This window comes from Streptomyces sp. NPDC102283 (assembly GCF_044766265.1).
Lineage (GTDB): Bacteria > Actinomycetota > Actinomycetes > Streptomycetales > Streptomycetaceae > Streptomyces.
Map to the genome: position 1 here is coordinate 202,550 of NZ_JBIWLQ010000002.1, position 57,671 is coordinate 260,220.

Sequence of the window (57,671 nt, forward strand, 5' to 3'; positions counted from 1 at the left end):
ACGGTCGCGCGGTGCGCGCCGAGGACCGGGAGGAGCGAGCGCAGGGCGCCGGTAGAGGCGTCGTCGGTGGCGACGGGGCCGGGGCGACGGGCGGGGCCGTTCGGGGCGGAGATCGAGGTCATGCGGCGCGCTCCTCCTGTGCGGTGCGCCCGGCCGCGACGAGCGAGGCGTACACGCCGCCGCCCGCGAGCAGGGTGGTGTGGTCGCCCGTCGCGGCGACACGGCCCGCGTCGAGGACGACGATGTGGTCGGCGTGGCGTACGGCGTCCAGCCGGTGGGCGACCACGACGCAGGTGCGGCCTCGGCCGGCCGCCGACAGTTCCCGCACGATGCGCGCCTGGCCGCGTTCGTCGACCGCGCTGGTGGCCTCGTCCAGGATCAGGACGGGGGCGTCGGCCAGCAACGCCCTTGCCAGGGCGAGCCGTTGCCGCTGCCCACCGGAGAGCGTGGCGCCGCGTTCGCCGACGAGGGTGGCGTAACCGTCCGGCAGCCGGACGATCTCCTGGTCGATCCCGGCGGTGCGGGCGGCGGCGCGCAGTTGTTCGTCGGTGGCGGCCGGGCGGGCGATGCGCAGGTTCTCCGCGATCGTGGCGTGGAAGAGATAGGTGTCCTGAGAGACCACGGCGATGCCCCGGCGCAGCGAGGCGAGGGTGTACGCGGCGGTGGCCGTCCCGGCGACGGTGAGGCGGCCGCTGTCCGGGTCCCGTTGCCGCAGCAACAGGCTCAGCAGGGTCGACTTCCCCGCCCCGGACGGACCGACGACGGCTGTGGTGCGCCCGGGGGCAGCGGTGAAGGTGACGCCGTCGAGAGCGGGCCGCCCGCCGCCCGGGTGGGTGAAGTGCACGTCCTCGAAACGGATTTCGGGTGCGCTCTCCCAGGCGGCGGTCGCGGTTCCCCGGTCGGGCACGGCGGCCTCGGCGGTGCGCAGGCCGGCGATTCCGTCGGCAGCGGACACCCCGAGGTAGCCCGCGTGCCACTCGCGGGAGAGGTCGCGGACGGGGCGGAAGCACTCGGAGGCGAGGAGGAGAAGGAGGTAGGTGCCGGTGGCGGCGGTACGGCCGGTGGCCGCCGACGAGCACGCCACGAGGACGGCGGCGGCCGTGCCGCCCTGGACGGCCAGGTCGGTGAGGCCGGTGTCGACGAGGGAGACCCGGAGTTTGGCGACGGTGGTCCGGTGCAGGGCGGCCGACCGCCGCTCCAGCCGTTCCCGTACGCGACCCACCGCACCCGTCGCGCGTAGGGTCGGCATCCCCTGGAGGGCCTCCAGGTAGTCGGCGGCGAGGCCTTCGTAGGAGTCCCAGTGCTCCTTGCCGCGCCGCGCGAGCAGCCGGTCCCACCAGCGCGGCCCGAACAGGGCGAGCAACAGGGCGGGGCCCAGGGCGAGGGCCGCGAACGGCTCGACGAGGGCGACGGCGACCAGCAGCAGCGGCGGAACGGCGCAGGTGACGAGCGCTTGGGGCAAGTAGCGCGAGACGTAGGCGTCGACGCCCTCGACTCCGTCCACCAGTGTGGCGCGCACGGCTCCGGCGCGCGCACCGGTGATCGCGGTGGGGCCGACCGCGCCGAGCCGCTCCAACAGGGTGTCGCGCAGCCTGATCCGTACGGTGGCTCCCGCCGTGACCGCGGTCAGGCGCTGGGCGCGGCCGAGTCCGGCGCGGACCAGGACGACGGCGATGACGGCGATGAGCAGGGGGGCGAGGGCGGCCGTCTCCCCCCGGGCGATCCGGGCGAGCACGAGGGCGAGAAGGACGGCCTGGGCGAGGTGGGTGGCGGTGACCGCCGCGAGCAGTGCGGTGGCGAGGCCGAGCGGGCGGCGCGCGGTGTTCGCGGCGCGCAGGAGTTCGGGGTGGAGCATCATGGGCGTTCTTCCTCGCCGGGCGGTGCCGCCGGGGCGGCGGGTGTCGGGTCTGCGTCTGTTGGAGCTGCGGGTGCGGGAGCCGGGGCGGCGGGTGCCGGGGTCGGGACTGCGGGTATCGGGACTGTGGGTGCCGGAGCTGCGGGTGTCCGGGTCGCTGTGGCAGGGGCCGTCCGGGCCGGTGGCCCTTCGGGCGTCCGTGGGCGTCGGGCGGAGCCGGGGTCGGCGGGGCCCGGCGGTGGGGGCGCTCCCACCGCCAGGCCGTGCACGATCCAGTCGCGTCCGGGCGCCTCGCCGAGCGCCGCGCCCAGGTCCGCCCGCTGCCAGGACCCGATGGGCCGGGAGCGCAGGCCCAGTGCCGTGGCGTGGGCCTGGACCGCTCCGGCCGCGTACCCGGCGGCGAGGTGGACGGTGCGCACAGCGGCCGGCGGGGCGTCCGTGGGGCAGCCGTGGGCGATGAGCACAGCACCCGTGCCGCCGATCCACTGCTGGCCCGCGGCCCAGCGGGCGAGGGTGGGGCGCGCGTCCCCGGCGGCGCGGACGTCGAGGCACCGGCCGTCGGGTGATTGGACGTACAGGGCCGGGTCGCCACCGCCGACCGCCGCGGTCCAGGCGGGTCCGTCCGGCCGTGCTGTCCTGGCTGTGGTCAGGAGCACGGTGAGCAGGTCCTTGCCCAGCGGGTGGGTCAGGTCGTCGGGCGGGGCGCTCCGGCGCGTTTCCACGTCCTCGTCGGTCACCGGTCCCGGGCGGAACGCCGGGAGCCAGGTGCCGCCGGGCAGCTCGGGGGATGCCGCGATGTGGTGCAACACGTGCCGTGCGGCGGCGAGTTCGCGGGGCGCGGTGGTCTCCGCGCCGGGCTGCGGCGACGGGGCCGCGGCACGGGGCGGGTCGGCCCAGGCGCTCAGTGTCCCGTGGGGCCCGGCGGCTGTGCCGACGGGCGTCAACCTGACGGCCGTGAGCGGCAGTTCCGGTTCGGTGCCGGGCCAGGCGCCAGGCCGGTCCGGACCGGCGGGCAGCCCTGCGGCGGCGGAGAGAAGGGCGGCGTCCGCATCGAGGCAGACCAGCACGTCGGCGGTCGGCGATCCGGCCAGTGCCAGGGCCGCGGCGGCGTGGCCCGCGTCCAGCAGGAGCAACGGCCAGGCGCGGTGGCCGTAGTGCGCGACGGTGCGCGAGGCGGCCACAGTGAGGACGACGAGGACGCCCGGGGCCAGGCCGTCGGGGGCCGGGCCGCGCTGGTGGGCGCGGTGGGCGCGCGGGTCGTAGGCGTAGCGTCCGGGCGGCAGCGAGCACCCCGGCCCGACCAGGAGGTGTGCGCGCACCGGGTGCAGGGCCCCCGCCGAGGGGACGGGGCGCAGGCGGCCCGGGGTGCCGGCGGGCGCGGCCAGCGAGAGGCGCAGGACGCGGTCCAGGTCCATCGCGGCCCGGCCCCCCGGCCCCACTTCGGACCGGAGTTCGTCCCCGGTCAACGGCAGCCCGGCCCCGCTCCGGGGGAACGGGCGATCGGGGACGTACGGGGCGAGGCCCGGCGCACGCGGGGAGCGGACGTCCGCGAGGGCCCGGCGCAGGAGGCCGGACGCGGGTCGCGCCCCGGATTCGGGTGCGGCTGTCCGGGCCGGGGTGTCGGGCATGACGGCACACTCCTTCACATGTGCGGGGGCGGGGCGAGGGTGAAGTCCCCCGGAGCGGTGGGCGGTCGGGTCCGCCAGCCCCGGGCGAGCGCGGCGTCCGCGAAGCGCGGGCAGCCGAAGTAGCCGAAGGCCGCCGGGGCGTTGGGGATCAGTCCGGAGACCAGGACGCGGGCGACGCGCAGTGTCGTCTCGGCGACGTCCTCCGTGGTGAGGTCGGCGGTGATCACCCGGTGCCCGCCTGCGGTGAGCGCCGCGTCGAGCGCGGTGCGGCTGCCGGGGGCGATCGCGGTGACCGGGACCGTGCCGAGGGAGGGTTCGGTGAAGCGGCGGGCGAGCGGGGACATCCGGTCGTCCAGCCAGACCTGGACATGGGCCCCGAGGTCCCGCACGGCGGCGAACTCGGGCCCGCAGTCGTCGAGATAGCGCCGGTCGGCACGGTGGTCGAGGTAGAGGCCACGGGCGAGCATCCCGGCTTCGACCGCCCGGTACACCCAGCCGTCGGCGTCCACCGCGCCCTGGGTGAACACCCAGGTGTGCACCGCCTCCAGCACGGCCTTGCGGGCCGCCTCCGCCGGGTCGTAGCGGCAGGCGAACCCGGCCGCGTGGATGCCGCGCACGGGATCGTGCGCGAGGGCGGCCACACAGGGGGCGAATTCGGACGGCATCTGCACGATGTGCACGTCCAGCCCGCAACCGGCCAGGTCCTCGGTGAGCCCGGGGACGCTCGCCGGGTCGACGCCCCGGGTTGGCCCGTCCAGGTGCCACCACAGCTCCAGGGCGTCGCGCTCGACGACTTCGAGGAGGCCGCGCTCGACGGCGTCGTCGAGGCCCTGCCCGGTGGCGATGCCCGCGTAGTTGAGGTGGTGGGTCCGGGGCAGCGAACGCAGATCGCCCTGACGCCAGTTGAGGTGGGTCAGCGCGACAGGGGCCCAGCAGGGCCGACCGTTCTCGGTGGCCCTGGTCCACAGCGCCGGGGTGTCGGGGGTGAGTTCGGCGTACGGGAATCCCTGGCGGCCGTACTGCCAGGGGGCGTACGTCGGCAGAGCGCCGGGTCCGTAGAGGCGGTGGCCCTCGGCGGTCAGTTCGGCGGCGGTGGCCCGGCGGGGCTCCCGGGGGTGTCCGGGCGGGGGGAGGCGGTTGCCGCAGTAGCGCTCGACGGCCTCGGCCACCGCGGCGATCCAGGCGCCCCGGGGGTCGCCGAACGTGGTGCCGAGCGAGACGCGGTCGGCGGGCCAGGCGCCGAGGCGGCGGGCGTCGGCGACGTCGGCGGTCATCGCGGTGTAGCGGGGCGGCGCACCGACGGGGTGCTCGACGGGGGCGACGTCTCGGATGATCCCGGTGACGGGATCGACGAGGGCTTCGATGGGCAGGGCGCTGGTCAACGGCATATCTCCGGTGCGGGCTCGACATAACGGCGTCGGGCGACGACGGGCAGGTGGAGGGCGCTGCCCCGGGCGTTCACGGTGCGGCGGGACGGGGCGAGCCGGGTGGCGGTGACCGGGTCCTCCCCGGTGTGCGGGTTGCGGACGTGGGCGGGGAAGTGGTGTCCGGCGATCTCCGCGCGCAACCGGGTCCCGGCGGGCAGCCGCAGGCCCAGCGTGCCGAGCGGCACGGTGATGTCCGCGGCCTCGCCGGGTGGGCCGGTGCGCCGGACGATGCCGAAGGCGAGCGGATCCGCGTGGCCGGACGGGTCGAGCGCGGTCAGGCGTACGGCCCAGTCGGCACTGGGCGTGTCGGCCGTGACGTTGATCCGGGCGGCGGCGGCTCCCGCCAGGTCGAGCGGGCGGGGCAGCGGTGGTGAGAGGAGCAGGCAGCGGTCGGCGCGGGTGCCGTCGTCCGGGACGGCGAGGTCGTCCGAGCGCACGGGACGGTCGGGGTCGGCGCTGAACTCGGCTCCGTGGAGCAGCCGTAGACCGGTGGGCGAATCGAAGGGCCAGCGGCAGTCCGCCTCCGGCCGGTCCGGTGGGGTGGCGTCGGGAGTGATCGCCGCACCGGGGGTGCTGTGCCAACGACCGCTGTCCCCGAGGGCGATGACACCGTGCCGTGTCGGCTCCAGCCGCCCGGCGAGCGCCGCGCGGGCCCACCGTACGTACAGCGCACCCAGGTTGACGCGTGCGCGGGCCGGTGCGGCCGGGTCGGCGGTGAGGCGGTGGCTCCAGGGCCCGAGCAGCAGGCGGGACGGTCCGCCCCAGCCGCGCCACAGGGCCACGGTGTCGTCGGCGAACGGGTCACGGGTGCCGCCGACGGCGAGCAGCGGAATGCGGGCGGCGGAGCCCAGCGCGACGAGCCGGCCTCGTTCTCCGGCCGTCCAGAGCCGGGACCAGGAGGGAAGTTCGCGTCCCAGGCCCTCGGCCAGCCGTGCGGCGAGTCGGGTGACCGGGAGGTGTTCCAGCAGCCGGGGGTCACCCGCCAGGGCGCGGGCCAACGCGTCCGGGTCGGAGTCGCGACGGTCGCCGTGCGCCGCCCACCAGCCGGCCCTGGCCCACAGCCGCTCCGGGCCCCCGGACTCCCGCGCCGTCTCGGCCAGTCCGAGCGCGGGGACGGCGGCGATGACGGCGTCCGGGACGCCGTCGCGGCGGAGGTCGTCAAAGGCGGCCCCGGTTCCGGCATCGCAGGCTGCTCCTCCGCCGGTGTCACGGGCGGCGAGCGCGGTGACGAGGGCGCAGTACGCGGCGTAGGAGGCGCCGACGGCGACGACCTCCCCGTTGCTCCACGCCTGGGCGCGCACCCAGGCGACGGTGGCCGCGCCGTCCGCCGTCTCGTGACCGCGGAAAGGGTGCCACTCGCCCGGTGAGCCGTGGCGGCCGCGTACGTCCTGGGCGAGCGCGGCGAATCCGTGCGTCGCCCAGCCGCGCAGCTCGGCGCGGTGGGCGACGCGCCCGTAGGGGGTTCTGATCAGGACGGCGGGAAGGGGGCGGGTTCCGTCCGGGAGGCAGACGTCGGTGGCGAGCTCGGTGCCGTCCGGCGTGCGGACGTACACGGTGGGAGTGTTCACGGGCGCGCCTCGGCTGTCCCGGCCCCGGCACCGGCCCGCGTCGATGCCGGGGCAGGCAGGGGCGCGACGTCCGGGACGGGGAGCACGGGATGCTCGGTGAGGGTGAGATCGCGCAGGTCGATCCGGCGCAGCCGACGGCGCACCGGGAGAACGGCCGCCCGGTTCGTCCCGGCCTCGGACCCGGCTTCGGCTTCGGCTTCGGCTTCGGCTTCGGCTTCGGCTTCGGCTTCGGCTTCGGCTTCGGCTTCGGCTTCGGCCCAGGCGATCAGGTCGGCGGTGAGGAGTGCGGCGATCAGCGCGGCTGAGGCTTCGGTGGGGTGCGGTCCGGTGTCGGGGGTCCGGTGTCCGGCCCAGTAGGCGGCGAGTTCGCGATGGGCGGGGGTGGCCGCGAGTCTGCGGAGCCGGACGTGACGAGAGGTTACGTCTCCCGGGACCGCGGCAAGGGGTTCGGTCCAGCTGTGAACGCCCTCGCGGTGACAGCGCAGCCAGGCGACGCGCCGGCCGGGCAGTCGGTCCGCAGCATCCCAAAGCCCTTCGGGCACGGGTGAGTCGAGGCACCACACCACAGCGACACCTCCTTCCGCACCGCGGTCCGGGGTCGCCCGGACCAGCTCCGCCACACCGTCCGGGGTGATCCGGCGGACCTCGGCCCCCTCCGCCCCGGCGCAGCGCGCCAGCGGCTCGGTGAGCACGGCGTCGCCGAGGACGTGGACGGTCCGGCCGTCGAGCGGGGCCCGGGGCGGGGCGGACACCGCGTGCCCGCCCGCCTCGAACGCCTCGACGAGCCGGGCGAGTCCGGCGGCGTACGCACCCTCGCCCGACGCCTCCTCGCCCGCCAGCCGGCGTACCAGCTCCTCGTCGGCGACACCGCCGGTATCGATGCGCAGGAACTCCCCTCCGGAGGTCCGGAGCACGGGGGCGCCACCGGGGACGGTGACGATCCCGGTGCCGGGAGCAAGTCGACTGCGGGTCACGGAATCCTCCGGGGCTGGAAACGGGGACGGGGGGCGGGAGAAGAGTGTGGGGAGCTTCGGGGCCGAACGGGGCGGGCCCGCCCGGGTGTCACCGGGCGGGCCCGCCCCGCGCTACGCGGGGAATCTGCCGTCAGTGGCAGGTGTCGCCTACTTCTCGGCCGCGGTGTCGGCCTCGACGGCGTCGTCGAAGGGGTTCTCGACGAGGGCGTTCGAGTGGGTGGCGGAGAGGTGGGCGAGCTGACCCTGGTCGGCGATCGGGCTGAACACCTTGTTGTTCTCCATGAGTTGACGTCTCCATTCGGTCGGATCGGATGAGTGTTTCGGTCGCGGCGTTGGCGCGTGCCGCAGCACAGACACTAATGAATATGATTTTCATTCCGCAATAGCTGTGGCGGATCGAGAGGGTGATCTGGGTAACAGACGGGCCAGCCTCCCTCGCTGTCGATCCCCACCCGGCCCTCCACGCCGAGCACTTCGGCCAGCAGACGCCGGGTGACCACCTCGGCCGGCGGCCCGTCGGCGGCGACGCGGCCCTCACGCAGCGCGACGATCCGACCGGCGAACCGCGCGGCGTGGTTCAGGTCGTGCAGCACCATCACCACCGTCAGCCGACGCTCGGCGCGCAGCCGTACCACCGTCTGGAGCACCTCCAGTTGGTGCCGCAGATCGAGATAGGTGGTCGGCTCGTCCAGGAAGAGCACACGGGCGTCCTGAGCCAGCGCCATGGCCAGCCGGACCCGCTGGCGTTCACCTCCGGACAGCGCGTCCACGGGCCGGTCGGCCCAGTCGGTGACGCCGACGTCGGCGAGCGCCCGGCCCGTCACCTCGTCGTCGCCCTCCCGCAGCATCCCGAGCGGCCCCCGGGCTGCGTAGCGCCCCTGACGCACGAGTTGCCGCACAGTCAGTCCCGGTACGGCGGGTGCCGATTGATGGAGCAGCGCGACGCGCCGGGCGGCGGTGCGACGGGGAAGCCGCGCCACGTCGTCGCCTTCGAGCAGGACGCGCCCGCCGCTCGGGGTGAGCAGTCCGGCGGCGAGCTTGAGGAAGGTGCTCTTGCCGCAGCCGTTCAACCCGATCAGGGCGACCAGTTCGCCGGCGCGGACGCTCAGGTCCACCCCTCGCAGGACCATGCGTCCGGGGTAGCCGAAGGTCAGCCCCTCCGCCCGCACGACCTCCGGGCCGGGCACCGCGTCCGGCTCCGCTTCCGGCCCGGCCGCCGGCCCCACCGGGCCCGGCTCCACTTGTCCGGTCAGGCCTTCCGGCATGCCACCCTCCTCATCCGCTGTCCTCCACTTCCTTTGATGTCGATGCACCGATGCCGATGTGTCGATGCCGATGTCGCGCCGACGCCGACTTCGCCGCGTCGCTTCCGCGTACCGCTCCGTCATCGTTCGTCCGCCCGTCGCCGCGCCACGACCATCAGCAGCCCGGCCCCCACGAAAGTGGTCAGAGCGCCGACCGGGAGGGTCAGCCGGTCCGCGTCCAGCCCGGTGGCCAGCAGCCGGGACAGCAGTTGGGCGGCCGCGTCCGCCCCGCACACCACCGCCGCGCCGAGCAGCGCGGCGCCCGGCAGGGTGATGCGCAGGTCGGCCCCGAAGACGGCCAGCGCCAGATGGGGCACCAGCAGCCCCACGAAGCCGAGCGCCCCCACGGCCGACACGGCACCGGCCGTCAGCGCCACGGCGCAGACGAGCGCCGCTCCCCGGCCCCGGCCGGTGGCCAGGCCCGCGGCAGAAGCCTGTTCGTCGCCACAGCGCAACAGGGTCAGCGGCCCGGCGAGCAGCCAGGCCGCCGCGCCCCAGAAGGCGGCCCACGGCCAGAGCAGATTCCAGTGCTGCCAGACCCGGCCTTCGGTGGAGCCGATCAACCACTGCACGACGCTGCCGAGTTCGCCGGGGGCCACCAGGAGGACGACGGCGGTGAGCCCGGCGAGCACCGCCGACACGAGGACCCCGTACACGGCCGTCTGTTCCGGGTCGCCCCGGTCCCGTCCGGCCAGCAGCCACAGCAGACCCGCCCCGGCGAAGCCGCCGAGACAGGCCGCCACGACCACGGCCGTGGGGGATTCCCAGCCCGCGAGGCCGAGGCCTGTCGCGGCGACCGCACCGAGTACGGCACCGGGAGTGACGCCGGTGACTTCGGGCCCGGCCAGCGGGTTGCGCAGGGCCGACTGGAGTACGAGCCCGGCCACCCCGAGGCAGGCTCCGGCGACCAGCGCCACCAGCAGCCGGGGCAGCCGGAGTCGGAGCACGATGTGTTCGGCGGTGGGGTCGCCGCCGCCGAGCAGCACCGCCCGTACGCCTTCAGGGGCGACGCCCCGCCCGGCGAACAGATCGGCGCAGGCCACCGCGGCGACGAGCAGCGCCAGGCCGCCCATCCGGAAGCCCGGTGCACGCAGGGCCCGACGGGCCGGGCCGGGCACGGTGTCGATGAGCGTCATCGTTCGGCCTTCCGCAGGACGGGAGCGGGGAGGCCCGGCGGATTCCCCGGTGCGGGCGGGGCCACCGGGCCCCGGTCCCGGGTGGGCCGTCTCCCCCGCTTCAGCAGCACGACTCCGACCGGCACCCCGATCAGAGCGGTCCAGGCTCCGACCGGTGTCTCGACCGGGGCGAGCGCCAGCCGGGCCGGCTGATCGGCGCACAGCACGACGATCGCGCCGCACCCGGCGGACCGGACGAGCCACCCGGCCGCGCCGCCGTCCGGGCGGAGGCGGCGGGCGAGGTGGGGGGCGAGGAAGCCGACCCAGGCCACCGGCCCGCAGACGGCGACGACGGGGGCGATGAGGACGACGGCGATGCCCAGCGCGGCCACTCGCGCGCGTTCGACCCGTACCCCCAGCGCACGGGCGTCGTCGTCGCCGAGGCGCAGCACTCCGAGCACCGGCACGCACAGCACCAGCGCCGGGACGGCCACGGCGAGCCAGGGCAGCAGACCGGTGACGTCGTCCCAGGTGCGGGCGGACAGACTGCCCAGCAGATAGCGGTAGATGAGCTGGAGGTCGAGCTGATCGGCCATCACCATGAGCACCAGCAGTGCCGCCTGGAGTGCGGCGGCGACGGCTGCTCCGGTGAGCAGGACGGCCGAGGGGCTCCGCCCGAATCCGGCGGCGACCAGGGTGAGCAGACCGCCGAGCGCCGCCCCGGCCAGGGCGAGGAACGGTTGCAGTCCGAGGGGAACCGCCAGGGCCAGGACCAGCGGTGCGGCGACGCCCAGGGCGGCCCCGGAGGAGACGCCCAGCATCTCGGGCACGGCCAGCGGGTTGCGCAGGGCCTCCTGGAGGACGAGGCCCGCCGCGCCCAGGCAGGCCCCGGCGATCAGCGCCAGCACCAGGCGGGGCAGCCGCAGTTCGGTGACGACGAGCCCCGCGAGCCCGTCGGCCCCCAGCGTGGCCGGGAGCCTGACGGGCGGGACGAACGGCGTGCCGAGGCTGAGCGCGCAGACCGCGCTCGCCAGGGCCGCCGCGCCCAGGCAGAGCGGCGCCACGGGCGGACGCCTCACCGCAGTGCGGCCGTCGCCTCGTCGAGGACGACGCCCAGGGAGCGGGTGCCGCGCCCCTTGGCCCACACCTCGGAGTCGACCTCGATGACCTTGCCGTTCTTCACCGCCGGGATCCGCGACCAGAGCGGGTTCTTCGCCAGCCTGTCGGAGAGCTTGCCGTCCGGCGCGCCGAAGGACAGGGTCTCCACGAACAGGACGTCGACGTCCCGGGCCAGGATCTCCTCAAGGCTGTAACTGCCGTCGACGCCCCGGCTCTTCCACGGGTAGTGGGAGATCTTCGGGAACAGTCCGGCCGCCACATCGGTCTCCGGGGTGGCCACGCCGAAGTTCTCGTCGCTGCCGTAGACGATGAGCGCGGTCTTGTCGCTCCTGCTCTGCTCCGCCTGCGCGAGGCGGCCGCGGAAGGTCTTCTCCGCCTTCTCGCCCTGCTCGGTCCGGCCGGTGAGCGCGGCCAGGTCCCGCAGGTAGCCGACGCTGTCCTGCCAGGATCCGGGCTGGACCGGCCAGAACGTCGTGGCGCCCTTCAACGCGGGGGCCAGCTTGCCGTGGGTGTCCTCCAGGCCGATCACCAGGTCGGGCCGGTGGGACAGGATCGCCTCGACCTCGGGGCTGAGGAAGCCGCCGGGCACGACCGGTATCTCCGCGGCCTCCTCCCGGCCCAGGAACTTCGGGTGCGCCAGCACCTGGGAGTTGGTGGCGGTCGGCGTCATGCCCAGCTCGACGAGGATGTCGTCGCAGAGGGCGACCAGGCAGACGATCTTCTCCGGCGGCTTCGGCAGGGAGACCGTGACGCCCTTGGCGTCGGTGATCCGGGTGGCGGCCTCGATGGGCCGCACGTCCGTGCTCGTGCGGGCGCCGGCGCCCCCCGGAGCGGCGGCCGGTTCTCCGGTGTCCGCCTCCCCGGTTCCGCAGCCGGCCAGCAGGCCTCCCAGTACGGCGATCGCGGCCCAGCGGCGGACTCTCAGCGCGGTTCGTGGCATCGACGGTCCCTCAACGTTCCTGTGCGGTCCCGGGGATGTGGCGGATACGGAGGCGGAGCCCCGGGAGCGATCCCCGCCACAGACCGGAACCTTACACATGATTATCATTTCCAATAAAGTGGCCGGTGGCCCTCACCCCGTCCTCGACGGTCCTCGCCGGGCCCCACCGGCCTCCATCACCTCCATGACCCCGCCGACCGCAGGAGTTCGCCATGTCACAGCCCCCACCCACCTCGCCCCACACACCGCCGCGCCTGCTGGTCTCCGACCATGTCGCCGGCCGGATCAGCCTGCTGGACCTCCCGGACGGCACGGAGCGCGCCGAGCTGAACCACCGGCACCTCGCCGAGCACGCCGGCTTCCTCTCCCTGCCGGGCGACCTCACCGCCTGCGTGGACGACCGGGCGGGCGAACTGCTGGTCCTCGACCCCTACGGCCCCGGCGCCGGCCGGCCGCTGGCCCGGCGGCGGATACCGGTCGCGGTCCCCGCCGAACACCTGGCGGCCGATCCGGGAGGACGGCACCTCGCGGTGACCACCGGCCTCGGCCGCAACGAGGAGGCCTGGACCGGGCTCCTGACGGCCGTCGACCTCGACGCGCCGGACGGCGCCGTCGCCGTACGCGTACGGGGGCGGACGGGCGAGCCGGGTGTCACGGTCCTCGGTGGACCGTCCCCCCTCGTGGTGCTGCGCCACCGGGAGCCGGGCGAGCTGCTGGTCCACCGGCACCGCGACCTGATGCGCTCGGCCCCCGCCTGCCCTCCGGCGACCCCGGTCCGGCGGATCGGCCTGCCGGACGACGACGGTCACGGCGACGCCCACGACCCGCTCACCGGCCGGGTGTTCGCCGCCGCCGGGTCGGGGGTGCATCGCGCACGACGGGAAGGGGACGACCTCGTCCACGAGGACCTCCTGCCCTGGTCCGCCGACGGGCGTTCCGGCGGGCGCGGTCACTACCTGCGGCTCGACCCCGTGCGGCGGATGCTCTGGTCCTGCGTTCGCGGCGGACCGGGCGACCCCGGGCAGTGGCCCGACTGGTCCAACGACGCCTGGTGGCACCACCTCGACACGGGCGTCACGGGCCGGCTGGACCTGGGCCCCGGACTGGTCTTCCGGCTCGCGGTGACCGCCCGCCACATCGCGTACACCCGGGTCCACCCGGACGGCGACGAGCTCGTCCTGCTCACCGCACCTCCGGTCGCCGGATCCCGCCCGGAGGTCGTCGCGCGCCTGCCCCTGCCCGCCATGTCCGGCGCGCCCCGGCCCGGCGGGACCCCCTGGGACGGCGTACAGCGGCGGGCCGTCGCCGCCTCACCCGGCGGGAGCCTGGTCGCGGTCAGCCGGGGAGGCCACGGCGAGGTCCACGTCTTCGACGCGGACCGGGCGGAGCCGCTCACGACCTTGGGCGTCCCGACCCCCCTGGACGACGGCGGCCACCTCGCCCTCCTCACCCCCGGGGACGGGGCTCACCTCGACCCGGTCGGGCGCTGAGAGACGCGTCGCGGGCGGCGGCGCGGCGCGACCGCCGTACCACCACCCGCCCCGGCCCTCAGGCCGGCTTCACCAGGAGGACTTGGTCACTCCCGGAAGGAATCCCGCGTGGGCCTGCTCACGCATCCGGACCCGGGAGAGCCCGAACCTGCGCAGGTACCCGCGGGGCCTGCCGTCGACGCTGTCGCGGTTGCGCACCCGCGTGGCACTGGCGTCGCGCGGCTGACGCCGCAACTCCCGCACGGCCGCGCCCCGTTCGCGCTCCGGCGTACCGGGTCGGCGGATGATCTCCTTCAGCTCGGCCCTGCGCGCGGCGTAGCGGTCGACGGTCGCCCGCCGCCGGTCGTTCCGCGCGATCTTGCTCTTCTTCGCCATCAGACCTCCCCTCCCCGCGCACGGATGCGCGCGACCGCGGCCTCGACGCCGATGCTGTCGACGGTCTTGATCGCCCGAGCGCTCAGCGTGAGCCGCACATAGCGGCCCTCACCGGGCAGCCAGTACCGCTTGCGCTGGATGTTCGGGTCGAACCGGCGCGACGTCCGGCGGTGCGAGTGGGAGATGTTGTTGCCGAATCCCGGCTTCGAACCGGTCAGTTGGCAGTGGGCGGACATGGAAAGTTACCTGCCTCTCCTTCGACGCATCCATTATTGAAAATGGAAACCATTGCCATATAGTAGCGCCCATGGCTCGCAACGAAGTACGCCCGGTCATCAAGCTCCGCTCCACCGCGGGGACCGGCTACACCTACGTCACCCGCAAGAACCGGCGGAACGACCCCGACCGAATGGTGCTGCGCAAGTACGACCCGGTGGCCCGTCGCCATGTCGACTTCCGCGAGGAGCGCTGAGGCCGACAGGCCCCACCGCTCACCCGCACACGACCCGTGCCCGACCCCGAGGACACCTTCATGAAGCCCGGAATCCACCCCTCCTACCGTCCCGTCGTCTTCCGCGACAAGGCCGCCGACTTCGCGTTCCTGACCCGCTCGACCATGACCAGCGACCGCACCGTCATCTGGGAGGACGGCAACACCTACCCGGTGGTCGACGTGGAGATCTCCTCCGCGAGCCACCCCTTCTACACCGGCACCGCCCGCGTCCTGGACACCGCCGGACGCGTCGAGCGCTTCGAACGCCGCTACGGACGTGGTGAGGCCCGATGAGCGGGCACCGCGCGAAACTGCCCGTCGTGATCGTCTGCGGCCTGCACTCCGAGGCGCGCCGCGAAGTGGTGGAGGGGCTGCTGCGGGACGTCCCGTACAGCGTCGCGCTGCACCACGACCTGTCCACGGCCTCCGGCGGGACGGTTCGTCGCTCCCTGCGGGATTCCGGCGGCGAGCTGGAGTCCGGCGAGACGCCGCTGGTGAACGCGTGCGCCTGCTGCGCGCTGCGAGAGGATCTCGTCCCCGAACTCGAACGCCTCGCCGGGGACGGACGGACCCGCCTCGCCGTCCTGGAGCTCTGGGACTCCGTCGAGCCGAAGTCCATGGCCGAGGTGATCGCCGCGCACACGAACGCCGCCGAGGTCACAGGCGTTTTCGCGGCCGTCGACCCCACGCTCGTCCTGCCCTGCCTCTCCAACGGCGACGATCTGGCCGAGGCCGGTCTCGCGGCGGCGCCGGCCGACCGGCGGACCATCGGCGACACCTGGGCCCGGCAGGTGGAGTACGCGCCCGTCCTGGCCGTGACGCCGAGCCCGGCGGCCGACGACGAGGACCGCGCCCTGATCCGGCAGCTGAACCCGACGGCCCGCCAGGCCGCCTCCGGATCGGCAGAGTTGGCCCGGCTCGCCTTCGCGGGGTTCGATGTGGAGGCGGCGGACGCGGGCCAGCACCCGGCCTGTGCGCTGCTTCCGCAGGAGGCCGACGAGGCCGGGGTGGGCACGCTCGTCTGGCGACGGCACCGCCCCTTCCACCCCGAGCGCCTGCTCGACGCGCTGGAGGACCTGAGCTGTGCGGCGGCCCGCAGCCGGGGCCGGTTCTGGCTCGCGGACCGGCCCGACACCCTGCTCTCCTGGGATGCCGCGGGCGGCGCGCTCTGCGTGGAGAACACCGGCCCCTGGCTCGCCTCGCTCCCCGACGCCGCCTGGTCCATGGTGCCGCCCTACCGACGGGCGGCCGCCGCGCTGGACTGGCACCCGGAGCACGGCGACTGCTGCCAGCACCTGGTCTTCGTCTCCCCCGGTCTCGACCGCGACGGTCTGACCGGCCTGCTGGACTCCTGCCTGCTCACGGACGAGGAGTACGGCTCCGGCCGCGAGGCCTGGAAGAGCTTGCCCGCCGCGTTCGACGCACTCCTCGACCCGGTCCACTGACGCCCGCACACCGTCCCCGTACCCGTAACCCGCGACCCGCGACCCGCGACCCGCGACCCGCGACCACCGACCACGGCACACCGAGCACGAGGAAGCCCCATGGCCCGTCAGCAGGACCCCCGTAAGCCGCTCAAGAACCGCCCGAACCCCCTGGACGCCGCGGAGATCACGTACATCGACTACAAGGAAACCGATCTGCTACGGAGGTTCATCTCCGACCGCGGGAAGATCCGCAGCCGCCGGGTCACCCGGATCAGCGCCCAGCAGCAGCGGCAGGTGGCCGCGGCCATCAAGAACGCCCGCGAGATGGCCCTGCTGCCGTACACCGGATCCGCGACGGGCAAGTAGCGCGCGACGCCCCGCGACGACGTGCCCGCCGTCGCGGCGAGGCGCCCCCGCGGCTCGGGATGCACCACGGCGGCAGCCCGGCGACCATGGATCCATGGGCAGAGAAACCCCCGAAAGGGACAGTTCGCGTCCTGGATCGCCGGAGCCGGCGACAGGGGGCCGGCGGGGCGGCCCGCCGAACCAGGGCCTCGCTCTCACGGCCATGCTGTTCGCCGTGTCGATGACGTTCATCGACCAGACCATCGTGGCGATCGCGGCCCCGGACATCATCGACGAACTCGGACTCACCTCCTCGCAGATGCAGTGGGTCGTCAACGCCTACCTGCTGACGCTGGCCGCGCTCTTCGCCCTGGGCGGGCGGTTGTCCGACCTCTTCGGGCACCGCCGCGTGATGCTGATCGGCACGCTGGTCTTCGTGATCGCCTCCGCCCTGTGCGGCGCGGTGCCCTCCGGGGACTTCGCGCAGGCCTGGCTGATCGGCTTCCGCGCCGTCCAGGGCATCGGCGCGGCCCTGATGTTCCCGGCCGCGCTCGCCGTGGTCATCGCCGTGTTCCCGGTGGAGCGGCGGGGCCGGGCCCTGGCCCTGTTCTTCGGGGTGTCCGGGGCGCTCACCGCGGTCGGGCCGCTGCTCGGCGGCTGGCTCACCGGGTGGACCTGGCGGGCGATCTTCTGGGTCAACGTCCCCGTAGCCGTCGTCGCCGTCGTGCTGGCGGTACTGGCCCGCATCCCGGACCGGACCCGCCGCGAGCCCCTCGACCTGCCCGGCGGCGCTGGTCGCCGTCGGCATGGGGCTGACGGTGCTGGGGCTGCAACAGGCGTCGACCTGGGGCTGGGACTCCGTCGCCACCTGGGCGTGCATCGCGGGCGGTCTGCTGGTGCTGGCGGCCTTCTGCCGGTTCGAACTGCGCACGCGTTTCCCGTTGATCGACCTGCGGGTCTTCCGCGACCTGGCGTTCCGCGTGGACAACGCCGTGCTGTTCTTCGCCATGACGGCGTTCGTCCCGGTGTTCTTCTTCGCCTCCGTGTACGCGCAGGTCTCGCTGAGCGCGTCGCCGAACCAGGCGGCGCTGTATCTCCTGTACTTCTTCATCGGCTTCGGGCTCGCCTCCCAGTGGGGCGGCCGGATCCTCGACAAGCGCGGCGCGCGCCCCGCGATGAAGCTCGGCACGGCGCTCGGCGCGGTCGGATTCGCCCTGTGGGCCGGGAAGTTGACCACGCTGTCCATGCATGACCAGTGGCTGTACGCGGCGATGGCGGGCGCGGGTATCGGGCTGCTGCTGGCGCCGGCCTCGACCGACGCCGTGAACCGGGCGATCGACGCGAGTTACGGCGAGGTCACCGGCATCACCCAGACCGTACGCAACTTCGCGGCCAGCATCGGACTGGCCGTCTTCGGCACCGTACTGACCCACAGGACGATCACGGAGGTGGGCGGGACCCTGCGGGACAAGGGCGTGCCGGACGGTGCGTCGCAGGACGCCGCCGAGTCCGTCGCCCAGTCGGTGACCGGCCAGGCGGACTCCCGGGGACCGTCCGGCTCGGGACCGGTGGCCGAGACCGTACGGGACTCGATGTCGGCGATCCGGATGGACTTCGCCGAGGCGAACCAGTGGGTGTTCTACGGGATGGCCATCGCCCTGGGCGTGGCCTTCCTGATCTCGCTGCGCCATCCGGGGACCCGGGTGACGCGGGAGTCCTCCGGCTAGCGAGAGGTCCGCCCGGAATCGGGCGGGTCCGTGACGAACCGACCGGGGCGGGTCGCTACCGGCCGCGGCGGAAACGGCCGGTGCGGACGCATGGCTCCCGGCCGTCGCGAACGGGGCGTGTGCGGGGCACGCGGGGCGGGGCGGATCGCCGGACGCGGTCGGGCGGGACGGAGTCGTGCTCCGTCATCCCGGCGTCGGCGGGCCCCGGTGGGTCAGAAGGCGAATACGGCGTTGTCGTTCATGCTGCCCGCCATCTCGCAGGCGTTGCCGTAGGTGGTGCTGAACTGGACCCGCTCCCCCTGCCAGACGCCGTGGGCGGTCACGACGAGCGGGTCCCACTGGCGGGTACAGGTCCGGTTCGAGGGACCGGCGGTCAGTTCGGAGAACTCGCCCCGGGCCGCGGCCAGTTCCTGGCAGGCCGCAGCGGGAGTGGGGTGCGTCCCCCCGGCGGTGGGGGCGCAGGTGAGCGTCACGGCCCGCTCGACGGTGGCGGTCAGCGCGTCATCGCCGCGGGCCACGGTCAGGACGAGGGCCGAGGGCGCGTAGAGGCTCTCGGCCCTGGCCGGTGCGGCCTGGGCGGTGGCGGTCGCGAGTCCGGCGAGCAGAAGGGTGCTCGCCGTGACGGTTGCGAAGATTGCCTGCGGGTTGGGTCGCATGGGTGAAGACTCCTTGGCCGTGTGCCTGATTGCGGTCAGGAGTCTTACGCATGCGGAAAGTAAGCGCACGTCGACGGCCAGCTTCCAGCCGCAGACGGGCGCTCGAGCCGACCGAATGGTCATTCGGGCAGCTCAGACGCCGCGCGCAAGCCGTCCAGCATATGGACGAACTTCGGCGGTTCAACACAGAACTACCGCCTGACCTGCGAACATAAAGAGATCCACCGATGCGCCACATCGCCGCTTCGGCCGGAAAGTACCGCCACCCGGAGCATCACCCCCTCGCGAGACCCGCGACCGCCTCCTCGGCGGCGACCGCCGACGACCGCGCGGCGAACCGCCCGCGGGTCACGCGGAGGACACGATTCCGAATCCCGCTTGACCTGGGCAATTTAGGTTAGGCTAACCTCACGGTCGTGATCGCTCCTGCCCTCGACCGAGAAGACCCACCGCCACGTCGGCGCTCCGCGCCCGCTGCCGGTGCCACCGCCATGCCCACCGCTGCCGAGCCCGGCCCGGCCGCTTCCCCCGACGCCGGCCTCGACGCCCGCGACATGACGATCGCGTATGACGGTACCGACGTCGTGCACGGGGCCGACCTCAGGCTGCCGCGTGGTCGCGTCACCGCGCTCATCGGGCCGAACGGCAGTGGGAAGTCCACCCTGTTGCGGGCCGTGGCCCGGCTGCACAAGGCCCGTACCGGCAGCGTGACCGTGGCGGCCGGGGCCGAGGACGCCGCGCCCGTCGACGCCCTGGCGCTGTCGCGCGCCGACTTCGCCCGCCGTGTCACCCTGCTCGCGCAGAGCCGGAACGCGCCGGCCGGCCTCAGCGTGCGCGACGTGGTCGGATTCGGCCGTCACCCCTACCGGGGCCGGCTCCGGGGCACCGATCCGGACGGCGCCCGGATGGTCGAGCACGCGCTGGCCGTCACGAACCTCACCGAGTTCGCCGACCGCGGGGTGGAGAGCCTGTCCGGCGGGCAGTTGCAACGCGTCTGGTTCGCCTGCTGCCTGGCCCAGGACACCGACGTCCTCCTCCTCGACGAGCCGACCACCTATCTCGACCTGCGCTACCAGGTCGAGATCCTCGACCTCGTACGCGACCTCGCCGACACCCACGGCGTCACCGTCGGCGTCGTCCTGCACGACCTGGACCAGGCCGCCGCCGTGGCCGACCAGGTCGTCCTCCTCTCGTCCGGGCGGATCGTCGCCGCGGGCACGCCCGCGGAGGTGTACGCCCCCGAGCGGCTCAGCGACGCGTACGGCATCCGCATCGACGTCGAACCCGACTCCTCCACCGGCATCCCGCGCACCCGCGCGGTCGGCCGCCACCACCTTCGTTCCGAAAGGCCCTGAACACCCTCATGAAGAACCAGCACCTGACGTGGCCCGCCCTCGCCGCCGCGGCCGCGCTCGCCCTCACGGCCTGTGGCACCACCGAGGCGCCGAAGAAGGAGTCCGCCGGGGACAGCGCGGTGACGGTCACCGACTCCCGCGGCAAGAAGATCACGCTCGACGGGCCGGCGACGCGCGTCGTCGGCACCGAGTGGAACGTCGTCGAGTCGCTCGTGACCCTCGGCGTCCAGCCGGTCGGCGTGGCCGACGTCAAGGGCTACACCGCGTACAACACCGCCGCGCCGCTCACCAAGGGCGTCAAGGACATAGGCACCCGGGGCGAGCCCAGCGTCGCCACCGTCGCGAGCCTCAAGCCCGACCTCATCGTCGCCACCACCGACCTGTCCGACTCCGCCATCGCGCAGCTGTCCAAGGCCGCCCCGGTAGCCGTGGTCCGCTCGGCCGACGCGAACCGGCAGATCGACCAGATGGTCGACACCGTCGAGCTCATCGGCAAGGCCACCGGCAAGGAGGACAAGGCCGAGTCCGAGGTCGCATCCTTCCGCAAGGCGGTCGCGGACGGCAGGAAGAAGCTCGCGGACGCCGGTCTCGACGGCGAGAAGGTCGCCTTCGCCGACGGCTGGCAGGAGGGCAACCAGGTCTCGGTGCGCCCGTACGTCAAGGGCTCGCTGCTCGCCGACGTGAACACCGAACTCGGCCTCGTCGACCCGTGGACGCTGAAGGGCGACAAGGCCTACGGCCTGGCGGCGACCGATGTCGAGGGCCTCACGAAGATCGGCGACGCGCGGTTCGCGTACATCGCCAACGACTCCGACGGCGGCGACCCGTTCGCCGACGGCCTCAAGGACAACGCGGTGTGGAAGTCCCTGCCGTTCGTCAAGAACGACGAGGTGCACCGGCTGCCCGACGGCATCTGGATGTTCGGCGGCACCGCGTCGATGCGCGAGTACATCGACGCCCTCGTCGGCGCGTTGACCGCCTGACGATGAGCACACGCACCACAACCGCCCCGCCCGCCCCCGTGAAGACGGGGGCGGGCGCGGCCGGTCCGGCCGGGGTCGAGCCCCCGGTGGCGGCCGGCCCGCCGGCCCGCCGCGGCCGGATGTTCCTCCTCGCGGTCGCGGGGATCGTCGCGCTGGCCGCACTCGCGATCGTGCACGTGGGCCAGGGCACCGCCGCCGTCGATCTCCACACGCTCTGGCAGTTGGCCACCGGGGCCGCCTCCGACCGGAGTGCCGACGAGCAGACGGCCGCCGTGGTCCTGGACTCCCGGCTGCCCCGGCTCGCCGCGGGGCTCCTCGTGGGCTGCGCGCTCGGCGCGGCGGGCGCGGCCCTCCAGTCGGTGTCGCGTAACATGCTGGCCTCCCCCGACACGCTCGCCGTGAACGCGGGCGCGTACCTCGCGGTGGTCGCCGTCGCCGCGTTCGGCATCACGCTGCCCGCGCTGCCGGCCGGCGCCACGGCGTTCCTCGGCGGGCTGCTGGCGGCGGGCGTCGTCCTCGGCCTGTCCCGGGCGGGGGCCGGACCGATCCGGCTGGTACTGGCCGGATCGGCGCTCACCCTCGCCCTGTCCGGGCTGAGCGGGATGCTGCTGCTCCTGCGCTCCCAGCAGACGACCGGGCTGTTCGCCTGGGGGAACGGTTCGCTCGCCCAGATCGGCATGCAGTCCATCGACCGGCTCGCCCCGGTCGCGCTCGTGGCGTTCGCCGGGCTCATGCTGATGGGCCGGCGGCTGGACATCCTGGCCCTGGGCGACGACGGTGCGGCGGTCGTCGGGGTGAGCCCCCGGCTGACGCGCAGCGCGGCCGTGATCCTCGCGGTGCTGCTGGCGGCGGTGTCCGTGGCGGTCGCGGGGCCGGTCGGCTTCGTCGGGCTGTGCGCGCCCGCCGTGGTCCGCCTGCTCAGCACGTGGATCCCGGGCCTGGTCCGGCACCACGCGTTCATCCCCGCGTCGGCTCTCGCGGGTGTGCTGGTCGTGCTCGGCGCGGATGTGCTGCTGCGCGCGGTGTTCGGCGCCCAGGCGGGTGCCGAGGTGCCCACCGGCATCGTCACGACCTGCTTCGGCGCGCTCGTCCTGATCGTCCTGGCCTACCGGTCGCGCGACATGGGCACGGACAGCGGCTCGACGGCGTTCGCCCGGCTGCGCAGCCGGCGGGCGTTCGTCCTCACGCTGGCGGCGACGATCGTGGGGCTTCTCGGAGCGGTGGTGGCGGCGACGCTCTTCGGCGACGCGACGCTGCTCCTGGGCGATGTGGGCAACTGGCTCACCGGCCGGGCGGGGCAGTTCGTCGGTTACGTCCTCGACACGCGGGTCCCCCGGGTCGCCGCGGCCCTGCTGGCCGGTGCGGCGCTGGCCGTCGCGGGGGCCGTCGTCCAGGCGGTGTCGCGCAATCCGCTGGCGGAGCCGGGCGTCCTCGGCGTCGTCAGCGGTGCGGGGGTCGGGGCGGTCGCCGTCCTCACGGTCGTACCGCTGGCGAGCTTCTGGCTGATCGGCGGCTCCGCGCTGGCCGGTGCGACGGCCGCCGCGGCGCTGGTGTTCGGTCTCGCCGCACGCCGCGGGCTGGAGCAGAACCGCCTGGTCCTGATCGGCATCGGCGTGCAGGCCGGAGCGGGCGCGTTCGTGAGTCTGCTGATCGTGCTCACCGACCCGTACAACGAGACGAAGGCACTGGCCTGGCTCGGCGGTTCGACGTACGGGCGGACGTTCCCCGAGCTGATCCCGGTGCTGGTGGGCCTGGTCCTCGCACTGCCCGTCCTCGCGTTGATGCGCCGCGAGCTGGACCTGATCGGGCTGGACGACGAGACGCCCGCCCTGCTCGGCGTGCGGATCGGCGCGACCCGGCTGGCGCTGCTGAGCCTGGCCGTCCTCCTGACGGCGGGTGCCGTGGCGGCGGTCGGCGTCATCGGCTTCGTCGGCCTGGTCGCCCCGCACGCGGCACGTGCCCTGGTGGGCCGGAGTCATGTGCGGGTCATACCGGTGAGCGCGCTGCTCGGCGCGCTGCTGGTGGTCGTGTCGGACCTGGTCGGCCGGGCGATCATCGCCCCGGCGCAGATCCCGGTCGGCCTGCTGACGGCCGTGATCGGCGCCCCGTACTTCATCTGGCTGCTCTGGCGGTCGCGGCGCGAGGGGTGAGCGCGGAGCTGTCCCAGTTCTGGAGCCGCGCGGTCGTCGACCGCGCGGCTCCGGCGTTTCCCCGGGGAGCGTTGCCGGCAGCGCCCTCCGTCAGACGTGGGAGAGAAGGCCGTCCAGCGGTCCCGGCAGCCGCGCGAGGTCCAGCGCTTGGGTCAGCGCTCGCGCATAGTGCTCCTTGCGGCCGCCGATGGTCCCCATGAAACGCCGCAACTGCGCCTCGACCGTCCGCTCCCGCTGGGCGGGCTGCCGTTGGAAGATCCGGAAGGTGCGCAGGTCTCCCTGGTCGTCGATGACCTGCTGGACGCCGTCCGTGCCGAGCGCCCGGATCAGTTCGTCCTCCAGGTCGGCATGGCAGGTGAAGAAGCCCAGCGCCTCCAGGTCGTCGGCGGTCGGGGCGGTGCCGAAGCCGGTCCGCTCCAGGCCCTGGCGGAAGAAGCGCTGCTCCGCCGCGTCGCACAGGCCCGCGGGCCGGACGTCGAGCCCGTCGGGTCCCAGCAGGCGCAGGTAGCGGGTGATGCTGGTGGCGCCCCCGAGCGGCACGATGACGACGCCCTCGGCGCTCAGGCCGCGCCCCTGCCGTTCGGCGAGGGCCTCGACCGCCGCCCGGTCGCTGACGCCCTCGACGAGCACCACGGTGCGCAGGCTCAGGTCGGCCGCCAGCTCACGGGCGGCCCCGGCCTCGGCGGGCGCGGGCGTGTCCATGTCTCCCGCGGCCCAGGAGATGACCGTCTGCCGGAAGCGCGTCGCTGTGTCCACGGGGCCAGTCTCGCACCGTGATCCGCGGGTACGGAAAGGCTTTTCCGGGACGTCGCCGAGGCCCCCCTGCTACGTCAACGGGGTGCGGTAGGCCGCCGCGCCAGGTACAGCCCGACGCCCAGGGCGAGCGCCAGCACACAGCCGGCGAAGGTCAGCCCGGCGTTCCTGAGCCCGATCCCCAGGGTGAGGGCGCCGACGCCGACCACGGGCAGGGAGATGCCCAGGTAGGCGATGACGAAGAAGGCGGACACGGTCGCGGCCCGGTGCTCGGCCGGCGCGGCGACGCTGATCGCCGTCACCGCGCCCCGGAACGCCAGCCCCTGGCCGAGGCCGCCGCACAGCGCACCGGCGACGAGCAGGGGAAGCGAGGCGAACAGCAACGAGGCGCCCACCAGCAGGAGTCCGGCGACCAGCACGAAGCAGCCGCCCGGCAGGGCACGCCGTTCCCCGACCCGTCCCATGAGCGCCTGCCCGGCCGTCGAGGCGAGGAAGACGGAGAAGACGACGAGTCCCGCCAGGGCCAGGTTGTGCACGTCGAGCGTCTCGGACAGGAACGCGGGGGCGACCGCCGTGAAGAGGCCCAGCAGGGAGAATCCGGCGAAGGCGGCCAGCGCCGAGGTGGCGAACACGCCGCGCATCGCGGGCGGGACGGCCAGTCCCCGAGGGCGCGGCCGCAGTCCCCGTACCCGGGAGGAGGCGACCGTCTCGGGCAGGAGCCAGGCCAGCACGGCGGCCACGGCGATCAGCGCCAGGTGTACGACGAAGGGGAGCCGCAGGGGCCAGGGGGCGTACTCGGCGAGCAGCCCGGACAGCAGCGGGCCGCACCCCAGGCCGCCCATGTTGGCGGCGGTCGCGGCCAGTCCCGCCCGCGCCGCGCGCCCCGGCGGGGCCAGTTCCATCACGGTGACGGTCGCCGCGCCGCTCAGCAGTCCGGCGGCGAACCCGGAGAGGAGTCGTCCGGCGAACAGGGCGGGAAGCCCGCCCTCGAAGAGGAAGCAGAAGGCGCTGGCCGCCGAGAAGCCCAGGGCGGCCAGGAGGACCGGCCGGCGCCCGGCCTCGTCGGAGACGTTCCCGGCGAGCAGCAGGGTGGCGATCACGCCCAGGGCGTAGACGGCGAACACCACCGTCACCATCAGCTCGGAGAAGCCGAGCCGTTCCCGGTAGAGGCCGTAGAGCGGGGTGGGCAGCGTGGTGCCCGCCATGCCGATGGCGAAGACGGCCGCCGCGGCCGGGTAGCCGAGGCGTCTCCCACGGTGGGCGGAGCCGGGTGTCCGGCTCATGCTTCGGGCGGGGGGTCCGTCGGGGCGGCGGAGGTGATGTGGGTGAGCACGCACAGCCAGCGGCGCTCGCGCCGGACGAAGACGTCCGTGACCCATTCGTCGGCGTCGAAGCGGCGGCCACCGTAGTGGGCGGTGTTCGTCATCCGCGCGGTGACCGTGGCGGTGTCCTGGTGGACGCGGACCCTCGACGGGCTGACGGTTCGCATCGCCGAGTGGGTCAGGTCGCCGGACGCGACGTAGCCGAGGAACGCGTCACGGTCCGTGATGCCGGACTCGGAGACGATGACCCACTCGTCCGCCATGAAGGTCGTCATCCGCGCCACGTCGTTCGCGACGATGGCGGCGGACCATTCCTCCACCAGGGCGACGAGCCGGGCCCGTACCGAGGGGTCCTGGGCGTCGGCGCCGTTCGGCGGCGGCCCGGAGCCGGCTCCGCTGTCTTCCATTGTTCGAGCGTAGCCGTGGGGTGCGCGGGGCGCAGTTCATGGGCGGCCGGGCAGACGGAAGCCCATGGACCGAGCGGACACGGGTCGATACCCACGGGGCCGGTGGCTCCGTGCGCTACGCGGACGGGCCGCCCTCGTCCGTGGCGGTCGCGTCTGCGGGTCCTCGGCCCTCGGGCCGGTCGGGCAGCTCACGGCAGCGGACCATGAAGGACCGCTCGAAGACGATGACGGTCTCTCCCGTCGACTTCGTACCGGTCGTCTCCACCGTGATGATGCCCTGCCCCGGCCGGGACCGGGACAGCCGTTTGTCGAGGATGCGGCTCGTCGCGTAGAGGGTGTCGCCGACGAAGACGGGGCTCTTCAACCGGACCTTGTCCCAGCCCAGGTTGGCCACCGCCCGCGCCGACAGCGCCTGCACGGTCATCCCGCCGACCAGGCACAGCGTGATGCCGCTGTTCACCAGGACCCGTCCGTACTCGGCGCCGGCGCCGTAGTGCTGGTCGAAGTGGAGCGGGTGCTGGTTCATCGTCAGGAGGGTCAGCCAGGTGTTGTCGGCCTCGGAGAGGGTACGGCCCGGCCAGTGCCGGATCACCATGCCCGGCTCGAAGTCCTCGAAGTCCCCGCCGTGTTCCTCGACGTACTCGTTGTCCTTGACGTGGCGCAGGGTCATGCGGCATCTCTCCGGTGACGTCACTCGATCAGGGGCGGCGCGGACGGGCGCGCCGGTACGCGGGGCAGGGCGTGCGGGGGTGCTGCCGTCAGATCGCCACCATCACGTTGTCGGAGCTGCTCGTTCCGCCCCGGACGCTGACGATCCCGGCGGAACCGTCGCCGAAGAACCGGCAGAACAGCCCGGCCGGCCGGCCGCCGAATATCAGGGGCCCCAGCACCGGGGCGACATCGGCGTCGTACGGCTCGTCGGTCCCGTCGGCGATCAGCGCGACCCGGCAGGTCTGTGGCCGCACGAACTCCTGCACCACGCTGGTGCGGCCCTCGACGGCCTCGCCGACAGCCGACTCCCAGGCGGCCTGATCGGCCTCGCGACCGATGATCACCTGTTGCCCGCTCTCCCCGAGAGCGGCCTTGAGCACCAGCAGCTCGCGGTTCTTCAGCACGAACGGCAGCAGGTCGACCTGCCGGCCCTCGCGGTCGGTCCTGCGCTCCGAGAGGATCCGTGTCCACGGCAGGTACCGCTCGATGAGCCGGCGGTCTCCCTCGGTCATCCAGGGCCGCCCCTCCGACAGCAGTCCCATGGTGAGCTTGCTGTGCAGGAAGGTCGAGGTCTGGGTGCCCACCAGCAGGCAGCCGTGGTCCAGGGCGTCCTGGACCGGTGCGGTGTCGAGGCCCGCGTCGAGCCAGTCCGGAATGGTGAAGTTGCGCAGTCCGACCGGATAGCGCAGATGCGGGGCGCAGTCCCACGCCTCCGACAGCTCCTCCGGCTCGAAGAAGCGTGCGGTCAGCCCGTGGCTGTTGTAGTGGTCGGCCTCCATCTCGAAGTACCGCCGCTCCACGCCGGTCACCCGGGCGCTGCCGACGACGGCCACCCTCGGTGCCACCGCCGACTCCGCGCTGAGCGACCGGAACATCTCGGCGCGTACGGCGAAGGGGCTCGGCGACCGGAACGGGGCCCGGCCCTCCTCGTCGGCGTGCAGTCGGCGCCACACCGCCAGACGGCTCTGGGTCTCCACCACGCCACCGAGCGCACCGCTGACGTTGAACTCCAGGAACCGCGGTCCATCGGGCCCGATGACCAGATCGGGGCGGACCACGGAGTCGGCGTACCGCTCCTCGACGAACGGGTCGCGCATCCACAGCCGGTCCTCGGTCGCGGGCATCTCGTAGGCCGCCAGCCGGTCGGCGGTGGTGTGCCCGCTCTCCAGGGCGGCGCGGCGCAACAGGTCGACCAGCGCGACGCTCGCCCGGAAGATCTCGGCGTAGGCCGCGCGCGGGATCGCCAACGGCGCCGCGGGAAGGACCTTCTGGTACGGCCAGCCGGTGTCCCGCAGCTCGTGCCGCAGCATCCGGCGGATCGTGTCCGCCGGCGCGGCGGGCCTCAGCCGGTGGCGGCCGAACCACGGGTGCCCCTGTCCCGGACCGAGGTCCTCATGCGTGTCCATCGGGCGCTCCCTCCTCTGTCGGCGAAACGGCGGTCGGGTCGCCGGCTCCCTGCTCGGCCGGACGGTGCTCCTCGAACAGCGCCACCGCGGCGGCGGTGTCCTCGATGGCCATGCCGACCGTGCGCAGGACCGTGGTCCGGCCGGTCACGTCGACCTGGCCACTCACCAGGCTGCCCAGTTCGTACAGGTCCTCGGCCTTGATCAGGCCGTCGGCCAGGGCGGCCCGGACCTCACCCGCGCCGTCCAGCGCCGCGGCCCGGTCCTCGACGACGGTCACGGCGTCGGCCAGCAGGGCGGGGGCGAGCTCGACGGCGTCCGGGTGGGTTCCGCCGATCACGTTCACATGCGCCCCGGGGGTCACCCAGTGCGCCTCCACCACGGGGGTGCCGTCGTCGGTCGAGGTGGCCGTGCAGATGATCGCCGCGTCGGTGACGGCGTCCCTCGCGGTGTCGCAGACCATCACGCGGACGGGCCGTGGGGCGGTGTCGCGGATCCAGTCGGCGAACCTCTCGGCCCCGGCGCGGGTGCGCGAGTGGACGCGGACGGTACGGATCGGGCGGACCGCCGTCACCGCCCGGAAGAGGGCGCGCGCCTGGACCCCCGCGCCGATCACCCCCAGGTCGTCGGCGTCGTCGGGCGTGCACCAGCGGGTCGCCAGTGCGGCGACGGCGCCGGTGCGGACGGCGGTGAGTTCGGCGCCGTCCAGGAGCGCGGTGATCTGCCCGGTCTCCAGGTCGGTGAGCGCGACGATCCCGTGGATCAGCGGCAGTCCGCGTACCGGGTTGTCGGGGGTGAGCGTGGTGACCTTGACGCTGCCCACCGCGCGCTGCTCCCAGACGGCGGGGCTGACCAGGAGGACGCGCCGGTCGCCGTGCTCGAGCACCGTGCGCGCCGGGGAGCGGGTGCGGCCCGCGGCCAGGTCGACGAACATCTCGCCGAGCACGTCGACCACGCGGACCATCCGCCGGGTTCCGGCCATGTCGGCGGCCCGGACCATCACGGGCGCGCTCACGCGGTTCCTCCGGCGCGGCCGAACCGGCTCGTCCAGGCGTCCTCGCGCGCCACGGTGGTGCGGGCCAGCCGGGCGAACGGCGGGCCTACCATGTTGCCCTCCAGGACGGCGATCCCGCCGTCGGCCGCCGTCACGGCCTCCACCACGCGGCGGGCCTGTCCCAGCTCGTCGGGCCGGGGCCGCAGGAGGCGGTTGATCACGTCGATTTCGCCCGGGTGGACCGTCGCCTTGCCGTGGAAGCCGAGCGCCCGCGCCCGGGTGGTCTCCTCGGTGAGGACCGCCGGTTCGGCGAGCCGGTAGTTGGCGGTGTCGACGCACGCCGTGCCGTACCGGGCGCAGGCCATCGCCATCGCCTGCCGGGCGGCCAGCATGGCCTCCCAGCTGATGTCGACACCGAGGGTGGCGGCCAGGTCGGCCGAGCCGAGCACCAGGCCGTCGGCGGAGCGCGCGATGGGGTCGATGCGGGTGACCGCCTCGACCGTCTCCACCGTCACGTAGATCTCGGGGGACGCTCCCGCCGACGCCAGCATCCGGCGCAGCAGGTCGACCTCGTCCGCCGAGGTCACCATCGTCATCAGGACGATGCCGGGGCGCACCGGGCTGTCGGCCAGCATCAGGACGTCCTGGACCCCGGCGAGGCTGCCGAGCTCGTTCATCCGCACGGCGACCTGTCCCGGCCTCGGCGTCTTCTCCAGCGCGGCCCGGCAGACCGTGCGGGCGGCCTGCTTGCCGGCGGGCGGTACGGAGTCCTCCAGGTCGATCAGGTGGACGTCCGCGTCGTACGACCAGGCTTTCACCACCTTGTCCGGCGACAGGGCGGGCGTGTACAGGATGCTGCGCGGAATCGCCCTGGGCGCCCCGGTCACCGGTTCACCACCCCGGGGAGCGTTCCCGCCGGACGCGCCCCGGCCTCGACCAACGCGGTGCAGAGCCGCTTGATCTGGTCCGCGCTCTGGCCGGCCCGCAGCATCACCCGCAGTCCGGCGGTACCGCGTGCGACGATCGGGAAGAACACCGGCGAGGTGTAGAACCCGGCCGCGAAGACCTGTTTGGCCGCCTCGACGACCGTGTCGTCACTCATGGGCACCACCCGGATCGGGTAGGTGGCCTCGGCCTGCTCGGTCAGGACGAGCGAGTCGAACAGCGCGATGTTGGACCGCAGACGCTCCTGGAGCCGGGTGAGTTCCTCGGTGCGGTGGATCTCGGCCGAGGCGAGCGCGGCGCCGACCGCGGCGGCGTTCGTCTTCTGCGAGTAGCCCAGCGGACCCGCGAACCGTTCGATGAGCCGGCGCGTCTCCTCGGGGTAGCCGTCGAGCAGGATCGCCGTGCCTCCGGCTCCGAACCCCTTGGTCAGGGTCGCCACGGTGATGGTCCGCTCGTCGAGCACCGGGGAGTGGGTGCGTACGTAGCCGATGCCGCGCTCGCCGTACGCGGACAGCGAGTGCGAGTCGTCGTAGAAGACCAGGAGGTTGTACTTCTCCTGGAGTTCGGCCAGCTCCTCGACGGGCGCGTACCCGCCGAGGCTGTCCGAGCCGTCCACCACGTAGCAGACGCGTTCGTAGGTGCGGCACATGTCCTCGATGAAGTCGAGGTCGTGGTGGCCGCAGGTCACGACCTCGCTCTCGTCGGCGCAGCTCGGCTTGGCGTTGCCCAGCGAGACATGGGCGTTCCTGTCGAAGACCATCAGCGGTCTGGTGCCGTTGCCGAGGTGCCCCGACGCGATCATCGGAAGCAGACCGGTGCTGGCCGCCGCGGTGGAGATCGCGCTGATCACCATCGCGCCGAACAGCTCGCCCAGCGACTCCTCCAGCTCCAGCAGCACCCGTGTCTGGACGCGGGTGCGCGGTATGCAGTGGTCGAGCACCCCGAAGCGGCGCAGCGAGGCGACCGCACCGTCGATGACCTTGGGGTGGGTGTCCAGGTCAAGGTAGGAGCACACGGTGAAGTTGACGAATTCATGCCCGTCGGGCATGTGGAACACGCCGTCCTCCAGGTCGCCGACGATGCCCGCGACCCCGTTCTCGTAGGACTTGTTCCAGAAGGTGTTGCCGATCCCGATGAGTTTGTCGTTGTTGCGGTACCGGTGGGTGGGGGTGATGGTCCTGCGCTCGCTCATCGGGAGTTCCCCTCGGTGGGCTTGTAGCTGTAGACGCCCTTGAGCCTCCGGTAGGCGTACGTGTACAGGGCGACGCCGAGCACGTGCGGCCGGTGGAGGATCTTCTTGGACTTGAGCCAGAAGTTGACGTTGATGTTCATCTCGCCCAGCGACTCGGCCTGGTGCCACCAGCCGAGCGGCAGGTAGAGCATGTGGCCCGGTTCGAGGACGAAGTCGCGGCGCTCGGCGAGCTTGGCCGCGAGCCTCGGGTAGCGCGCCAGGTCGACGTCGTCGAGGTCGACCACGTTGGACTTGTCGCCGTACCCGCGCAGTACCGACCTCGGGTAGTAGGCCCGAACGCCGGGTGGGGCGATGATGAACCGCTTGCGGCCCTCCAGCGCGATGTTGAAGTTCTCGAACTCGTCGAAGTGGTTCTTGGTGAAAACGCCGCGGTGGCTGATCCACAGGTTGGCCGCGTACAGGCTGTCGCCGTATCCGAAGAACTCCTCGGCGTCGAAGCCGATGACGGCGTTCACGTCGGCCGGGCTGCTGCGGATGTTCGACACCACCCGGTGCCAGGTGTCCGTGCTGGTCAGGTGTTGCTCGTCCGCGAAGAACTCGCGGAGCTTGATGTCCCGTGTCTCCCAGCGCCCCGGGTGGTTCTTGTCGCCCGGCTCGGTGAACAGGGTGACGGTCATCTCGGCCAGGCGCGCGGCCACTTCGTCCCGTCCGAGTCCCTGTACGTCGGCCGGCAGCTTGATCACCACGGGACGGTCGGCCCTGTACAGCCCCCGTGGGCCCACGGCCAGGAATTCGTCGAACGACATACGGGTGACCTCGACACCCGCTGTTCCGTTCGACTCGGGCACAGCTTCCGGAACCGCCATGTCGCCGGTCCTCCTCTCTTCGCCGGGTCTCTTACCGCGTCAGCCGTCGGTCCCGCGGCCGCTCAACTCCGCGACCACGTCCACGATCAGGTCCTCCTGTCCGGCGATGGCCTGCCGCCGGCCGAGTTCGAAGAAGACTTCGCGGGGGTCCACACCCGCGGCTCCGGAGAGTTCGACGACCCGGTGCTTGAAGCCGGAGAACACGCCCGCCAGGCCGCTGACGATGCTCATCGAGGCGGTCACCGGTGGTGCGGGCATGAGTTCGCGCTCGGCGAGGTCTGCGGCGTCCAGCAGCGCGTACAGGTCGATGCCCGTGGTGAACCCGCTCCGCTCCAGCACCGGTACCAGCACTTCGAGCTGGGTGTTGCCCGCCCCGGCTCCGAAGCCGCGGGCGCAGCCGTCGATGATCAGGGCGCCCGCGTCGGCGGCTGCCACCGAGTTGGCGACGGCCATACCGAGATTGTTGTGTCCGTGGAAGATCACCGGGACGGTGTCGACCGCCTCGGCGATCGCCCCGATCCGCGCGGTGACGTCCGGGGGGAGGAAGTGCCCCGCGGAGTCCATGATCCCGACGGCCTGCGCCCCGTAGCCGACGGCCCGTGCGGCCTGCTCGGCCAGTTCGTCCGGGGAGGCCATATGGCTCATCATCAGGACGCAGTGGGCTTCGGCGCCCGCGTCCCGCAGGAAGCCCAGATGGTGTTCGGCCAGGGACGCCTCGGTGGCGTGCACTCCGACGCGGAAGACGTCGACCCCGTGGGCGATCGCTCGTCGGAGGTCGTCGGAGGTGCCCCAGCCGGGCAGCATGAAGGTGCCCAGCCGGCTGTGGCGCAGCGCCTCGCGGACCGTCGACAGCATCTGGTCGTCGGTCGCCGCCGCAAGCCCCACCTGCAACGAGGAGGCGCCCAGACCGTTGCCGTGGCCGACCTCCACCACCGGGATCCGTGCCGCGTCCGCCGCTTCCGCGTAACGGCGCAGGGCGGTCAGGCCGAGCTGGTGGCGGACAGCGTGCTGGCCGTCGCGCAACGTCGGGTCGTGGATCACCACCTGCTTCACGACCTCACCCCCGTCCGGGACACCCGGTCCGGCCGGGCCGCGTACTGCTCGGCGACCATGACGGCGGCGGCGTTGATGATGTCGAGGTTCCCCGCGTACGGGGGCAGGACGTCACTGTGGGCCGTGACCTTGAGGACGATCGTCACCTGGTCGTCGACCGCGGTGCAGGCGACGACCTCGTACCCGGGAGCGAAGGAACGCACCTGCTCGGCCACCCGGTCGACCACCGCGCGCACCGCCGCCGGATCGGCGTCGGGCACCCGGGCGTGGATGACGGTCCGGAAGGTGGCCGGCGGCACCGCGGGACTGATGTTGAGGATCACCTTGACGTCGCTCACTCCGGAGAACGTCGTCACCGCGTGGCCGGTGGCCGTCACGTACTCGTCGAGGTTCAGCCTGGTCGCGCGGCCGGCCACGTCGCTCGCCACGGTCGACACGACCTCCAGGTACGTCACCGGGAACCGGGCCGCGAGCGCGTGCACGACCGGAACGGCCGCCTGGCCGCCGCAGCTGATCAGATTGACGTTGCGCGCTGCCTCGGCCGAGACCCCGGTCACGGTGGGCGCCACCATCTGCCCCACCTTGCTGGGGGTCAGGTCGATCACCAGCGTTCCGAGCGGCTCCAACAGCGGCCAGTGGTCCCGGTGGGACGCGGCGCTGGTGGCGTCGAAGACGACGTCGAACGGGCTCGCCGCCGCCAGCACCGCCTCGATACCGGCGGCGGTGGTGGCGCAGCCGAGGCTCTCGGCGTACCGCAGGCCCGCCGACTCCGGATTGCGCCCGGCCACCAGTCGGCAGTCCAGCATGGGCGAGCGGTCGATCTTGCTGACCAGATCCCGCCCGATCGCCCCGGTACCGATGACGGCGACCGTCACCGTTTCGACGACGCCCGGACGGGCGTTCCCCAGGCCCGCCACGAGACTCAACGTATGCCTCCGAGAAGGAGGTTGTGGATCAGCGGATGACGTGAGAGGCGACAGCGGACGCCGGTCGCCCGTCTCTCCGCATCGGGTTCGTAGGTTCTCATGAACGTTGTTCCCACCCTTCCATCTGCGCGCGACTGCTCCGTGGCAGCCACGGCCGCGTGCGGCCAGGTGCCTCACAGGGATGTCCGTCCGTTGTGGACCGTGTGCCGAAGCGGTCGATCACGGTGCCTCCCGTGCGGACATCGGCCGGTCAACGATCAGTGGTCGATCAGGCATCGGTCAGGTGTCGGTGCCGGTCGGCGCCGAGAGGCGGGGTGTTCCGTGAGGCGAAGCGCGGTCGCGCGCCCGGAGGACGAGGAAGCACCAGCCGCAGGGCGTCGGGCCGAAACAATGGGCCCTGAGCAGGGACCGGAGGCCTGACGCAGTGTGTTGAAGTCCCGTTGACGGCATGTCCTCCCCTTCACGCACGTCGCTGACCGCTGATTCACCCGCCCAGCGGCGGTGAACATATCAGAAGACCGCAGGACACAACCCCCCTCATTCACCAGCGGGTTGATCTTCCGGCGAGGTGCTGTGCGGCTTCGCCCGGGGACCGTGAGCCGCGGTTGCGCGCCTTTCCCGCCGGACCCGATCCTCCTCTCGACGCCGCCGCGGGCGCCGACTACTCTCGGGAACCCCGTGCGCCTGGCTGTGCGGGTCTCGGCGGACGACGACGGGCGGGTGGGGCGTCGACGGCGGGGCAGCCACATCGAAGGGGGAGGCAATGTACCGCCGGTTGCGCTGCCACGCGCTCTCATGACCGCGTCGACGACCGACAAGGCCGACGCGCAACGGCCCCTTCTGGGACGTGACTTCTCCCGGCTGTGGTGGTCCGCCGCGGTGTCCTCGCTCGGCGACGGGGCCACGATCGCCGCCGCGCCCCTGCTGGCCACCCGTCTGACCGACGACCCCCGTCTGATCGGCGCGGCCTCGGTCGCCTTCACCGCGCCGTTCCTCCTGTTCGGCATCCCGGCGGGGCTGCTGGTGGACCGTGTCGACATCCGGGCGATGATGGTGCGTGTCGACATCGGCCGGGCCGTCCTGCTGGCCGTGCTCACCGCCGGAATCCTCGGTGGCTGGGGCGGATTGCCGCTGCTCTACGTCTGCATGTTCCTGCTCGGCGTCGGCGAGGTCCTCTGCCGCAACGCGGCACAGGTACTCGTTCCCTTCATCACCCCGCAGGCCGGTCTCTCCACCGCCAACGCCCGCATCATGGCCGCGCAGGAGGCCGGAACCGGCTTCATCGGCCCGCTCGTCGGCGCGCTGATGTTCGGTGTGGCGACCGCTCTGCCCTTCGGCGTGGACGCGGCCACCTTCCTGTGCTCGGCCGTCCTGATCAGCCGCATCCGCCGCACCCGGCCCGTCGGGCGTGGGCCGGACAGGTCCGGTGTGCTGTCGGAGATGCTGGCGGGCGCCAGATGGCTGTTCTCGCATCACCTGCTGCGCAGCCTCGCCCTGGTGTCCTGTCTGATCAACCTCGCCGGGAGCGCGATGCTCGCGGTCCTCGTGGTGCACAGCGGGAAGGAACTCGGCCTGGGTCCGTTCGGGTACGGCGTCCTGCTCGCCTGCCAGGCCGTGGGAGCCGTCCTGGCCTCACGCTTCGCCCCCGCGCTGACGGAACGTCTCGGCCGGGAGGGAGCGCTGGTCGCCACCGCCGTCCTGATCACCACGAGCGAGACGGTGCTCGCCGCCGTGCCCTCGGTGTACGCGGCCGGTGTCGCCCTGGCGATCTTCGCGTGCGGGACGGTGACGTGGAACGTCGTCGTGGTCGTCCTGCGGCAGACACTGGTGCCGCAGCACCTGCTCGGGCGGGCGAACAGCGTCTACCGGCTCGTGGCCTGGGGCGGACTGCCCGTCGGTGCGGCGGCCGGCGGTATCGTCGCCGCCGAGGTCGGCACGCGTGCCGTGTTCGGCGCCGGCGCGGTCGTCATGGCGGTGGTCGCGGCGGGGCTCCTCGTTGGCGCCCGCCGCCGGTGGATCACCCGCGCGGAGCCGGCTCCGCGCACGACGGAAACGGACTGATCGGACAGCCGCCCGGCGCGCCGCGGAACGCCGGAGCCGTACCGAAGACGGCACCGCACCGCACAGCACCGCGTGGCGCGGCCACGGACACTGCACAGAACCGCACCGCACTGCACGAACACCGCACCGCATCGCGGCAGCGTACCGACCGCGGCACGCTACCGACCGCACGGCCCATTCCGGGAAAGGGACGCCCCATGACGACCACGAGTCCGCCCACGTCGCCCAGGTCGCGGTTGGGCCACGCGTACGGGGAGCAGCTCGCGCGGAGCGCGTCGACGGGCCACCCCACCGCCGCCGTCCTGGAGTCCGCCACGCTGAGGCTGGCGTACCGGGACCGGTTCCTGAACGGCCCCGCCTTCCTCGGCGAGAGCGAGCTGCGCACCCTCGTGGGGGACCTCCACACCGTCTACGGGCTGCTGCGCTCGCTGCCGGAGCGTGGGTTCGGCGGAAGCATCACCGCGCTGGCCTCGGCGGTCGGCCTGAATCCCTTGCAGTCGGCGCTGATCACGCGGAGCGCCCGGACCGGTTCGCTCCTCCCGCTGGGGCGTGCCGACCTCTATCACGACGGTACGGGGTTCAAGCTTCTCGAATTCAATATCACCAGCGCCCTTGGCGGCTTCGAGAACGCGGACATCAACCGGGCGATGCTGGCCCATCCGCCACTTGAGGAGTTCGTACGGAGGCACGGACTCCGCTACGAGGACACGCTGGGCCACATGGTGCGGACCATGTACGCCGAGTGCGCCGCGAACATCCCCACCGACCGGGCGCCCGTCGTCGCTGTGGTGGACACGGTGCGGAACTTCGCCGTCGTGGGACCTCGACTGCGGGTGTTCGCCGAGAAGCTGGCCGACTACGGGGTCGAGGGGATCGCCTGCGACCTCGGTGAGATCACGTACCCGAACGGCCGTCCAACAGCCTCGGGCCGAACCATCGACGTCGTCTTCCGGTACTTCCTGCCCGAAGACCTCACCGACCCCACGGCGGCGGCCCAGCTGGAGCCGCTGCTGACCGCGGTCGAGCAGGGCAGGCTGGGCCTGTTCAGTCGGCTGGACGCCGAGCTGTACGGCAACAAGGGCACTCTGGCGATGCTCTCCGACGAGCAGCACCGCGACCTGTACGATGCCGCCGAACTGGCCTGCCTCGACCGGATCCTGCCATGGACGCGGTACGTGCGCCCACACGCCACGGACCCCGGCGGCACCCGGGTCGACCTGCTCGCCCACGCCCTGGGCCACCAGCACGAGCTGATCCTGAAGCCGACGCTGCTGCACGGCGGCAACGGAATCATCGCCGGCTGGAAGGTGGACCCGGCCGAGTGGGAAAGCAGGGTCGCCTCGGCGATGAACGCCCCGTTCGTGCTCCAGCGCCGAGTGCGTCCCACCGCCGAGCCGTTTCCCGACAGCACCGGCGGCATGCGGGAACTCTTCCTCAATTGGGGCGTCTACCTGGGCGCACGCGGCCCCGAGGACGACGGCTACGCGGGAGGCTTCGTACGCGGCAGCGCCGATCCGGCGGTGGGGGTGGTCAGCGTGGGCAGCGGCGCCACGGTCGGCTGCGTCTTCCACGGCGGCGACCGCTGATCGCACGCGCCCAGAAGGCGCACTTCCTCCAGCGCGGGACGGCGTGCCGAGGACGCGGCCCGTACGGACCCGAAGATCCTCGAGGACGACCGTCACCTGAGGGCCTCCTGCGCAAGCAGGCCGAGGTACTTCACGTCGGGGCCCGCCAACTTCTGCTGGTTCCGCGACCCGTCCAGGGCCCTGTGCCTGTGCCTGTGCCTGGCCGGCACACCGGATGCCACGAAGCCCCGGGTGGGGATGTGCGACTCGGCGCGCTGCCCGCAGGCCACCCACCATCCCTGTCACTGTCCCGCGTGCGCCGGGCAGGCCACCGAGTGCGAGCGGGAACAGTTCGGCTCCGTGGTAGACGGCGATGACGGAATCGGTGAGGCGGACCCGCACGCTGTCGTCCATCGCCGGGATGACCCAGCCGTGCAGGACCATGCCGAACGGCACGCCCAGAGCGCCCGCGACCAGTACGGTCATGACGACCGAGGTGAGGACCATCGCGATGGTCTGCCGGGGGTCATGCCGAGCACCTTGTGGACACCGATCTCCCGGACGCGCTCGCGGGTGTCGAGCAGCACGCCGTTGAGCACGCCGAGCGCGGCGACGGCGACGAGCATCAGCGTGAGGATCGCGGACAGCGCGTTGAGCGTGAGAACCAAGTCGCTGCCGGAGCCGAGCCCGCCGACCGGGGCGGTGGCTCCCAGCGGTGCCAGGTCACAGACAGCGACGAGCAGCACTGCCCGGCGCCGGGTCGGCGTCTACGTGGGCGGTCCGGCCCGATCCGTGAAGAGTGGTGCGGCTCAGGCCGAGGTGGCGGGGAGTGCGGCGAGGAACGCTCGTACGTGTCGGAGCCAGGTCGCCCGGTCTGCCGGGCCCAGGACGTGGGCGGCGCCCGGCAGTTCGATCAGCCGGGCGCCCGGGATGCCGGCCGCCAGACGGAACGAGCTCCCGGGCAGCACCAGCCGGTCGCCGGTCGGCGCCACCACCAGGGTGGGGACGGATACCTTTGGCAGGTCGAACCGGACGTCAACGCGGGACACCAGGTCGAAGTGGTCCAGCATGCCCGGCGGCATCGCGGTCAGGGTCCGGGCGACCGGTTCGTCGAGGGCGGCCGGTTCAAGGTCCGCCAGGTCCGCCGGGGACATGCAGGACAGCAGGGCGAGCCGTGCCACGTCCTCCCACTGACCTGCGGCTGCCAGGGACCTGATCAGCTGGGCGGTGAGCGCCAGGGCGGGGTCGGCGACAGCGAAGCCGGCGGTGAGGACGAGTGCCCGGACACGGTCGGGGTGCCGTGTGGCGATCCGGACGGCCACGGCACTGCCGAGGGACTCCCCCAGGACGGAGAACGAGTCCTGGCCGGCCGCGACGGCTGCCGCGACCAGGCGGTCGGCGAGGTCGTCCAGGTCCAGGGGTTCGATGGCTACGGCGGAGCCACCGGCCCCGGGGTAGTGCGGGCCGACAAGGGTGTGGTCCTGGGCGAGGTCGTCGAGGACGAGGCCGAAATTCCCCTCGATGCCTCCGCCGGCTCCGTGCGCGAGCAGAAGGGCGGGGCCGCTCCCCTGCACGAGAACGTCGAGGTGAGGAGTGCGAACTGCGTGATCAGCGGTCATGGTGCCGACGTTAAACCTTGACACCTGCGTCAGAGTCAAGTCGCTCCGACAGCCCGGCGCCTGCCGTGCGTCCGGGCGGACCACGAGCACCTCGTGGTGAGGGCTCGCCGGGCCGAGACCGACGCTGCGGCTCAACGAGACACCCCGGCAGGTCGCGGCACCGGGCTGCGGCACTAATCTGCGGTGGTGACCGCAACCGAGCTGGATGAGTTGATCGTTGCCGACGGCGCGGCGCTGCGCGCGTGGCTGCTGGACAACCACACCGTCTCTCCTGGCGTGTGGCTCGCCCTGACCAGGAAGGGCGGCTCTGTTACCACGCTGACCTGGCAGCAGGCGGTCGACGAGGCGCTGTGCTTCGGCTGGATCGACGGGCAGGCCCGCAAGCGCGACGAAGAGAGTTCCTGGCGGCGGTTCACCCCGCGCCGGCCCCGCAGCGTCTGGTCCCGGCGGAACGTCGCCAACGTGGCCCGACTGGAGACGGCCGGCCTGATGATGCCCGCAGGCCGCGCCGCGGTGGACGCCGCGAAGGCCGACGGACGGTGGTCGGCCGCCTATGCGCCGTCATCGGAAGCGGAGGTGCCGGCCGACCTGCTGGCCGCGATCGCCGCCGCCCCGGCGGCGCAGGCGATGTTCGAGGTGCTCACCAGGACCAACCGCTTCGCCCTCATCAACCGGGTCAATGCCGTCAAGCGGGCCGAGACGCGCACCCGGAAGATCGCCGAGTGCGTGGGAATGCTGATCCGGCACGAGACGGTCCACCCGCAGCGGGCCAAGCCCGTGGACCCGCCGACGTCGTGACCGGGCGCCTACCGGAACGGACGGACTCACACGGTCACGCGGAAGTATTCACGCAGCACTGCTGACTTCCCGAGACACGTTGAGCCGGCCGGAGTGGTGCAGGAAGCGCTCATGCGTCGATGCGCAGCCAGGTATTGCCGTACGGAGCCAGAGACGGCCGTCGCGTCCCTGCCCGCAGCGCAGGACAACGCGGCCCGGCACCCGAAGGCGGCTGCGGCTGGTGACCGTCCATGCGGTGCCGTGGTACTCAGCGCGGGTGGGCTCGACGGTCCGTCTGTTGTGATCCCGGCGGGTGAAAACGGCGCGGTTGCCACGGACGGTGAATCCGTCGGGTCGCGACACAGGGCTGACATGGCTGGACACCTCACCGGTGGCCGGAGTGATCCGCGTCAGACACGTGCCGGACGGACTGTTGGCGCCGTACCGGACGAGCCACACCTTCTCGTTCTCGGTCGCGGCGGTGCACCCTTCCAGAGGGTGGCCGAGTTCACCCCTGAACGTGCGCTTCCCCTACGGCAGGACGAGGTAACGGCGCGATCGGCGCTCGTCACGCGAGGGCGCGGATCGCCCCGATGGTCCGGTCCACGGCGAGGGTCCCGTTCGCGCAGTCGCGCAGCAGGGCCGTCACCCGTTCGTCCTGGTATTCACGCAGGGGCGCGGGTGGGGCCTCGGGCGCTGCGGGTGGGGCCTCGGGCGCTGTGTGGTCGATGTCGTCGCGGGTCAGGAGATGGTCCGCCAGGGCGGCGCAGGAACGGTGCTGGAAGATGACGTCCGGCTTGATCGGAACGCCGAGGACCGTCCCTGCCCGGCGGGCCAGACGCACGTAGATGATGGAGTTCAGGCCGAGCTGCCGGAACGACGCGTCCTCGTCGAAGCCCAGCGCCTCGTCGCCGATCTCCGGCCGGAGGATCTCGCGCTTGATGCGCTCGATCAGGTCCCGGCGGGGGTCGGGTGCGGGCTCCCGCACGGGTTCTTGCACGGGCTCCTGCGCGGTGGTGATCCGGTCGATGAGCGAGGTGAGCACCTTCGATTCGCCCAGTTCCGTGAAGACCGACACGCCCGCGCCTCGCAGATACCGGATGCAGTCGGTCCAGCGGACGGGCTCGGTGATCTGCTCGGCGAGCAGTTCGCGGACTTCCCGCGCGTCGGGGCCGAACGGTCGGCCGGTCACGTTGGAGATGACCGGTGTCCGCAGTTCGCCCACATCGACCGAGGCCAGCAGGTCCCGGAAGCGCGCGGCGGCCGGGGCCATCGCCGGCGCGTGGAAGGGTCCGCTGACGCGGATCGGGACGAAGCCTCGGACACCCTCCACCTTCTCGAAGACCGACCTGATCCGCGCCAGTTCCTCGCGGCTGCCGGAGAGCACGAACTGGTCGGGCGCGTTGTAGTTGGCGATGACGACGCCGGTGGCGTCGTGCCGCTTCAGGGTCTCCTCGACGATCTGCTCGGAGACACCGACGACCGCGGCCATCGCACCGCCACTGACCTGGCTCATCAGTTCCGCACGGCGTCGCACCAGCGTCAGGCCGGTTTCGAAGTCGAAGGCGCCGGCCGCGAACAGTGCGCTGTACTCGCCGAGGCTGTGGCCCGCGAGAAAGTCCGCTGGTGGCAGCTCCTCCCGCGCCGCTGACCAGTGCAGCGCGTTGACGACGTAGATCGCGGGCTGCGCGTACACGGTCTCGGACAGCCGTCGTTCCGGATTCTCCAGACAGAGCTCTGCGATCGGGTATCCGAGCACCCGGTCGGCGCGGCCACGGAGGTCGGGGAACCTTCCGAACAGGCTTCGCCCCATCCCCTTCTTCTGGGTTCCCTGTCCCGGGAACACGTAGCAGCGCATCAGATCCGCCCGCCTCCGAGGTCGAACCCGGCCCGCGGCACCGGCCACTGAGGGAGCTCGGTGATCCGGACCACGGCGCACGTCCAGGTGAAGCCGGCGCCGACACCGAGCAGCACGCAGAGGTCGCCGACGTCGACGGCGCGCTCCTCCACGAGGTGGTTCAGTCCGGCGATCTGGTCGCCCGCGCCGAGGTGACCGACGGTGCGCCCCCAGGACCAGGTCGTGAGATCGAGGTCGACGTCGAGTGCGGCGAGGACCTCGCGCTGCAGCACGATGCGTCCGAAGTGCGGAACAACGAACCGGGCGACGTCGCCCAGCCGGATGTCCGCGTCGCGCAGGGCCCGATCGACGCAGTCGCCGAGGCCGGCCCGGAAGCGGCGGGTGAACTCGTCGAGCTCCACGTCTCCCAGGTACTGCAGTTTGCGCAGACGCAGGTCGATGGGGAACGTGGGGTCGTGGTGAGGCGTGAAGGGCGCGTCGCCGCGATGCAGGCGCTCAAGGGTGGGGTCCGACACCGTGGAGGTGCTCAGCACCTGTGCGAACCCGGACCTCTTGCTGAGCACCATCGCCGACGCACCGTCACCGGGGACGATGCCGATGTCGCTGTTCCAGCGGTCGATCACCGGCGGACCGACCTTGTCGGCGGTGGTCACCAGCGCCGCCACGTCGTCGGTGGCCGCGAGGGAGCGGGCCGCGATGTCCAACGCGGTCATGCAGCCGTTGGAAGCGTTCTTGACCTCGAAGGCGAGCGCCGAATGGTCCCCGAGCACTTCCCGGTGGATGTAGGAAGCCGTCGGGTAGAGCTCCAGGCCCTGGAAGTACACGCAGGCGTGCAGCAGCAGCGCGATGTCCTCGGCCCGGTGACCCGACCTGTCCAGAGCGTCTTTGGCAGCGGCCACCGCCATCTCGGGCGGAGCTTCGTCCGTGGCCTCGCAGACCGACTCGAGCTGCGTGTCCTCGGCGTCCTGGGCGTCGAACCGGCCGTCGGCGACGGCTTGTCCGACCTTGGTCGCCGGGGGCAGGTAGGTCGCGGTACCCGCGATGAACAGGGCCTCTGTCTTCACTTCTCGTTCCCTCTCGGAGTGGTGGGGTCGTGGAGCAGGAGCCCGGCGATGGCTTCGGCGGTCGGGTAGTCGAACACCAGGGTGGCGGGCAGCGTGGTGTCCAGGCGCTTGGCGAGGCGCTTGCGCAACTGGACCATGGTGAGCGAGTCGATCCCGAGGGAACGCAGTGCTCTGTCGGCCGGCACGCTGTCGGGCCCGGGCAGGCCGAGCACGTCGGCGACCTCGCTGCGGACGAGGTCCAGCAGCAGAGCCGGCCGTTCGGCTTCGGAGGCGTCCGCCATCCGCGTATCGAGCGACTGTGCGGTCCCGGAAACTTCGGCTCGGCGCCCCTCGGTTGTGCGCTCCAGCATGTCGCGCAGCACGGGAGGCGCCTCCGCATCGCCGAGCGCGTGCCGCAACGATGCCAGTTCCAGGCGCGCGGGCATCAGCTGGGTCTCGGGCCGCGCGAGTGCGACATCCAGGGCGTTCAGTCCCTCGGCCAAGGTCAGGGCACCGATCCCCTGACGCCGCAGGCGCCCCAGCTCGGCCTTGCCGAGGTGGGCGGTCATGCCCACTCCGGACTGTTCCCAGAGCCCGAAAGCGAGGCTGAGTCCCGCCAGACCCCGCTTGCGTCGGTTCGCCGCCAGGGCGTCCAACGTCGCGTTCGCCGCGGCGTACCCGCTCTGTCCCGCGGTGCCCAGCGTTCCGGCCGCCGAGGAGAAGAGGACGAACGCGGCCAGGTCCAGCCGCTCGGTCAACTCGTCCAGCAGGCGCGCTCCCTGGACCTTGGGAGCCATCACCCGGTGCAGCCGCTCCGCGGTGAAGCCCTCCACCAGGCCGTCGTCGAGCACGCCGGCGAGGTGGAACACGGCCGTGAGGGGATGGCTCGGGTGGATCCCTTCCAGTACCGCAGCCACCGCGGCCCGGTCCGCGACGTCGCCCGCGACCAGGTCCACTCGCTCGGCGCCCGCGGCTTCGAGCTCCCGCACGAACGAGCCTGCTTCGGGGGCGTTGCCACCGCGCCGCGACAGCAGCACGAGCCGCCGCGCTCCGTGAACGCGGACCAGGTGTGCGGCGAGCGCGCCGCCGAGCTCGCCGAGACCGCCGGTGATCAGCACCGTGCCGTCCGGCTCCAGGGCGCGTGGCAAGGTCAGCACGGTCTTGTGCGCGGGCTTGAGCTGCGCGTGGCGCAGGGCGTACGGCGCGTCGCGTACGTCGAAGGCGGTGAACGCCCCCGTGTCCTGCCCCGGAGTGGGCGCGGACGGATCAGCGGCCGCCTGTGCGAAGGTGAGGTTCGCGGGCATCGGCCTGAGGGTGGCGCCGTCCACGCGGATCCGATCGCCGAGCACGCCCGCCGCACTGCCCGTGACCCGGTCACCCGCGTGCACGGAGGTGACGCCGCTGCCGGCCTCCCTGACGATCCCCGCGAACTCCAGGATCGGTGCGTGCCCCGCGCTCATCCCGGCGGCGCGCACCTCGACGCCGACTTCTGATGGCGCGAGCGGTTCCGGCGCGCCCCCGTCGTACGTGGCGGCGATGACGTCCAGCTGATCGTCCTCCCGCTGACGCACGTGCCAGCTGCCGTCGACCGGCAGGACGAGCGCCTCGACCTCCTCGACGGTCGGCCTTGCTCGTGGTACGCGGGCACTCTCCCCGCGCAGCACGCACTCCGGCTCGCCGCCGGTCTCGATCACCCGCGCCAGGAGCCGGAAGTCCGGGGTAGCGGGATCGAGGTCGATCAGGCGCAGGACGCGCTCGGGTTGTTCCGTGCGGGCCGTGCGCACCATGCCCCACACCGCGGCATGGGCCCAGTTCCCTACCTGGTCGTCAGGGTTCGATGCCACTGCGTCACGGGTGATCCAGACGAGCTCCGCGTCCCGGAGCCGGGCATCGCCGAGGCACACCTGAAGCGTCCGCAGCGCTTCGGCGGCGCTCCGTTCCGCGTCGTGCCACGGGGCGGACGCGCGGCCGGGCAGCGCGAACAGCAGTCGCCGAGGCGCATCCGCCCGGACATCGAGCCGCTTCACGAGGGCGTCCAGGTCGGGTACGACGTCGGCGCCGAGCCCCGCGCCCAACTCCGCGTCGCCGACCACGAGGGTGCCCGCAGGGTCGAAGGTGTCGGCCACGGGGTCCACGCGTACGAAGCCGACGCGGTAGAGGTGCTCGGCGAACGGGTGTCCGCGATGCCTGCCGGGCTGGAACTTCAGCCCGCCGATGCGGGCCACCAGGTGGCCTGCCGGGTCGGCCAGCCATACGGTTGCCGGCGCGAGGTCCTCGTCTCCGCCGGTTTCGAACGACACGCGTACGGTCAGTTCTTCGGCTGCGGCACGAAACAGCTCGACGTCCGACCAGATGAACGGGACGAGCGGCCCGGGAGCCGCACCCGCCTCCATCAGACCGGCGACGACGACCTGGAGTGCCGCGTCGAACAGCGACGGATGCAGGCCGTGGCCGGCCGGGTCCAGCGCGTCCGGCAGGGACACCCGCGCGTAGTAGACGCCGTCGCGGCAGGCGAGTTCGCGCAGCCCTCGGAAGGCCGGGCCGTAGTCGAGCCCGTTCGCGAGGGCGCGTCCGTAGAAGGCTTCGATGTCGAGGGCCCGGGCATCGGGCACCGGCCAGTTGTCGATGTCCGGCGGCATCGTGACGTCGACGCTCGCGCGGGTCACGCACTCCGCGGTCACGTGCTGCTGCCAGCTCAGCGGCTCGTCCGTGTCCTCGGGTTGGCTGTGGAACGCGAAGGGGCGTCGTCCGTGCGCGTCCGGATCGCCGACGGTGGCCTGGATCCGCAGCGCGCGGCCCGGAAGGAGCACGACCGGCTCCAGCAGCGTCAGGTCTGCCACGGCGTCGGCACCCGCGGTCCGGGCGGCGAACAGCGCGGCGTCGATCAGACCCGCGCCCGGCACGTAGACCCGCCCGCCGACGACGTGATCGGCCAGCCACGGGCCGTCGTCGAGCGACAGCCGGCCGCTGAACAGGTGACCGCCGCTGCCGGCGAGCGTCGTGACCGCGTCGAACCACGGGTGGCCGGCCGCGGACCGGCCTGCCGGCACCGCGACGGGCCCGGCCGGAAGTTCGCCGAGCCAGAAGCGTCGGCGTTGGAACGCGTACGTCGGGATGTCGACCTTGCCGGCGCCACCGGAGCCGAGGACCCGCTCCCAGTCCAGGGGGAAGCCTCGCTCGAACAGCGTGGCGGCCGCTCGCCAGAGCTGGTCCACGCCGTCCGAGGCGCCTTCGGAGGGTGGGCCGACCTCGACGAACACGCCGAAGCCCTCGCCGCGCAGCCGCTCCAGCGCGCGGTCGAGCCCCATGGACTCCGGCTCCGGCTCCGGCTCCGTTTCCGTCTCCGTTTCCGTTTCCGTCTCCGGCAGGTCGCGGAACCAGTAGTCGCCGCCGAGCTCCGGACCCGGCACGACCTCGCCCGTCAGGCGCGAACGGAAGGGGAGGGAAGTCCGGGCAGGGACGATCCCTGAAATCGCACCGCCGACCGCGTCCCCCGAGCGCGCGCGAGCCTGACGGGCGATGACGCGGGCGCCCTCCTCCAGGCTCAACGCCCCGCACACCACGGCGGCGGCGACCTCGCCCTGCGCGTCGCCCACCACCGCCGCCGGCTCCACACCCCAACTGCGCCACAGCGCCGCACGTCCGAGGTAGGTCGCGAACAGCGTGCACGGCAGCACGTCCGGACCGTTGACGTCCTCCTCGCCGCGCAGCACCTTCAGCACGGACCAGCCGGTCAACGGCGTCAGGACCGCGTCGCACGCCGCCACGGTGTCGCGGAACACCGCGCTCTGCTCCAGCAGTTGACTCTCCGTCCCTGGCGGCTGCGCGTCCTGGCCGCCGAATACGAAGACGATCTCCCCCGGCGCCGTGCCGGAGCCGGGCTCGACCGCCCGCAGGGCTTCGGCGGCGTCCCTGGCGTTGTCCGCGAAGACCACGGCGCGCGCGTCGAAGTGCGTACGGCCGACGGCGGAGGTGTAGGCGATGTCCCGCATCGACGCGGCGGGCCGCGCGTCGAGCCACTCGGCCCAGTGCCGGGCCTGCGCACGCAGGGCGGCCGCGTCGGTGCCCGAGATCACCAACGGGTGGACGAGACCGGGGCCGGGCCGGTCCGCGACGACGGTCTCCGGTGCTTCTTCGATGATGACGTGCGTGTTCGTGCCACTGATGCCGAAGGAGCTGATGCCGGCACGACGCACCCGCCGGGTCCGCGGCCACTTCCTCGGCTGCCGCAGGAGTTCCAGTTCGCCGCCGGTCCAGTCGATCCGGGTGTTCGGCCTCTCCGCGTGGAGCGTGCGGGGCAGCGACTCGTGCTGGAGCGCCATGACCATCTTGATGACGCCGATGACGCCGGAGGCCGCCTGGGCATGGCCGATGTTGGACTTGGCCGATCCCAGGTGCAGGGGTCGCACGCGGCCCGAGAACACGGCGGCAAGGGCACCGGCCTCGATGGGGTCGCCGAGCACGGTGCCCGTGGCGTGCGCTTCGACGGCGTCGATGTCGGCCGGGGCCAGTCCCCCGTCGGCCAGGGCACTCCGGAGCACGCGCTGCTGCGCGAGGCCGTTCGGCGCGGTGAGCCCCTGACTGCGGCCGTCCTGGTTCATGGCGGTGCCCCGAACGACGGCGAGCACACGGTCACCGTCGCGCCTCGCGTCCGACAACCGCTTGAGCACCAGGACGCCGCAGCCTTCCGCCCAGCTCGTCCCGTCGGCGTCGTCGGCGAAGCTCTTGCAGCGGCCGTCGGCCGCGAGCCCGTTGAGGCGGCTGAACTCGACGAAGATCTGCGGGGTGCTCATCACGGTCACTCCGCCGGCGAGCGCCAGGTCGCACTCGCCGCTGCGCAGCGCCTCGCACGCCAGACGCAGGGCCACGAGCGACGAGCTGCACGCGGTGTCGACGGTGAGCGCCGGCCCGGACAGGCCGAGTGTGTAGGACACCCGCCCGGAGATCAGGCTCGACCCGTTGCCAGTGATCTTGTAGCCGTCGCTGCTCCCGACGTCCCAGCGCCGGGCTACGTCGTAGTCCGAACTCATCGCGCCGAGGTAGACGCCGGTGTTGCTGCCTTCGAGGGACGCGGTGCGCAGATTGGCCCGCTCCAGTGCCTCCCATACGACTTCCAGAACGAGCCGCTGCTGCGGTTCCAGGGACAGCGCCTCACGCGGGCTGAGCCCGAAGAACGCCGCGTCGAAGTCCTCGACGTCGCGTACGAAACCGCCCTTGCGCTCGAAACGCCTGCCGGTGGCGGCGCGCTCCGCCTCCTCGATCGTGCTGAGATCCCACCCGTCCCAGCGCTGCGGGAACGGAGAGGAGGCTTCGCGGCCGTCGACGAGCAGTTCCCAGAACGCTTCGGGCGTGTCGATTCCGTCCGGGAGCCGGCAGGCCATGGACACGATCACGACGGGGTCGTCATCGTCGGGCCGCACGGGTGCCGCGGCGACGGTGGGCGGGGCTTCCGGGGCCTCGTACCGCGCTTCGGCGTGCGTCAGCAACAGGGTCGCGATGGCTCGCGGCGTGGGGTAGTCGAAGGCGAGCACGGTGGGCAGGGGGATACGTGTCCGTGCGCTGAGCCGGTTGCGCAGTTCGACCACCATGAGGGAGTCGAAACCCTGCTCGCGCAGCGTCATGTCGGGGCGCACGTCCTCCGCGGGCCGGCCGAGCAGGGCCGCGGCCTCCTCCGTGACGAGTGCGACCACTGACCCCGGGCGCTCGGGTTCGGGCAGCGCCGTCACGTCCTCGCGCCACGAGCCACTGGTGACGACCGGGATCGCGTCGTCGTGTTCGTCCAGCCAGTAGCTGCGCCGTTCGAACGCGTACGTCGGAAGGTCCGCCCTGCGCGTGTCCGAGGCAGGGAACACACGCTTCCACGGTACGGGGACCCCTTGGGTGTGCAGCTCCGCCAGAGCCCGCAGCGCCCGTTCGACACCGCCGTGATCGCGGCGCAGGCTGCCCACCACGACGGCCGCCCCGTCGGCTTCGGTTCCCTGCGCCAGGGCTATCTGGAGCACCGGATGCGGACTCACCTCGACGAAGGTCCCGAACCCGTCCGCTCGCAGGCGCTCCAGCGCGCGGTCGAAGCGCACCGGCCGGCGCAGGTTGCGGCACCAGTAGTCCGCGTCGAGCTCCGGCCCCGCTGCGCGCTCCCCCGTCACGCTCGAATAGAAGGCGATGCCCGCGTCCGCGGGGGCCAGGCCCGTGAGCTGCTCGCGCAGCGCGGGCAGCAGCGCATCCATGTGCGGGCTGTGCGACGCGTAGTCCACGTCCACGCGCTGGCAGTACGCGCCGGTGGCCTCCATCCGCGCGAGGAAGTGGTCCACCGCCTCGGCGTCACCGGCCACGACGGTCGATCGCGCGGTGTTCACCACCGCGACGGACAGCGCCTCGCCGTAGGCCGCCAGCTCCTCGGTGACTTCGCCCACCGGACGCTCCACGAGCCCCATCGCCCCGTCCGGCGCGTGGTCGTGCACGGCCCGAGCGCGCAGCGCCACGATGCGAGCGCCGTCCGCCAGGCTCAACGCCCCGCTGACGACCGCCGCGGCCACCTCACCCTGGCTGTGGCCGACGACCGCCGCGGGCTCGACGCCCCAGGCCCGCCACATCGCGGCCAGGCCGACATACATCGCGAACAGCGCCGGCTGCACCACGTCCGTGCGCGTGAAGGGCGGCGCGAGACCGTCCTGCCCCCGGACGACCCCGGCGACCGAGAACCCGGTGTGCGGGGCGAGGGCCTCGTCGCAGGCCGTCACGGCCTCGCGGAACGCGTCGTTCTGCTCCCACAGCGACCGGCCCATCCCCCACCACTGGGCGCCCTGGCCGGGGAAGACGAACGCGACGCGGCCGCGACCGGCAGCCGCGCCCGTCACCACTGCCTCGTGGCTCTCGTCCGCGGCGAGCGCCCGCAGACCGGCCACCGCCTCGTCCGTCGTGCGGGCGATCACCACGCCGCGCGTGGGGTGGTGCGTGCGGGTCGTCGCCAGCGAGTGGGCGACGTCGGACAGTCTCGGCCCGGGCTGCCCGAGGTGGTTCGCCAGCCGTGCGGCGTTGCGCGCGAGCGCGTGCGGGCTCGTGCCGGACACCGGCAGGCAGACCGGACCGCCCGCCTCCGGTGCGGCCGGTACCGCGTCGCCCTCTGGCGCCTCGCCGAGGGCGACATGCGCGTTGGTGCCGCCGTATCCGAAGCTGCTCACCCCCGCGAACCGCGGCCCGGCGGGCCACGCGGCTGCCTCGGTGACCACTTCCAGACGTTGGGCGGGGAAGTCGATGCGCGGGTTCGGTGTGCGGAAGTGCAGGCTCGGCGGAATGACGCCGTGGTGCACCGCCAGCGCGGCCTTGACGAGCCCGAGCACGCCGGCCGCCGGCTCCAGATGGCCGAAGTTCGTCTTCGCGGAGCCGATGCGCAGCGGTGCGGGCCGGTCGGGCCCGAACACGGTGCCGAGCGCGCCCGCCTCCGTCACGTCGCCCAGGGGCGTGCCTGTCCCGTGCGCCTCGACGTACGAGACCGCACCCGGCGCGACGCCGGCGTTCTGCCACGCCGACCGCAGCACCTCCGTCTGCGCCTGGTGGCCGGGGGCGGTCAGTCCGTCCGTCGCACCGTCGTTGTTGACGGCGCTGCCGTGCACCAGCGCGTAGACGCGGTCGCCGTCTGCGAGCGCGTCGGACAGCCGACGCAGCACGACCACCGCGCAGCCCTCGCCCCGGGCGTAGCCGTCGCCGTCGCCGTCGAAGGCCCGGGACAGACCGGCGGGGCTCTGGGTGCCGAGTTTCGTCAGGGCCACCGAGGTGTTCGGATGCAGCATCAGGTTGACGCCGCCGGCCAGTGCGAAGTCCGACTCGCCGGAGCGCAGGCTCTGCACGGCGAGGTGCACCGCGACCAAGGAGGAGCTCGACGCGGTCGCCACGCCCATCGCGGGGCCGCGCAGCCCCAGCGCGTAGGCGATGCGGGACGGGATCACCGAGTTGTCCCAGCCGATGGCCGAGTGGGCGTGGATCGCCTCGGCGGCGCCCTGAGTGAACAGCGGGTACTCCTGCCACATCGCGCCCATGAAGACGCCGGTGCGCGTGCCCGCGAGACTCGCCGTGGACCGGCGCGCGTCCTCCACCGCGGCGCACGCGACCTCCAGGGCGATCCGCTGTTGCGGGTCCATCTGCCGTGCCTCGGCCGATGGGATGCCGAAGTACTCCGCGTCGAATCCCGTGACGTCGTCGAGGAATCCACCTCGACGGTTCGCCGCCGAGCCGGACGCCTCCGCGTCGGCCCATGCGGTGGCGTTCCACCGGTTGGCCGGCACTTGTCGCACCGCGTCGACACCCTTGAGCAGAGCCTGCCAGAGTGCGGCCGGATCCTCGATCCGTGCCGGCAGTCGGCATCCGATGCCGACGATGGCCACCGGCTCGTGGCGGTCGTACGTCCGGGCGGCGGTACGGTCAGCCACGGGAAGCCCCGATCTCGTCGGGCGCGTAGAGCGCCAGGCATGTCTCCTCGATCGCGGCGAGCGGCTCCGCGTCGTTCAGGATCGTCATGTGGTTCGCGGCGTCGATCTCCACCAGGCGAAGACCCGGCAGCTCGCGCCCCCAGTCCTGCTGGTAGTTGACGTGGTCGAGGGAGAAGGTCTCACCGGCGATCTGGAAGTAGGGTTCGGCCTCGCCCAGGAAGAGCCCGCGCCGGTTGTGGAAGTAGGTGCACACCACGGCTTCCGGCCGCGGCAGAGGCCTGATGGTGTGCTCGCCTAGCCGGTAGGCGAGCTGGATCGCCATGTTGCGTCTGACGAACCGCACGATCTGGGCAGGTCTCATGGCGAGCCCGCGCTCGGCCGCCAGCTCCGCGAGCCGGGTGACGAAGGAGTCCTCGTCCAGGTCCTCCGCGACCTCGTCCCGGTGGACGAGACGGGCACGCAGGACCGCCGGGTCCTTCTCCCCCGCCGGCCAGAGCAGGGAATTGACGACCTGGAGAGCCGCGCTCCGCGCCGACTGGAAGCCGTTCGCGTTCGACTTCGCCAGACCCGTCTCGTCCGGCGAGTCCACCATCGTCAGCGAGGCCACGTCCTGGCCCTGTGCCTGCAGCCGCCGGGTGACCTCATAGGCGACGATGCCGCCGAGGCAGAATCCGCCGACGTCGTACGGTCCCTCGGGCTGCACCGAGCGGATGACCTCGGTGTAGTACTCGGCCATGGCCGTGAGGCCCTCGATCGGCGCGTCCTCGCTCAGCAGGCCACGGGCCTGGATGCCGTAGAACGGGCGCTCGATCCGCTCGGCGATCGTGCGGTAGGACTCGACGCCCGCGAGGGCGCCGTGGATCCAGAAGACCGGCCTGCCCCCGTTCGCGCCGTTGAGGCGCACCAGCTCCGGGGCCGGCCCGCGCGTGGAGCGGGCCCGCACCTCGGGCAGCCTCGCGACCACGTCGTTCAACGTGTCGTGCGGCTGCCACCAGTCAGGCTGGAAACCCGGGAACACATGGCTGATCCGGCCCAGCATCGCGACCAGAAGAAGGGAGTTGAGGCCGTAGTCGGCGAGCGACCTCGTGCCGTCGATCTCGTGGCGCGGCAGGCCCAGCACCGAGGCGACGAGGTCGGCGACGAAGGCTTCGCCGTCCGGAGGGCCGACGCCTGTGTGCGAGGCCTGATCCGCCGGTGGCACCTGCTCGGCGAAACAGGCCAGACGTGCGAAGGGGTACCCGGGCAGCGCGATCCGCCTGCGTCGAGCGCCGTTACGCATCAGGTCCCAGTCCATGAGCGTGCCCGCGGCCCAGTGTTCCGGCACGTGGTCGAGCCGCGTCGGCTTCCCGTCGTGCTCGGCGCCGACAGCAGCATCGACACCGTCGGCGAACGCCACGTGGGCGTGCGTGTCCGGGTCGCCGTCGAGCCAGCCGCCCAGGGTGCGAGCGGCCTCGTCCGTGCTCTGCGCCACGAACGCCAGCCGGCAGCTCATCGCTTCGCGGCCGACCTGCAACGTGTACGCGATGTCCGCCCAGGAGCGCGGATCCGCTTCGGCGAGCCGAGGCATCAGCCGGCGCGCCCGCTCGCGCAGAGCGTCGACGCTCCGCGCGGAGAGCACGAGGACCTGCGGACCCGGGTCGTCGTCCAGGTTCGCGGAGGCGATGTGCTGCTCCAGCACGACATGCGCGTTCACGCCGCCGATTCCGAAGCTGTGCATGCTCGCGCGGCGCGGCAGCGGCCGGCCGGCGTCGTCGGTGCGCTCGGGCCACGGCAGGTTCCGCTCGGCGATGCGCAGCCGCGTCCCCTTGAGCGAGAGGTCGCGGTGCAGCCGGCCGAAGCCCGGGAGCGCCGGGATCACGCCGTGCCGCATCGCCTGCGCGGTCTTCACCAGCGCTGCCAGGCCGGAGACCACCTCCGTGTGTCCGATGCAGGGCTTCACGTTGCCCAGATACGTCACGTCCTCGCTGTCGTCCTCGCTGTCGTCCTCGCTGCGGAATCCGGCGCCGAGCGCCGCCAGCTCCGCGCTGTCGGCCAGCATCGAGCTCATGCCGTGGGTCTCGATGTAGTCCACGGCGCCCGGATCGATCGCGGCGTCGGCGTAGGCGTGCGCGACGGCTGCCTTCATGCCCCTGATGTTCGGTGCCGTGAAGGACACGCCCCTGCCGCCGTGGGCCACGCCGGTGCCGCGCACGACGCAGTGGACGAAGTCCCCGTCCTCCATGGCCCGGCTCAGTGGTTTGATCAGTACGGCGGCGACGCCCTCGCTGCGCGCTGTTCCGTCGGCGCCCTGCTGGAACGGCCGGACGTCGCCGCGCGGGCTGAGCATCCCCGCGGCCCTCATTCCGCCGAAACCCGCGGGCGACATCACCAGGTTCACCCCGCCGACGAGCGCCTGTTCGCACTCGCCGTCCCGGATGGATCGGATCGCCCGGTGCAGGGCCACGAACGAGGACGAGCACGTCGTGTCGCACTGCTCGCTGGGGCCGTTGAGGTCGAGCAGGTACGAGATCCGGTTCGGCACCATCGCGGGCGACGGCAGGCTCATCAGGTCCATGTCCGCGGGCCGGTATTCGCTCTGCGTCGTGGCGACGAACACACCCGTGGGCCGGTTCCGCAGCTCGGCCGGCCGATAGCCCGCGTCCTCGACGGCGTTCCACGACGTCATCAACAGCAGGCGCAGCTCCGGCGTCACCTGGCGTGCCTCGGTCATCGACATACGGAAGAAGAGAGGGTCGAATTCATGCACCCCGTCGAGGAATCCTCCCCGCAACGCGGCTGCCTCGTCGCCGTGGCCCGCCCAGTCCACACGCTGTTGCGGCGGTGCGGTGATGCACCGTCTGCCCTGCTCGACGATCCGCCAGAACTCGTCGACGTCGTCGGCCCCGGGGAAGCGTGCGGACATGCCGACGATCGCCATGCCGTCGAACGCGGTCTCGTCGGGCTCAGACCGAGGTCGAGGCTTCACGGGATCGGGTGCCCGGCCCGGCGGTGCGGACTCCGGCGGAAGCACGTCCCGCAGATCCTCGGCGTATTCGGAGACAATGAACTCGCCCAGCTCGGCCAGGGTGTTGTGCTCGAACAGCACAGTGATGTCGAGGTCGATGCCGAGCGTCCCGCCGAGGGTCCGGGCCACGTTCACCGCGAAGATCGAATCGAGCCCGTAGTTCGAGAAGGGCTCGCCCCGCCCGATCCTCGTCCGCGGAATGTCCAGCGCCTCTGCCAGCACATCGAGCGCGACAGCCTCGATGTGGGCGCGCAGCCGGCCTCCGGGCTCGCTCCCGGCGCTGCGGTCGGCCACGGCCCGCGCCGCACTCTCGCGCACCGGCGCCACGTGCGGCGCGGACGGGCGCGGCACGGCCGTCGCCTGCCGTATGACGCCGTCGCTCTCGGCCACGATGATCTGCTGTCCCAGATCGTCGGCCTCCTGCGCCGGCAGGGTGATCGCGCGGAATCCCTCCTGCTTCAGGACGTGCCGCCAGTGCGCCGTGGAGAGCAGCGGGCTGCCCGGGATGCGCAGATGCGGGTCCTCGTAGCGCCACCATCCGTCGAGGAGACCGAACGAGAACTGGCTGAGCAGGTTGTTCGCGGTCAGCTCGTTCAGGACCAGCAGTCCGCCGGGCCGGAGAAGCGCTTTGGTGTTACGGAGGGTGTGGCGGATGTCCCGGGTGGCATGCAGAACGTTGGCGGCGACCACGACGTCGTACCCGCCGAGGGTGAGGCCCTGATCCGCCACCGGACGCTCGATGTCCAGGATTCCGCAGGTCAGCGAAGGATTTGCCGCGCCGAACGAACGCTCCGCGTGGTTCAGGAAGGCCCTTGATACGTCGGTGTAGCGATACTCGCGCACGTCCATCCGCGCGGACCGCAGCGCCTCCAGGACGACGGCGCTCGTGGCCCCCGTGCCGGCGCCGATCTCCAGTATTCGCGCGGCATCCGCCGTCAGGTCCTGTGCCCGCCGTCGCAGCCGCGCCACCAGGTCTGCGGCCAGCACCTGGTTGAAGAACGCTGACGCCGGGTTGGTCGCGTAGGCGTTCCGCACCAGCTCCAGCGATCCCCCGGGGAAGATGACGTCGGTGGCCGGTCGTCGTCCGCCGAGGATGTCGGGTAAGGCACGCAAGGTGGTCTCCACCAGGAGGTGGGTGGCCGCGAGGTCGGGATTTTTCCGCCACGCGGGCTTCTTCGTCTCCCACTCGCGCCACAGCTGCTCAAGCGGCCGATACCGCACGGCGTCGTCGAGCAGGATCCTGCCGTCCCGCCGGTCGATGTAGCCGGCCCCCTCGAAGACGCGCAGGCATTCGTCGAACCAGCCGCCGTACCCCGGCGCGAGGCCTGCCGACTCCCGTGCGGCCTCCGGAGTCTGCCCGGATTCACGGAACGCGCCGAGCGTGCGCAGGTGGGACCAGAGAAAGTCGAGCAGCAGCTGTTTCATGATCAGTCCCTTCGAAGGCCGCGATCAGATCGCGAGCGCGGTCAGCTCTGCGACGCGGGCGCGCAGCGACTCCAGTTCGCCGCCCGGCGCCGCCGCCGGTTCCTGGACGTCGGCGGGCACAGCGTCCGGCGGCACGGCCGTGGGGAGGATGACTTCGTCGTCGCCCAGAACGATTCCCCGGTTGTTGAGCGCGGGACTGAACTTCATCAACGTCAGCCTGCCGACCGGCGCCGCGCACAACCGTTCGATCGCCGCCGTCAGCTCGTCCGGCTGGATGAGCGGCGCCTGCGCTCCGACCACCGCGCCCCGTTCTCCCTCGGTGGGTGCGTTGTTGAAGCAGTAGCCCAGATTCAGCACCTTGCCGTCAGCGCCGTAGTGGCGTCGCACCGTCAGTGCGTACGAATCGAGGAACGTGCAGGCAGCCGCGTAGTTCGCCTGCTTGATGGCTTTGAGATAGGAGTTGATCGAGGACAGGAACAGGGCGAAATCGAGTGAGTCGCCGCCGAACACCTGCATGCACCGGACGCTCGCGTCGACCTTGCCGCGCAGCACGTCCTCGAACTGCGCCTCGCTCATCCGGGCCAGGCTCGCGCCCGAGAACACGAGTCCCGAGTGGATGACGCCGTGCACCGCGCCGAACCGTCGTGCGATCTCGTCCTTCGCCGCGCGCAGGGACGCGAGGTCGGCGGCGTCGCACCGCAGATACAGCGGGGTGGGCCCGTCCGCGCCGGCCGCCCGAGCGATCGCGGCTTCGATTCGCGCGTCCTGCTGCCTGCGTCCGAGCCACACCACCTGGGCTTGGTAGCGGCGGATCAGGTACTCGCTGATGACCGTGCCAAGGGCGCCCGCCCCGCCGATGATGACGTAGGTGCCGCCCTGCCGCAGCCGGGACGACGTCGGCGAGGCCGGCTGAACGGCCATCAGCCGCTGCTCGTGCCACCGGCCGTCGCGGTGGATACGCAGGTCGCCGTCCGGGGTCGCGGCCAGGTCGAGCACCGCGGCGAGAGAAGGCGCGTCGTGGTCCTCGACGTCCGCCACCCGCACCCGCCAGTGCGGGTACTCCTTCGCGGTCGACCCGGCCAGGCCGGCGACTCCGGCGTGCGCCGGGTCGACGACCTCGGCCTCATGGACGGCGTGCGCCCGCTCGGTGATCAGCGTCAGACCCAGCGGGCGATCGCCGTACCCCGCGGCCAGAAGTGCTCGCACCGTACGGAAGGCATGCAGCGAGCCGCTCGACTGGTCCTCGACGATACTCGCACCGGACCGGTCGTCCACGGCGCTGGGCGCCACCCAGATCAGATGGTCGAGTTCCGGGACCGACCGGAGCGACGCCTCCAGGTCGTCGTGCGTACGCCGCGACGGGTCCGCGACCACGTGCGCGTCCGGCAGGCGCGTGAGGAGAACGTCCCGCGCCTGCCCCGGGGGCGCGATGATGCCCACCGATGCGGAACTCCGCGGCCACGTGGCGGACTCCGCCCGCTGGAGGGGATCCCACACCGGTATCAGCGTGGCGACGCCGTCCGCCGGCTCCGGCGTCTGCTCGGCTCGACGGCCCGCGATGCCTCGCAGACGCAGGCACACCGTGCCGTCGTCGGTCGCGAGGTCGATGTCGATCCGGTCGGCGCCGCGGTCGTCCTCGGCACGGCGTATCAGGGCCCACATGGTCCTCGCGCCGGGCGCGAGGACTTCGGCCGACTTGATGGTGAACACCAACCCGACCCGATCGTCGCCGTCGAGCAAGCGCATGCACTGCATCGCCGAGTCCACCAGCGCCGGGTGCGGGACGGGACCGTCCACGCTTCCTGACGCCGTGCTGGGCAGCCGCAGTTCGGCGAGCACCGCAGTGTCGTGGCGGTGCACCGCCACGACCCCCTGGAACGTGGGGCCGTAGGCGATGCCGCGATCCCGCCACTCGGCGTAGAACCGCTGGGGGTCGAATTCCGTGGTCCGGAAATCCCGAAGCAGCGCGGGCAGATCGAGCGGCTGCGCGGCCGTCGGCTCCTCGGCGGACACCTCGCCCTGACAATGGAGAACGGGCTCGGCTCCGGCGGACTCGGTGGAGGACACCGTGAACCGGGTGACGCCGCCGTCCGCCCGGAGGTCCACCCGCAGGGCGCGCGGCCCGCCCGACACCGAGAGGGGTCGCAGGAAGACGATGTCACGCAGGCGAACCGCGTCGCCCGCGGGGCGCCTCGCCGCTGCCGCGGCCCACTGCAGATACATGGCCCCCGGGGCGATCCCGGTTCCCCGCACCCGATGTTCACGCAGGTAGAACTCGTCGCCGGTCAGCACTCCTCCATAGCGCCGCGGCCCGTCGTCCGCCGCCGCGCGGATCGGCAGCGCATAGCGCTCCCCCGCGAAGGGGTAGCCGGGCAGCGGGACGCGGCGGT

The 57,671-nt window shown here is 72.8% G+C and carries 43 protein-coding genes and 1 pseudogene (2 of these 44 running past the window's edge); 12 read left to right on the forward strand and 32 right to left on the reverse strand.

The features are described 5' to 3' along the window. From ACIRJT_RS05380 to ACIRJT_RS05430, 11 genes are all read right to left on the reverse strand, one after another. On the reverse strand, nt 1–122 hold the 5' end (the start) of the coding sequence (locus ACIRJT_RS05380) for an ABC transporter ATP-binding protein (RefSeq protein WP_403904818.1). 1,681 nt of this gene lie to the left of the window's left edge; the window shows 122 of its 1,803 coding nt (coding positions 1–122); its start codon is at nt 120–122; the stop codon falls past the left edge of the window. Next, the gene (locus ACIRJT_RS05385; RefSeq protein WP_403904820.1) at nt 119–1,858 is read right to left on the reverse strand and encodes an ABC transporter ATP-binding protein/permease; all 1,740 of its coding nucleotides are present in this window, start codon (nt 1,856–1,858) and stop codon (nt 119–121) included. Before ACIRJT_RS05385 ends, ACIRJT_RS05380 begins: the two co-directional genes overlap by 4 nt. Beyond that, nucleotides 1,855–3,483: a nitroreductase gene (locus ACIRJT_RS05390; protein WP_403904823.1), complete on the reverse strand. Its 1,629-nt coding sequence runs from the start codon at nt 3,481–3,483 to the stop codon at nt 1,855–1,857. Before ACIRJT_RS05390 ends, ACIRJT_RS05385 begins: the two co-directional genes overlap by 4 nt. 14 nt (nt 3,484–3,497) lie before the next feature. Further along, the gene (locus ACIRJT_RS05395; RefSeq protein ID WP_403905460.1) at nt 3,498–4,865 is read right to left on the reverse strand and encodes a YcaO-like family protein; all 1,368 of its coding nucleotides are present in this window, start codon (nt 4,863–4,865) and stop codon (nt 3,498–3,500) included. After that, complete coding sequence (locus tag ACIRJT_RS05400) at nt 4,862–6,478, reverse strand: CocE/NonD family hydrolase (protein WP_403904826.1); 1,617 nt, start codon at nt 6,476–6,478, stop codon at nt 4,862–4,864. The genes ACIRJT_RS05395 and ACIRJT_RS05400 overlap by 4 nt, the downstream gene beginning before the upstream one ends. After that, complete coding sequence (locus ACIRJT_RS05405) at nt 6,475–7,452, reverse strand: hypothetical protein (protein WP_403904828.1); 978 nt, start codon at nt 7,450–7,452, stop codon at nt 6,475–6,477. Before ACIRJT_RS05405 ends, ACIRJT_RS05400 begins: the two co-directional genes overlap by 4 nt. A 147-nt stretch (nt 7,453–7,599) precedes the next feature. After that, nucleotides 7,600–7,734, reverse strand: coding sequence for a streptamidine family RiPP (amiA, locus tag ACIRJT_RS05410; protein WP_007452728.1), 135 nt, complete (start codon nt 7,732–7,734; stop codon nt 7,600–7,602). Nucleotides 7,735–7,808: 74 nt separating this feature from the next. Then, a complete protein-coding gene (locus ACIRJT_RS05415; RefSeq protein WP_403904831.1) occupies nt 7,809–8,717 on the reverse strand; it encodes an ABC transporter ATP-binding protein in 909 nt (302 codons plus the stop codon). Between the two features lie 119 nt (nt 8,718–8,836). Next, on the reverse strand, nt 8,837–9,892 hold the full coding sequence (locus ACIRJT_RS05420; protein WP_403904833.1) for a FecCD family ABC transporter permease: 1,056 nt from the start codon (nt 9,890–9,892) through the stop codon (nt 8,837–8,839). Then, nucleotides 9,889–10,950 (reverse strand): FecCD family ABC transporter permease, encoded by a 1,062-nt coding sequence (locus ACIRJT_RS05425; protein ID WP_403904836.1) that lies wholly within the window; start codon nt 10,948–10,950, stop codon nt 9,889–9,891. The genes ACIRJT_RS05420 and ACIRJT_RS05425 overlap by 4 nt, the downstream gene beginning before the upstream one ends. After that, a complete protein-coding gene (locus tag ACIRJT_RS05430) occupies nt 10,947–11,930 on the reverse strand; it encodes an ABC transporter substrate-binding protein (RefSeq protein ID WP_403904838.1) in 984 nt (327 codons plus the stop codon). The genes ACIRJT_RS05425 and ACIRJT_RS05430 overlap by 4 nt, the downstream gene beginning before the upstream one ends. Nucleotides 11,931–12,142: 212 nt before the next feature. On the opposite strand from ACIRJT_RS05430, the gene ACIRJT_RS05435 reads away from it, so the two are divergent. Further along, on the forward strand, nt 12,143–13,420 hold the full coding sequence (locus ACIRJT_RS05435; RefSeq protein WP_403904840.1) for a hypothetical protein: 1,278 nt from the start codon (nt 12,143–12,145) through the stop codon (nt 13,418–13,420). A 69-nt stretch (nt 13,421–13,489) separates the two neighbouring features. Here ACIRJT_RS05435 and rpsN read toward each other — a convergent pair whose 3' ends face one another. Together rpsN and rpmB are read right to left on the reverse strand one after the other, a co-directional pair. After that, nucleotides 13,490–13,795, reverse strand: coding sequence for a 30S ribosomal protein S14 (gene rpsN / locus ACIRJT_RS05440; protein ID WP_403904842.1), 306 nt, complete (start codon nt 13,793–13,795; stop codon nt 13,490–13,492). Next, on the reverse strand, nt 13,795–14,031 hold the full coding sequence (gene rpmB / locus ACIRJT_RS05445) for a 50S ribosomal protein L28 (RefSeq protein WP_403904845.1): 237 nt from the start codon (nt 14,029–14,031) through the stop codon (nt 13,795–13,797). The genes rpsN and rpmB overlap by 1 nt, the downstream gene beginning before the upstream one ends. 71 nt (nt 14,032–14,102) lie before the next feature. Between rpmB and rpmG the strand changes: the two genes are divergently transcribed. The 5 genes and pseudogenes from rpmG (at nt 14,103) to ACIRJT_RS05470 (ending at nt 17,787) form a co-directional block, all read left to right on the forward strand. Further along, complete coding sequence (rpmG, locus tag ACIRJT_RS05450) at nt 14,103–14,267, forward strand: 50S ribosomal protein L33 (protein WP_003964410.1); 165 nt, start codon at nt 14,103–14,105, stop codon at nt 14,265–14,267. A 60-nt stretch (nt 14,268–14,327) separates the two neighbouring features. Continuing rightward, nucleotides 14,328–14,582 carry a type B 50S ribosomal protein L31 gene (locus ACIRJT_RS05455; protein WP_403904848.1) on the forward strand — a complete coding sequence of 85 codons (255 nt, stop codon included), beginning with the start codon at nt 14,328–14,330 and terminating at the stop codon, nt 14,580–14,582. Continuing rightward, the gene (locus ACIRJT_RS05460) at nt 14,579–15,733 is read left to right on the forward strand and encodes a CobW family GTP-binding protein (RefSeq protein WP_403904850.1); all 1,155 of its coding nucleotides are present in this window, start codon (nt 14,579–14,581) and stop codon (nt 15,731–15,733) included. The genes ACIRJT_RS05455 and ACIRJT_RS05460 overlap by 4 nt, the downstream gene beginning before the upstream one ends. A 99-nt stretch (nt 15,734–15,832) precedes the next feature. Continuing rightward, a complete protein-coding gene (rpsR, locus tag ACIRJT_RS05465) occupies nt 15,833–16,081 on the forward strand; it encodes a 30S ribosomal protein S18 (protein ID WP_403904852.1) in 249 nt (82 codons plus the stop codon). A 94-nt stretch (nt 16,082–16,175) separates the two neighbouring features. Then, nucleotides 16,176–17,787 (forward strand): annotated as a pseudogene (locus tag ACIRJT_RS05470) (MFS transporter). 212 nt (nt 17,788–17,999) lie between these two features. Here ACIRJT_RS05470 and ACIRJT_RS05475 read toward each other — a convergent pair. After that, nucleotides 18,000–18,443, reverse strand: coding sequence for a subtilase-type protease inhibitor (locus ACIRJT_RS05475; protein WP_403904854.1), 444 nt, complete (start codon nt 18,441–18,443; stop codon nt 18,000–18,002). 554 nt (nt 18,444–18,997) lie between these two features. Between ACIRJT_RS05475 and ACIRJT_RS05480 the strand changes: the two genes are divergently transcribed. The 3 genes from ACIRJT_RS05480 to ACIRJT_RS05490 are packed head-to-tail and all read left to right on the forward strand — an operon-like array spanning nt 18,998 to nt 22,931. Further along, nucleotides 18,998–19,798, forward strand: a complete 801-nt coding sequence (locus tag ACIRJT_RS05480; protein WP_403905462.1) for an ABC transporter ATP-binding protein — start codon at nt 18,998–19,000, stop codon at nt 19,796–19,798. Between the two features lie 8 nt (nt 19,799–19,806). After that, on the forward strand, nt 19,807–20,781 hold the full coding sequence (locus ACIRJT_RS05485) for an iron-siderophore ABC transporter substrate-binding protein (RefSeq protein WP_403904857.1): 975 nt from the start codon (nt 19,807–19,809) through the stop codon (nt 20,779–20,781). A gap of 2 nt (nt 20,782–20,783) precedes the next feature. After that, on the forward strand, nt 20,784–22,931 hold the full coding sequence (locus tag ACIRJT_RS05490) for an iron ABC transporter permease (RefSeq protein WP_403904859.1): 2,148 nt from the start codon (nt 20,784–20,786) through the stop codon (nt 22,929–22,931). Between the two features lie 90 nt (nt 22,932–23,021). Here the strand turns inward: ACIRJT_RS05490 and ACIRJT_RS05495 are convergent, their stop codons facing one another. The 11 genes from ACIRJT_RS05495 to ACIRJT_RS05545 form a co-directional block, all read right to left on the reverse strand. Continuing rightward, the gene (locus tag ACIRJT_RS05495; RefSeq protein WP_403904862.1) at nt 23,022–23,687 is read right to left on the reverse strand and encodes a TOPRIM nucleotidyl transferase/hydrolase domain-containing protein; all 666 of its coding nucleotides are present in this window, start codon (nt 23,685–23,687) and stop codon (nt 23,022–23,024) included. 74 nt (nt 23,688–23,761) lie between these two features. Continuing rightward, on the reverse strand, nt 23,762–24,967 hold the full coding sequence (locus ACIRJT_RS05500) for an MFS transporter (RefSeq protein WP_403904864.1): 1,206 nt from the start codon (nt 24,965–24,967) through the stop codon (nt 23,762–23,764). Beyond that, on the reverse strand, nt 24,964–25,413 hold the full coding sequence (locus ACIRJT_RS05505) for a nuclear transport factor 2 family protein (RefSeq protein WP_403904866.1): 450 nt from the start codon (nt 25,411–25,413) through the stop codon (nt 24,964–24,966). Before ACIRJT_RS05505 ends, ACIRJT_RS05500 begins: the two co-directional genes overlap by 4 nt. 115 nt (nt 25,414–25,528) lie before the next feature. Continuing rightward, complete coding sequence (locus ACIRJT_RS05510; protein ID WP_403904868.1) at nt 25,529–26,083, reverse strand: MaoC family dehydratase; 555 nt, start codon at nt 26,081–26,083, stop codon at nt 25,529–25,531. 88 nt (nt 26,084–26,171) lie between these two features. Next, the gene (locus tag ACIRJT_RS05515; RefSeq protein ID WP_403904870.1) at nt 26,172–27,530 is read right to left on the reverse strand and encodes a hypothetical protein; all 1,359 of its coding nucleotides are present in this window, start codon (nt 27,528–27,530) and stop codon (nt 26,172–26,174) included. Then, entirely contained in the window at nt 27,517–28,542 is a 1,026-nt protein-coding gene (locus tag ACIRJT_RS05520; protein ID WP_403904872.1) for an ornithine cyclodeaminase family protein, read from the reverse strand. The genes ACIRJT_RS05515 and ACIRJT_RS05520 overlap by 14 nt, the downstream gene beginning before the upstream one ends. Further along, on the reverse strand, nt 28,539–29,408 hold the full coding sequence (locus tag ACIRJT_RS05525) for an HpcH/HpaI aldolase/citrate lyase family protein (RefSeq protein ID WP_403904874.1): 870 nt from the start codon (nt 29,406–29,408) through the stop codon (nt 28,539–28,541). Before ACIRJT_RS05525 ends, ACIRJT_RS05520 begins: the two co-directional genes overlap by 4 nt. Then, nucleotides 29,405–30,658: an aminotransferase class I/II-fold pyridoxal phosphate-dependent enzyme gene (locus tag ACIRJT_RS05530; RefSeq protein WP_403904875.1), complete on the reverse strand. Its 1,254-nt coding sequence runs from the start codon at nt 30,656–30,658 to the stop codon at nt 29,405–29,407. Before ACIRJT_RS05530 ends, ACIRJT_RS05525 begins: the two co-directional genes overlap by 4 nt. Further along, complete coding sequence (locus tag ACIRJT_RS05535; protein WP_403904878.1) at nt 30,655–31,524, reverse strand: cupin-like domain-containing protein; 870 nt, start codon at nt 31,522–31,524, stop codon at nt 30,655–30,657. Before ACIRJT_RS05535 ends, ACIRJT_RS05530 begins: the two co-directional genes overlap by 4 nt. A 39-nt stretch (nt 31,525–31,563) precedes the next feature. After that, complete coding sequence (dmpG, locus tag ACIRJT_RS05540) at nt 31,564–32,577, reverse strand: 4-hydroxy-2-oxovalerate aldolase (protein ID WP_403904881.1); 1,014 nt, start codon at nt 32,575–32,577, stop codon at nt 31,564–31,566. After that, the gene (locus tag ACIRJT_RS05545) at nt 32,574–33,503 is read right to left on the reverse strand and encodes an acetaldehyde dehydrogenase (acetylating) (protein ID WP_403904883.1); all 930 of its coding nucleotides are present in this window, start codon (nt 33,501–33,503) and stop codon (nt 32,574–32,576) included. Before ACIRJT_RS05545 ends, dmpG begins: the two co-directional genes overlap by 4 nt. Nucleotides 33,504–34,298: 795 nt before the next feature. Here ACIRJT_RS05545 and ACIRJT_RS05550 point away from each other — a divergent pair. Together ACIRJT_RS05550 and ACIRJT_RS05555 are read left to right on the forward strand one after the other, a co-directional pair. Further along, nucleotides 34,299–35,564 carry an MFS transporter gene (locus ACIRJT_RS05550; protein WP_403904885.1) on the forward strand — a complete coding sequence of 422 codons (1,266 nt, stop codon included), beginning with the start codon at nt 34,299–34,301 and terminating at the stop codon, nt 35,562–35,564. 197 nt (nt 35,565–35,761) lie between these two features. After that, nucleotides 35,762–37,150 carry a hypothetical protein gene (locus ACIRJT_RS05555; RefSeq protein ID WP_403904887.1) on the forward strand — a complete coding sequence of 463 codons (1,389 nt, stop codon included), beginning with the start codon at nt 35,762–35,764 and terminating at the stop codon, nt 37,148–37,150. 461 nt (nt 37,151–37,611) lie between these two features. Here ACIRJT_RS05555 and ACIRJT_RS05560 read toward each other — a convergent pair whose 3' ends face one another. Together ACIRJT_RS05560 and ACIRJT_RS05565 are read right to left on the reverse strand one after the other, a co-directional pair. Next, nucleotides 37,612–37,875 carry a hypothetical protein gene (locus ACIRJT_RS05560; protein WP_403904889.1) on the reverse strand — a complete coding sequence of 88 codons (264 nt, stop codon included), beginning with the start codon at nt 37,873–37,875 and terminating at the stop codon, nt 37,612–37,614. Between the two features lie 63 nt (nt 37,876–37,938). Next, a complete protein-coding gene (locus ACIRJT_RS05565; protein WP_403904892.1) occupies nt 37,939–38,748 on the reverse strand; it encodes an alpha/beta fold hydrolase in 810 nt (269 codons plus the stop codon). Nucleotides 38,749–38,931: 183 nt separating this feature from the next. Between ACIRJT_RS05565 and ACIRJT_RS05570 the strand changes: the two genes are divergently transcribed. After that, nucleotides 38,932–39,546, forward strand: a complete 615-nt coding sequence (locus ACIRJT_RS05570; protein WP_403904895.1) for a YdeI family protein — start codon at nt 38,932–38,934, stop codon at nt 39,544–39,546. A 547-nt stretch (nt 39,547–40,093) separates the two neighbouring features. Here the strand turns inward: ACIRJT_RS05570 and fabD are convergent. The 5 genes in view from fabD to ACIRJT_RS05595 are tightly spaced (at most 24 nt apart) and all read right to left on the reverse strand, a layout consistent with a single transcriptional unit that may run on beyond the window. Further along, nucleotides 40,094–41,383: an ACP S-malonyltransferase gene (gene fabD / locus ACIRJT_RS05575; RefSeq protein ID WP_403904899.1), complete on the reverse strand. Its 1,290-nt coding sequence runs from the start codon at nt 41,381–41,383 to the stop codon at nt 40,094–40,096. Further along, nucleotides 41,383–42,447 carry a ketoacyl-ACP synthase III family protein gene (locus ACIRJT_RS05580; RefSeq protein WP_403904902.1) on the reverse strand — a complete coding sequence of 355 codons (1,065 nt, stop codon included), beginning with the start codon at nt 42,445–42,447 and terminating at the stop codon, nt 41,383–41,385. Before ACIRJT_RS05580 ends, fabD begins: the two co-directional genes overlap by 1 nt. Further along, nucleotides 42,444–50,852: a type I polyketide synthase gene (locus ACIRJT_RS05585; RefSeq protein ID WP_403904904.1), complete on the reverse strand. Its 8,409-nt coding sequence runs from the start codon at nt 50,850–50,852 to the stop codon at nt 42,444–42,446. The genes ACIRJT_RS05580 and ACIRJT_RS05585 overlap by 4 nt, the downstream gene beginning before the upstream one ends. Beyond that, nucleotides 50,845–55,281 (reverse strand): beta-ketoacyl synthase N-terminal-like domain-containing protein, encoded by a 4,437-nt coding sequence (locus ACIRJT_RS05590; protein WP_403904906.1) that lies wholly within the window; start codon nt 55,279–55,281, stop codon nt 50,845–50,847. Before ACIRJT_RS05590 ends, ACIRJT_RS05585 begins: the two co-directional genes overlap by 8 nt. Before the next feature lie 24 nt (nt 55,282–55,305). Continuing rightward, nucleotides 55,306–57,671: the 3' portion of an amino acid adenylation domain-containing protein gene (locus ACIRJT_RS05595; RefSeq protein WP_403904908.1), read on the reverse strand. Its footprint extends 8,320 nt past the window's final position; 2,366 of the gene's 10,686 nt are visible here — the last part of the coding sequence; the start codon falls outside the window, past its right edge — the gene reads right to left on this strand; the stop codon is at nt 55,306–55,308.

Coding starts and splice junctions, on each gene's coding strand:
- ACIRJT_RS05385 (WP_403904820.1), bottom strand. CDS start 1,858: ATGATGCTCCACCCCGAACTCCTGCGCGCCGCGAACACCGCGCGCCGC.
- ACIRJT_RS05390 (WP_403904823.1), bottom strand. CDS start 3,483: ATGCCCGACACCCCGGCCCGGACAGCCGCACCCGAATCCGGGGCGCGA.
- amiA (WP_007452728.1), bottom strand. CDS start 7,734: ATGGAGAACAACAAGGTGTTCAGCCCGATCGCCGACCAGGGTCAGCTC.
- ACIRJT_RS05415 (WP_403904831.1), bottom strand. CDS start 8,717: ATGCCGGAAGGCCTGACCGGACAAGTGGAGCCGGGCCCGGTGGGGCCG.
- ACIRJT_RS05420 (WP_403904833.1), bottom strand. CDS start 9,892: ATGACGCTCATCGACACCGTGCCCGGCCCGGCCCGTCGGGCCCTGCGT.
- ACIRJT_RS05430 (WP_403904838.1), bottom strand. CDS start 11,930: ATGCCACGAACCGCGCTGAGAGTCCGCCGCTGGGCCGCGATCGCCGTA.
- ACIRJT_RS05435 (WP_403904840.1), top strand. CDS start 12,143: ATGTCACAGCCCCCACCCACCTCGCCCCACACACCGCCGCGCCTGCTG.
- rpsN (WP_403904842.1), bottom strand. CDS start 13,795: ATGGCGAAGAAGAGCAAGATCGCGCGGAACGACCGGCGGCGGGCGACC.
- rpmB (WP_403904845.1), bottom strand. CDS start 14,031: ATGTCCGCCCACTGCCAACTGACCGGTTCGAAGCCGGGATTCGGCAAC.
- rpmG (WP_003964410.1), top strand. CDS start 14,103: ATGGCTCGCAACGAAGTACGCCCGGTCATCAAGCTCCGCTCCACCGCG.
- ACIRJT_RS05455 (WP_403904848.1), top strand. CDS start 14,328: ATGAAGCCCGGAATCCACCCCTCCTACCGTCCCGTCGTCTTCCGCGAC.
- ACIRJT_RS05460 (WP_403904850.1), top strand. CDS start 14,579: ATGAGCGGGCACCGCGCGAAACTGCCCGTCGTGATCGTCTGCGGCCTG.
- rpsR (WP_403904852.1), top strand. CDS start 15,833: ATGGCCCGTCAGCAGGACCCCCGTAAGCCGCTCAAGAACCGCCCGAAC.
- ACIRJT_RS05475 (WP_403904854.1), bottom strand. CDS start 18,443: ATGCGACCCAACCCGCAGGCAATCTTCGCAACCGTCACGGCGAGCACC.
- ACIRJT_RS05480 (WP_403905462.1), top strand. CDS start 18,998: ATGACGATCGCGTATGACGGTACCGACGTCGTGCACGGGGCCGACCTC.
- ACIRJT_RS05485 (WP_403904857.1), top strand. CDS start 19,807: ATGAAGAACCAGCACCTGACGTGGCCCGCCCTCGCCGCCGCGGCCGCG.
- ACIRJT_RS05490 (WP_403904859.1), top strand. CDS start 20,784: ATGAGCACACGCACCACAACCGCCCCGCCCGCCCCCGTGAAGACGGGG.
- ACIRJT_RS05500 (WP_403904864.1), bottom strand. CDS start 24,967: ATGAGCCGGACACCCGGCTCCGCCCACCGTGGGAGACGCCTCGGCTAC.
- ACIRJT_RS05505 (WP_403904866.1), bottom strand. CDS start 25,413: ATGGAAGACAGCGGAGCCGGCTCCGGGCCGCCGCCGAACGGCGCCGAC.
- ACIRJT_RS05510 (WP_403904868.1), bottom strand. CDS start 26,083: ATGACCCTGCGCCACGTCAAGGACAACGAGTACGTCGAGGAACACGGC.
- ACIRJT_RS05515 (WP_403904870.1), bottom strand. CDS start 27,530: ATGGACACGCATGAGGACCTCGGTCCGGGACAGGGGCACCCGTGGTTC.
- ACIRJT_RS05530 (WP_403904875.1), bottom strand. CDS start 30,658: ATGAGCGAGCGCAGGACCATCACCCCCACCCACCGGTACCGCAACAAC.
- ACIRJT_RS05535 (WP_403904878.1), bottom strand. CDS start 31,524: ATGGCGGTTCCGGAAGCTGTGCCCGAGTCGAACGGAACAGCGGGTGTC.
- ACIRJT_RS05550 (WP_403904885.1), top strand. CDS start 34,299: ATGACCGCGTCGACGACCGACAAGGCCGACGCGCAACGGCCCCTTCTG.
- ACIRJT_RS05555 (WP_403904887.1), top strand. CDS start 35,762: ATGACGACCACGAGTCCGCCCACGTCGCCCAGGTCGCGGTTGGGCCAC.
- ACIRJT_RS05565 (WP_403904892.1), bottom strand. CDS start 38,748: ATGACCGCTGATCACGCAGTTCGCACTCCTCACCTCGACGTTCTCGTG.
- fabD (WP_403904899.1), bottom strand. CDS start 41,383: ATGCGCTGCTACGTGTTCCCGGGACAGGGAACCCAGAAGAAGGGGATG.
- ACIRJT_RS05590 (WP_403904906.1), bottom strand. CDS start 55,281: ATGAAACAGCTGCTGCTCGACTTTCTCTGGTCCCACCTGCGCACGCTC.